We start from the raw sequence: 57,671 nt of genomic DNA on the forward strand, positions 1-57,671 counted from the left end.
ACTTTTATCTTTAAAAAATGCATCCCAACTAATAACACTTAAAAAAGTTAAAGCGATAATAATGAAAGCTCGCATACATTAAAGGCCTCCTTTCATTCATAAATACGTTTCATTAGTATATGAACGAGATGATTTGTGATGTGTCATTTTTTACAAGGATTACTTGTTGTGAGGTTATATTAATATAAATAGATAAAAGGGGATGATGAATCATGTTCAAAGATATGTTCAAGAGAAAGGAATTAGTATGTGCAATTTGCGAGAAAAAGATTCAATATGAAGAAGAACTTGTTGCTTTTGTGAAGTTGCCGAAAGAAAGAAGTATATTAGTAGGCCCGTTTGATGTATGTTTAGCAAAAACGGCGCAAGAAATATATTGCAAAGCTTGTTACGATAAAAAAGCATGACCCAAAGTAAATGAGGGGCATGCTTTTTTCATTGGTGTGCTTTTCCCTCAGATACGTTTTGGATTAGACGATACCAAAGCCAAAGATCGTTAATAATTGAAGCGAGATCGGCAATTTCTGAATTAAGCCTACAGGAAATTTCGAAATTATCTTCGTTATATAAACAATGTTGTTTTTGATTAATATGATGTTCAAGCTCTTGTATACGATCAGGTATTTTTCCGCGAATTTGCTCCCATTTTAATAAAATAGAATGCTGCGCTTGTTCAGAGATGTCTTCCCATTTTTCTTGTATGTTCGGCACTTCAATTCCTAGATGTTCATTGTATATAAAATACTTTTTCATAGACACCCCTCCAGTTTCCTGCCTCTATTTTACATAAAAAAAGAAAGAAGTTCGACGGAATTGTTTGAAAAAAATTATAAATTCCCCTTGATTCATTTTATGAAAGGTGATAAAGTTTGGATTATTATAAGAAAAGATGAATATTTATTCTTTAGGGGGATGCAAAATGGAGAAGAAAAAAGTTGTATTAGCATATTCCGGAGGTCTTGATACTTCCGTTGCAATTAAATGGTTACAAGAGAAGAATTATGATATTATCGCGCTTTGCTTAGATCTAGGGGAAGGTAAAGACTTAGCGTTTGTAAAAGAAAAAGCACTTTCAGTAGGAGCAATTAAATCATATATGATTGATGTTCAAGAAGAATATGCGAATGAATATGCATTGATAGCGATGCAAGCTCACACGTTATACGAAGGGAAATATCCTCTTGTCTCTGCATTATCTCGTCCGCTTATTGCGAAAAAATTAGTAGAAATTGCAGAGCAGGAAGGTGCAAGTGCAGTTGCACATGGATGTACAGGGAAAGGGAATGACCAAGTTCGTTTTGAAGTTTCTATTCAAGCGTTGAATCCATATTTAGAAGTTATTGCGCCTGTACGTGAATGGAAATGGTCACGTGAAGAAGAAATTGCATATGCAAAAGAAAATGATATACCGATTCCAATTAATTTAGATAGCCCGTTTTCAATCGATCAAAACTTATGGGGACGCAGCAACGAATGTGGAATTTTAGAAGATCCATGGGCAGCGCCGCCAGAAGATGCATACGAGATGACATTAGCATTAGAAGATACACCGAATAAACCAGAGTTTGTAGAAATCGGATTTGAAGCAGGAGTACCGACGACTTTAAACGGCACTGCATATTCACTTTCAGAATTAATTAAAACGTTAAATGCCCTAGCTGGAAAACATGGTGTTGGACGTATCGATCATGTAGAAAATCGCCTTGTCGGTATTAAATCTCGTGAAGTGTACGAATGCCCAGCGGCAATGACATTAATAACAGCGCATAAGGAACTTGAAGATTTAACACTTGTGAAAGAGGTCGCTCATTTCAAACCGATGATTGAGCAAAAACTAACAGAATTAATTTATAACGGTTTATGGTTCTCACCTTTAAAACAAGCACTCAATGCTTTCTTACAAGAAACGCAAAAAAATGTAACAGGTACAGTACGTGTGAAATTATTTAAAGGTCATGCGATTGTAGAAGGACGTAAATCTGAGTACTCTTTATATGATGAAAAACTTGCAACGTATACTGCCCAGGATGAATTTAATCATGATGCAGCAGTTGGTTTCATTTCATTATTCGGTTTACCTACAAAAGTATACAGTCAAGTGAATCAAAAGAAGGTGGAAGCGTGAGCAAACTTTGGGGCGGACGTTTTACAGAAGAAGCGGAAGCATGGGTAGAAGAATTCGGAGCTTCTATTTCCTTTGATAAGCAATTGGTTAGCCAGGATATAAAAGGGAGTATTGCACACGTAACGATGTTAGCAAAGCAAGGCATCGTTACGAAAGAGGAAGCAGAGAAAATCAAGATAGGGCTTCAGTATTTATTAGAGGAAGCGAAAGAAAATAAATTGAATTTCTCGGTAGAAGCTGAGGATATTCATTTAAATATTGAAAAGATGTTAATTGAAAGAATCGGTGAAGTAGGAGGGAAACTTCATACAGGCCGAAGCCGTAACGATCAAGTAGCGACAGATATGCATTTGTATTTAAAAGAAAAAGTAGAAGATATTATAAAAGCTACAAAACAATTGCAAACTGTTCTTGTTCATCAAGCTGAAAATAACATTGAAACCATTATGCCTGGTTATACGCATTTGCAGCGCGCACAGCCTATATCGTTTGCTCATCATATTCTTGCTTACTTTTGGATGTTAGAGCGCGATGTGAATCGTTATGAAGATTCGTTAAAGCGTATTAACATTTCACCATTAGGAGCAGGAGCACTAGCTGGTACAACATTCCCGATTGACCGAGAATATAGTGCGGAACTTCTTGGATTTAATGGAATCTATGAAAATAGTTTAGATGCGGTAAGCGATCGTGATTTCATACTGGAGTTTTTAAGTAACTCATCTATGCTTATGATGCACTTATCACGCTTTTGCGAAGAACTTATTTTATGGAGTAGTCAAGAATTTCAATTTATTGAGATGAGCGATCAATACGCAACTGGAAGCAGTATTATGCCGCAAAAGAAAAATCCGGACATGGCGGAACTTATTCGTGGTAAAACGGGCAGAGTATACGGCAATTTATTTAGCTTACTTACAGTAATGAAAGGATTGCCGCTCGCTTACAATAAAGACTTACAAGAAGATAAAGAAGGAATGTTTGATACAGTGAAAACAGTAGAAGGATGCCTTCATATTATGGCAGGCATGCTTGAAACGATGACTGTAAACAAAGAAAAAATGGGGCAAGCTGTGACGCAAGACTTCTCTAACGCAACAGAAATTGCTGACTATTTAGCAAGCAAGGGACTACCGTTCCGTCAAGCTCATGAAATTGTTGGGAAGTTAGTTCTACATTGCACACAAAAAGGAATTTATTTATTAGATGTACCACTTGAAACGTATAAAGAAATGAGTCCGTTATTTGAAGAAGATTTATATGAAGTTCTTTCACCTTATGCAGCTGTAAAGCGTCGTAACAGTGCTGGCGGAACAGGGTTTGAACAAATTGAAAAAGCTTTGGAGAAGGCGAAGGGGTTAGCCATAGCGTTTGTTGGAAGTTAAATGATGTATGATATAGAAGGTAAGGTGCTTTTTTAGAAAGTACCTTACCTTTTTGTATTTAGATTTTTAGGTATGTATCTATCATTTCATAATTGTTTTTCATAATCATAAAATGATGCTTCTCATGAATCGCTAATAGTTGGATAGATTGAATAAGGTTAGGGTAGTGAGCAATTGGATCTAAAAATACGATATGTCCTGCAATATTTTCTTCTATATTTTGAACTAGTTTTTTTATTTCATCTGTTTCACTTGAAAGTAATTCTTCTAATTCGTTTACATTCATAGAGTAATAGACTTTTTTTGAAGGGATTAAAATCCAAGGAGCTTTCATTCCTTTGCCGTGTTTTTCTTTATATTCGGCATAAATATCATGTATGTCAGTTGCAAATGGGGCGTTTTTTCTTAGTTTGGCATAAGGAATAAGAGTGAAAGAGAATTTAATCGCTACTTTTAGCATTCTTGCAATTAAATATAAGTGATAAAAGTGTTCACCAATAGACCATTTTCCGTCCTCTTTCCTGTACCATAGTTGTTCGTGTGAAAGTGAATGAAGCTTAGGAAGGAACTGGTTTCTTTGCACATGTAATGTATGAAAATGTTTTGAGATATTTTCAGATTGCATATTTTGGTATCCTCCATTCTTTTTCCTAATTATAACATTTTTCGTATAGATTTAATTAAGCCTAGAACAATATGTTCTAGGCTTAAAGCTTCATCGATTAATCATACTTATGTCGACCTTCCGTAATTCGAATATACTCAATATCCATCAAATCTCTAAGTAATGCACCATTACTTACTTCCACACCATGTTTCTCTTTAAAATGTGTGCGGATCGTATCTAACATTTCGATTTCTTTCCCATTCACATCTAAAATAATACGTTCATAATCATCCATGTAGCACCCTCCTTTTCTAAACACATATATTTTGTCCGTCTATTACTAAAAAATGTATGTTAGTGTAATGTTAGAAAATAAGAAAGGAATGGAAAATGAGACGTATTTATTTTGTAGGGTTAATTTTGTATACGCTAATTGTATTACACGTTGCATTCCCAAAAATATTTACATTTGAGAATGTAAAAACAATACATATAGCAATATCTATCTTTACTTTATTTGTAGTAGATTGCTGTATTTCTGTATGGCTTTCTAGAAAAAAGAAAGTACAAGAAGTAAAAGATAAAAAAGAAATAGAACGGAAAAAGAGAAAACGTTCATTTTGGATGACAACGTATTGTTTTTCTTTAGTGATTGCTGCTGCATTTTTTAGTGAGCATATTCCACTAGAAAGATTGGATATTGAATTTTGGGCAATTGTATTTGCATGTTATTTTTTCATGCACTTTCTTCCTTATATGAAAGAAAAGCGTGGAGAAGAGGAAGATCCTATTGAAGAAGAAGCGAGAGAACAAGAGCATAAGAGAATAGAAGAGGAAATAAAGAAACTTGGGGAACAAAAGTGGTATTTAAAATCTAAAATCATATATGTTATTTGTTTTATTACGCCGCCAATTGGTTATTTGTATGTTTTCTTACTTCGTAAAAAAATGACAGAAGATGCAAAGCAAGCATACTTAGCGATAGCGACGTTAATGATGGCGCTATGGTCTTTGAAGTTCCTTCCGCCTTATGTGTTTGCAGTTGTCATTGTTGTTGTAGCTTGTTTCGTATTTGTAGTGAAATATGTGAAATGAAAAACACCAAGCCCATGTGGACTTGGTGTTTTTTTATTATAAATTAAAGATCACCTTGCTCCTCATCACCACGAACAACAAGGACATCGCATTTCGCATAGCGAATAATATGTTCAGAGACGCTACCAATTAGGAAACGCTCAACAGCATTTAAACCAGTTGCACCACACATAATTAAGTCTACTTTATTGTTTGGAGCAATTTCTTTTGAAATTTTAGATTTAGGATTACCGAATTCTAATACAGTTTCAATGTTTTCAAGGCCAGCTTCAAGCGCAGTTTTTTTGTAGTCTTCTAATAAGTCTTCTGCAAATAGATTTGCACGTTCAGCAATTGCTCGGCTATACGCCTCTACTGCTGAGTATGCTTTTACATCAACGATATGAGCAATTGTTAATGTTGCATTGTTTCGTTTTGCGACTTGAATTGCCTTTTTAAAGGCTTTTTCTGCTTCTTTAGAACCGTCCACCGCGATTAAAATATTTGTATATGTATTATTCATAGTAAATTCCTCCCAATCATTTTTATAACTGTTTACAACTTAATTATAAAACAAATTATGGTAATGTGCCTGTTAAAACGTTACAGAATTTTGAAAACTTTGTTTCAATTCATTTTAGTTGTAATTGGAGCGAGAACTTGTTACATATGAAGTATGGCAATTTAAAAGGAGGCAGTTTTGTGAGACATGCGCTCATTACAGCCGGTACGAAAGGTTTAGGAAAGAAAGTAACAGAAAAGCTATTGGCTAAAGGATATTCAGTAACAGTAACGTATCATAGCGATATAACTGCTATGGAAACGATGAAAGAAACATATAAAAATATGGAAGACCGTCTACAGTTCGTGCAAGCTGATGTCACGAAAAAGGAAGATTTACATAAAATAGTAGAAGAAGCGATGAGCCGTTTTGGCAAAATTGACTTTTTAATTAATAATGCTGGTCCTTACGTATTTGAAAGGAAAAAATTAGTCGATTACGAAGAAGACGAATGGAATGAAATGATCCAGGGTAATTTAACAGCGGTGTTTCATTTATTAAAACTTGTCGTACCGATTATGAGAAACCAGCAATTTGGCCGTATTATTAACTATGGATTTCAAGGGGCAGATAGCGCACCTGGATGGATTTATCGTTCAGCCTTTGCGGCTGCGAAAGTAGGACTTGTTTCATTAACGAAAACAGTAGCTTACGAAGAGGCGGAATATGGTATTACTGCGAATATGGTTTGCCCTGGTGATATAATTGGTGAAATGAAAGAAGCAACGATTGAAGAAGCGCGAAATCTGAAAGGTAGTAACACACCAATTGGTAGATCTGGAACAGGCGAAGATATTGCAAGAACCATTTCGTTTTTATGTGAGGACGATTCTGATATGATTACTGGTACGATTATTGAAGTAACAGGCGCTGTTGATGTTATTCATAGACATCGATAGAATTAAATAAAGTGAAGTTTCGAATAATTGGACAGTTTATCCTTTATACTGAGAGGTACGGATAATACTGTCCTTTAATGTAAGATTAAATCTATCGGAAAACCTGTATTATTTTTTGTCAAATATTGAGATATTATGTTAGAATATAAGAGCGTAGAAAGCGCTTTAAAAAATGATTCAGGGGTCATTTCATAACTCAAGGGGGAACTAATAATGCGTATCGGTATTCCAACAGAAATTAAAAACAATGAAAACCGTGTGGCAATGACGCCAGCGGGAGCTGTACATTTAGTACAAAATGGTCATGAAGTTTTTGTTCAAAAAGGATCAGGTGTAGGATCAGGCTTTACAGATGAAGAATACGTACAAGCTGGTGCGAAACTTGTTGAAACTGCTGAAGAAGCATGGAATCAAGATATGGTTATGAAGGTAAAAGAGCCAGTTGCAAGTGAATACGGTTATTTCCGTGAAGGTTTAATTTTATTCACATATTTACACTTAGCTCCAGAGCCAGAATTAACAAAAGCATTAATTGATAACAAAGTGGTATCAATTGCATACGAAACAGTACAGTTAGACAATCGTTCTTTACCATTACTTGCACCAATGAGTGAAGTTGCAGGTCGTATGTCTGCGCAAATCGGTGCACAGTTCCTTGAGAAAAACAAAGGCGGAAAAGGTATTTTACTTGCAGGTGTTCCAGGGGTTAAGCGCGGTAAAGTAACAATTATCGGCGGTGGTCAAGCTGGTACAAACGCAGCGAAAATTGCAGTAGGTTTAGGTGCAGATGTAACAATCATCGACTTAAGTGCAGAACGTCTTCGTCAATTAGATGATATTTTTGGAAACCAAGTAAAAACGTTAATGTCTAACCCGTACAACATTGCAGAAGCTGTAAGAGAATCTGATCTTGTAATCGGTGCAGTATTAATCCCAGGTGCAAAAGCGCCAAAACTTGTAACAGAAGAAATGATTCAATCAATGGAACCAGGTTCTGTCGTTGTAGATATTGCGATTGACCAAGGTGGTATTTTCGAAACAACTGACCGTATTACAACTCATGACAACCCAACTTATGAGAAATATGGTGTTGTTCACTATGCAGTTGCAAATATGCCAGGTGCGGTTCCACGTACATCAACTCTTGCATTAACAAACGTAACAGTACCATATGCAGTACAAATTGCTAACAAAGGCTACAAAGAAGCTTGCCTAGGCAACGCTGCATTATTAAAAGGTATTAACACATTAGATGGCTATGTAACATTCGAAGCAGTTGCAGAAGCGCACGGCTTACAATACGCTGATGCGAAAGAGCTTCTTGAAAAAGCTCCTGCTTTATCATAATAGAAATAAAATAAAGACCTTTCCTATGAAGGAAGGGTCTTTTTGTTTAAACTAATTATCTAATTTCTTTACAATTTTCAAGCCGAACATCATTGTGAAGAAAAGAATTCCAAACAAGTAATACAGGGCATACTCTACTCGTATCGTCGAATTTTTGTCAGTAATATATAAAATAAATAGTATCGCAGAGCCGATTAAATGAGAGAGACCAAAAATTTGCGCCATAAGCTTTAAACTCATTTTCTCAATTCGTTCATCTATCGCAGGTAATGGGTATTTCTCGGACTCTTTCTTTTTTTTCTTAAAGAATATTCGTTTCACTACAAATAGTACCAAGGCTAAGAGTATGTATACGCCAGCGAATAGAAGGACAGAACGAATCTTTTCTTCATCACTACTATTGAAATAAAGGAAAATCGATCCTAACATTAAAATGGTAAGATGTGAAATGAATTCTTGATTAAAAGTATTTTTCATTCTTTTTCCTCCCCAGTTTTGTCTAATTGAAATAAATCTTCTACTTTACAGTTAAAAAACTCACATAATTTCAATGCTAATTCTAAACTTGGGTTGTATTTATTCTTCTCGATAGCGATGAGGGATTGTCTAGTGATTTGAACAGAGGAAGCTAATTGCTCTTGGGTGATGTCTCTAACGACACGGAATTGTTTCACTTTATTTTTAATCAAATATACAAAGTCTCCTTTTTGTAAATTTGTTACATTTATAATATCCATTTATAGGTAAAAAGCAAATGAAACTTTACGAGAAATCTCGCTTGTTACAATGTGTATTTTTGTGATAATTTGGAATTAAACGAGAAATGAAAATCGATAGAAGGAATTGGGTGGGGAGAACTATGGAAACAGTAAATCTATTAGAATTAATAAAAGATATTAAAGACCAACATAAAAACTTCGTCGTTTCAAATGTGAATAGTCATTGCTTACGAATTGCTGTGTTTACTGGTGAATATGATTGGCACTATCATTCTAATTCGGATGAATTATTCATTGTGTTAGAGGGGGAATTACTTATTGATTTTCAAAATAGAGAAACAGCAGTTTTAAAGCTGAACGATTCCATTTTAATTCCAGCAGGAACAATTCATAGAACGAGAGCATTAAAGAGAACGGTAAATCTTTGTTTTGAAAATATAGAGGCGGATACGGTTATTGTGGAGGTCGTATGAGAAGGTTAGAGATTGAAGAATACGATACAGTAATTCCACTTTTAGAAGGGAATCAACGAACAACGACTTTTGCGTATGCAGTTTGTGATCAAAACATAAATGGTGAGATTTTTATAAATGAGAAATTAACAGCAGGACTAATCGTCACCACTAATGGTATTTATTATTTGTTTGGTGACACTCAAGACCAAAGTTATAACGAAGATTTATTTTCGTATATAAAAACAGTCATTGAAAAAACAGAGAAACGATTTACACTGTTCACTTCGAGTGAAGAGTGGGAAATGATGATTGAAGAGTACTTTAGTAATGCATTTCGGAACCTCCCACGAACGACATTTCAATTTCAAAGAGAAGTTTTTGAAGATAGAAAAATAGAATTAAACAAAAATACATATGAAATTAAACGTATTGATAAAAGTGATATAGAACGAAGTAATGAATTTACAGAGGATTATTACAAAGAATATTGGGGATCAAAAGAAGTGTTTTTGAATAATGGCTTTGGATTTTGTATAGAACAAGATGGGATAATTATAGCTGAATGCGTCTCAATATTTAGAGGGAATAGTTTTGCTGAAATTGATATTGCAACGCATGAAGTGCATCAAGGGAAAGGGTTAGCCCAAGCTGTCGCAACACATTTCATTGAACATTGCATGCAAAACGATATTACACCGTGCTGGGATTGTAATGTAGACAATATTCCTTCGCAAAAATTAGCTAGTAAATTAAGTTTTCATAATCCAATAGAATATAGTTTGTTTGTACGTAAGAGAACGGGGGAATAAAAATGAATGTGGAGTTAACGAGATTTAAAGTGAAACAAGGTAAAAGTCATCGTGTAGATGAATGGATGCAGCTTCTTAATGACAATATGAAAGAAGTGCTTTTGACATTAAACGACGAAAAGATGTATGTAGAGACAATTTTCCGGGAAATAAGAGATGGAGAAGAGTACTTATATTGGTATTCTGTGCAAGGAGAAGGTGGTACTCTTGTCGAAAATTCTCATCATGAAATTGATAAAAGGCATTTGGAGTTTTGGTATGAATGTATTGATGAGGAAGCGCCGTCTGTTGATATGAAAACAGAAGTCGTTATGATTCAAGATGTTGTGAAGGAAGCGATGAAATAATAGAATAGTATTTTTGAGAGGAGCACATCAAAAGGGATGTGCTTATTATTATGAAATTTTTTTAGAAAAGCTGTATACATTTTACGCTCTCAAACGTTGAGTATATAGAAAGGAGAGCAGAATGAGCCATGATGCGTTTGAATCGTTATTAATAGAGAAATCAAAAGCTGTGTTTGGATACTTAATTAAGATTGGGGCAGATAGAAAAGAAGCGGAAGATATTGTGCAAGATACGTTGTATAAAGCCTTACTACTTATGGGGGAAATACCGTTAGAGCATTTAACACCATGGTTATTTAGAGTTGCGATCAATCAGCACCGAGATTTACACCGGAAAGAAAAAAGACTAAATCCAATTGCGATTGAATCTGTTGTTCTTATTGGTCAAAAGTCATTAGATGAAGTGCTTTTGACAAGTGAACTGCAAGGAGAAGTACAGGAAATATTGGAGACGATGACAGAGGATTATCGTCATATATTATTGCTGAAATATGAGTATGAACTATCTTATAAAGAAATTGCCATTTTATTAAGTATGAAAGAAGAAACAGTGAAAACGAGTTTGTACCGTGCAAGAAATCAATTTAAAAAATTGTATAGGAGGAGAAATGATGAGTCGGAAGGACTTTGATTTGAATATGGATGATAAGCAGATGAAGACTTTGATGAAGAGAGCGAAGAGGAAGCAGTTTTGGCGAAACTGGCTTATTTCTATTTGTGCGTCCATGATTGTTATAGTAGGTCTGTTTTTGGGAGCAACGTATTTTTCTCAACAAACGTTTAGAAAAATGGAAAGAGAAATGAATGCACTACATAAGGTTCAAGGCCCTAATATTCGTTTCAGTGGGAGCATGTATTTAAGTCTCGGTGTGACAGGAAGTACGGTAATATATAATTCTTATAAAAATATAGCCGGTCAACCAGTAAAATGGATAAATGATATATACGAATCAGGTATCTGGGATTATAGTATGAAGCACTATAATGGTGAACTTGTTAGTTTAGATGAGGAGAAAAGGGATGAAGAGGCTATTGCGATACCAGATTATAATGTACAAACAATGCAAAGAGAGATGAGATTTTATCTACCTTTTGTTACTTATAAAAATTATGTAGATGATCTGAAAAATATCGGGGAGTTGCAAAATAAGGTTGCAGAAGTGGCCCTATCTTTTGATAAACCATATTCAACTGAACAAATTGTTGAGATGCTTCCAAAAGATATACAAACAGTTTGGTTTTGGGTAGATACATACAATGAAAAGAAAAGCGATTCTTATGTAGGGTTAAAAGATCCTAAAAGTGGTGCAATACTAAATGCTGAAATGGCTGGTAATGTTTTTGGGTTTGCAGGAAGTTATGCAAAGGCAAAAGAAGATGTGAGAAACGATTTAACAATAAATTCAAAAGAGTTTCTGTACCAAATGAAGTATTTAGCAAAAAATAGTGAAGGTATACCAAGTGATTATTTTGAACAATATTATAAAGAAATAAAAAACACCAACCCAAAAGATTTACCAATATATGGTGTAGTCGTAACGGGGAAAACAGAGGATTTACAAGGTTTACAAGGAGCACCATATATTAAGGCGGCTGTAAGAGGCGTAACAGTTGAGAAATATTGATTACAATTAATTAATATGAATAATCAGAAAACTCGTGTTATAATATGGGAAAAGGAGGCTTATATGAGGCAAATACATGGAGCAATTTATATTTACATAACAATATTTTTCGTAGGAGCATCTTATGGTTTAGGGCATGTGTATTCGCATCCTGTATTAACCTTTTTGAGCGGAGCATGTATGGTGATTGCGTTTCTTGTCCACCTTTTCTCAGTTTGGATCGTGAAATTTCAAATAAATATTAGTGAAATAGAAGAAGGCACTTTTTGAGTGGCCTTCTTTTTTAGTAATAATATTTATGAAGTTCTTGTAGTGATTTTTCAATTTCACGTTCAGTTTTTTTACATATAGACATTGTACGTAATTTGAAAAATAAGCTGCGCAAGAAAGATTTTATATTTCCGTATAGAAATTCGTACGATTTAATATGTAGTGTTGGTTTTTGAACTTGTAATTGAGCTACTAAATTATGAAGGGCTAATATGAGTACCTCTTCCTCTAGACCATTTTGTAGCATTGCGACAATCGGATAAACGATACGCTCATCTTCTTCATATTTGTAATAGATGGAATGGACACAAACTTTGTTTAATAAAGTTTGTAGTATTTCTTCATGATGTAAAGTTTCCAGTTTAGGATTATTAACAAGCGCTTCAAATGTATCTGAAGCATGAGCGACACTATGTGCCCAGCCACGTTCTTGGACATAGCCTCGTAAGTCATGCTCTTTGTTCATATATAGAATTAATTTATCTTTTACATTTGAAATATCAGTCTGTGATAAGAAATTATGATTTGTATCCGCATCTATAATGAGGGCGATTAATAATGTTGTAAATGCACGGGTAAATACAGCGTCATCGTCATCTGTATGAATTTTATAGAATAAATAGTTTTCACTGATGCTTTCTGATAATAGTTTCTGTAAGTGGGTGTGTGAAATATAGTCCTTCTTGATTAGATGATAAAAAGTAGAGTAAATGAGTTTGTCTCTTAAATAGCTATCGGTAACACCGATATGTTGAAGCATACTGGAACTTAAGGAATCAATATGAATTGTGTTAGCCATTATGTAATTATTAGTACGAATTTCTTCTAACTGTTGTTGTAACATATAAATCCTCCTAATTTAGAAAATTCTGTATATTAATAGTATAATGAGAGGAAGGAATAGACAAGAAATAAGTGCTTTTGAATGGAGAGTCATTATGAAGAGAGCATTATTCTTTTTTATTAGTATTTTCTTTTTAGGAAGTTGTTCGAATTCGTATGTTACTTTTTCTGGAGAGAGCAAAAATCGGACGGGGCAATATAAAGGGTATGTCATATTAAGAAATGACACGGTGTTTTTTGTCGGTGATAAAACGTTTGAAACAAAAGTAGAGTTGCAAAATTATATGGAACAACAAATGAATAAAGAGCATCCATCAGATACAGTCTTGAGCTTTAAGGATAAAAACGCATATGATCAATTAAAAACAGGGGATAAAATAAATGTATGGTCTTCTCAAATACTTGAAAGCTACCCAGCAAAAATGATTGTAGAGAAATTTGAACTAGTAGAGAAATAGAAAAAGGTAGCGATCAAGCTACCTTTTTTATCCCGCATTAACGGGCAGTAAGACTCCCACCTCAAAATTAGGCTGGAGCAAAGAAGTTAGGTCGGAGATCAACTGCCCGTAAACGCCCGATTGGTGAAGGCTAATAATCAGTGGGGGATGAACAAAACCCCCACTGATTAAAGTTTCACTTTATTATTTCACAAATTGTAATTCTCTCGGGAACTTCGTTAAAATTTCTGATCCGTCTTTTGTGATGTAAATATCATCTTCAATACGAACGCCGCCTACGTTTGGTACGTAAATACCTGGCTCGATTGTGAAGACCATGCCTTCTCTTAATAGAGACTCATTGCCTTCTTTTACATCTGGATATTCGTGTACGCTAATTCCAAGTCCGTGACCAAGGCGGTGTGGGAAGAAGTCTCCGTAACCTGCATCTGCGATAACAGAGCGAGCAGCGTTGTCAATTGCACCAAATGTAACGCCTGGTTTACATGCTTCAACCGCTTGTAGTTGTCCAGCAAGTACAGTGTTGTAAATGCGAGTTTGTTCTTCAGAAATATCACCAAATGCTACTGTACGTGTAATGTCAGAGCAATAACCTTCAATGATTACACCTAAATCAAATAGTACGAAATCGCCGCGTTTCATTTTGTTTGCACCTGGAATACCGTGTGGAAGAGCAGAGTTTGCACCTGCTAATACCATCGTATCGAATGACATTTTATGGATGCCTTTTGTTTTTAATTCATGCTCAATAATTGCTAATACTTCTAGCTCGCTGCGATTTTCTTTAATTGCATTTACACCAACTTCAACAGCATAGTCTGCCATTTTAGCTGCTTCACGTAAAATAGAAAGTTCTTTTTCATCTTTAATTAAGCGAAGCTCGCGAACTTTCTCTTCAGCTGATTTGAAAGCTGCATTTGGGAATAATTTTGTTAATTCTTCGTAGCGCTCTACGTTTAAATGCTCTTTTTCAATTGCAACTGCATTTGCATCAATACCACGATCTTTAATTGCTTTTGCAATCATATCCCATGGTCTATCAGTATCAGTAAATCCGATAATTTCATGTGCCCAGCCAGCGTTACGCGCTTGACCTTCTTCCATTTTAGGACAAATTAAAATAGGTTCTTTTTCTTGGAATACAAACATACCAAGTAGTCTTTCATGTGGTTCACAGTGGAATTTCGTCATGTAGAAAACGTTCGGTGTAGAAGTTAAGAACGCAGCTTCTACGTTTTTTTCTTTTAGCCATTGCATTAAATTTTCTAATCTAGCATTCATCGATTGGCACCCCCGAGATATTTAATTACAAATATAACTTTACATCGGATGAAAGCGTTATGACAAGTAAATAGATGTTAGAAAAGACAGGTAATTGAGAAATCATGTAGAATAAAAAGTGAGAATGTGAATAGGGGAGGAATGTAATGATGAAAGTATCTTATCACGGGCATTCAGTTGTAAAGATTGAAACGAATGGAAAAGTTATTTTAATTGATCCGTTTTTAACAGGAAATCCGAAAACAGATTTAAAGGCTGAAGATGTAAAAGTTGATGCGATTATTTTATCGCACGGACACGGTGATCATGTTGGGGATACAGTAGCGTTAGCAAAGAAAAATAATGCGGTCGTTGTGGCACCATTTGAATTAGCGACATTTTTAGGCTGGCAAGGTGTAAATACACATCCAATGCATATTGGAGGTTCACATGTATTTGACTTTGGTAAAGTGAAATTCACACAAGCATTCCACGGATCTAGTTATATTGATGAAGAAAATAAGACGATTACATATACAGGTATGCCAGCTGGTATTTTGTTTACGGCAGAGGAGAAAACGGTATATCATGCAGGAGATACTGCGTTATTCTCTGATATGAAGTTAATTGGAGAACTTAATAATATTGATGTAGCATTTTTACCAATTGGTGATAATTTCACAATGGGGCCAGAAGATGCTGTGTTAGCAGCAAAATGGATAGGTGCGAAAACAGTTGTACCGATGCATTATAATACGTTCCCGGTTATTGAACAAGATCCATATCAATTTGTAGAAAAGCTACAAAATTGTACAGGGAAAGTATTAGAAGCTGGAGAAAGTATTACACTATAAAAAAGAAACCCTTCATTTGAAACGACAAGTGAAGGGTTTTTTATGTGTGTAGTACAGTTTTTAAAGTTTGTATTTGTTTAGGTGATTCTTTTCTTTTTGTACGTGGCTGTTCGGGTGTTTCATTCAACTCCATTGCAACTTTTTTCCCGTCTACGAAAGCTAAAAATACAGCACCTACAACCTCTAAAAATTTTTTCATAATGTATCCACTCCTTTGTTTCATTTCTTGTCTTAATTGTATATTGAAGCGTGTGGACAAACCATCGAACGAGATGACAATACCATTACATTGTTGTAATAGAATGACTGGTGTAATGTAAGGAGCATTTTGTTATAAAAAAAATAGTACAGACATACAAAGAGAGAGTGTAACAGTTTTGGAAATATAGTATACTGAAAATACAACACATGAAGAATTTAGGGAAAAGAAAGTATGGTGAAACCATTTGGCTACCAAACATAATCAAATTTTAGAACATATTAATAGCCTGCCAGTAGGGCATAAAATTTCTGTGCGGCAAATTGCGAAAGATTTAAGTGTAAGTGAAGGGACCGCTTACCGTGCAATTAAAGATGCAGAAAATAAAGGGTATGTTAGTACAATTGAACGTGTCGGAACAATTCGAATTGAGCAAAAGAAGAAAGAGAATATCGAAAAACTGACATATGCAGAAGTCGTTAACATTGTCGATGGCCAAGTACTTGGGGGCAGAGAAGGACTACATAAAACGTTAAATAAATTCGTTATTGGGGCTATGAAATTAGAAGCGATGATGCGCTATACAGAAGCGGGGAACTTACTTATTATCGGTAACCGTACGAACGCACATCAATTAGCATTAGAAACAGGGGCTGCTGTATTAATTACAGGTGGATTTGATACAGAAGAGCATGTGAAAAAGTTAGCAGATGAATTGAAATTGCCAATTATTTCGAGTAGTTATGATACATTTACGGTCGCAACGTTAATTAACCGTGCAATTTATGATCAACTTATTAAGAAAGAAATTGTACTAGTTGAAGATATTTTAACACCAATTGAAGAAACACTATATTTAAAGCCTAGTGACATAGTGCAGAAATGGCATGAGTACAATGAAGAGACGATGCATGGACGCTATCCAATTGTGGATGAAAATAAAAAGGTGTTAGGTATCGTAACTTCGAAAGATATGATTGGTGTTGCGAAAGATACACCGATTGATAAAGTGATGACGAAACACCCTATTACGGTAAATGGAAAAATGTCTGTCGCAGCTGCAGCACGTATGATGGTGTGGGAAGGTATTGAATTACTTCCTGTTGTGGAGGATGGAAATAAATTGCAAGGTATCATTAGTCGTCAAGATGTACTTCAGGCCTTGCAGATGATTCAGCGTCAACCACAAGTTGGTGAAACGATTGATGACATTGTAACGAATCAATTTATGACGCCGAAAGAAGCAAAAAATGAGCATTTATATCAATTTTCAGTGACACCACAAATGACGAATTCAATCGGGACGTTATCTTACGGTGTATTCACAACAATTGTGACAGAAGCAACAAACCGCGTCATTCGTGCGCAGAAGAAGAGCGATTCAATTGTTGAGAACTTAACAATTTATTTCGTAAAGCCGGTTCAAATTGATAATGTTGTATCGGTTCATCCGAAAGTATTAGAAATTGGCCGTAAATTTGGTAAAGTTGATGTAGAAGTGCATCATGAAGGTAATGTTGTTGGGAAAGCATTGCTTATGGTGCAGTTAATCGATAAATAAAAAAGTGGGGCAAATCGTTTTGATTTGTTCCATTTTTTTTGTTTAAGTTTGGAAACCGTTATTAAAGGTGTGAGTGAGTTGTAGTGGAATATGTATAAGGTTGAGTGGGGGAACTAATTGGAAGGTAATTCAAAAAGACGGAATATTGATTCATTTAGATTGTATACTATGTTATAATCGTATTGTAAGAAAATGGATTTCGGAAGGTGGTATGCAATATGTCATCAGAAGTACTCTTCTTTGGTGGTATCGCACTCTTTTACTTTCTTGTGATGATACCAATTCAATATTTATATTTACAAGGATTGCATGAAAAAAAGAAAAGAACAGGATTATCTCAGCAAGAATTATACAAACAGATGTCTTTTGAAGAAGAACAATTACATTTTCACGTGCAAGGTAATCTCTTTAATATACCATCTGCGTTTGTTGCATATACGATTTTGAAAGTGAAGGGACGTAAAAAAGCATCACAATATTGATGCTTTTTTACGTTGTTTTATAAGATTCGGCTTCTTTGACTGCTAATGGTAAAAAATGTTTATATTGGCGGAATCCATTAAATGTACTCGCGCTGCCAATTAAAATAAACAAAACACCAACGATAATGCGTGCAGTTGAAAGTTCTAAAAAGAATTGGTTTATCCCAAAGAATAGGACGAATAAGCCGAGTGCCATTGCGGATTTTCCAGAGAGCCAACCTTTCTCCATTGGACGGTTTGTACGAAAGAATTTTGTTTTGTAGAAGAGGTACAACACAAATGAGATGATAATACAAAAGACGAATACTGGCATAATACACGCTCCCATCGATTGGTATAAAAATAACGATTTAGAAAAAAGAAAAATCTAAACTTTCTAATTTTTATTATAAAGCAATTGTTCGCATGTATGAAATGTTTTCCGTTATAATGGGGGATAAAGTGAAACTTTAATTAGTGTGGGGAGATCCCACGTACTAATTATTAGCCCTCACCAATCGGGCTTTTACGTGCATCCGGGCTCCAAATTAATTTTGCCCCATTGTTTTTAATACTTTTGAGGTGGGAGTCTTACTACACGTTAATGCGGGATAAAATGAAGAAGTTGAATAAAAAGGAGATTATACATATGCATGAGCAAATTTTAGGAGCAATTAAAGAGTTTGATACAATTATTATTCATCGTCATGTACGTCCGGATCCAGATGCGTTAGGTTCTCAGTGCGGACTTGGTACAATTCTGCAAGAATCGTTTCCAGAGAAAAATATTTATATGGTTGGGTACAACGAGCCTTCTTTAGCGTTTTTACGAGTAATGGATGATATTGAAGATAGTGTATATGAAGATGCACTTGTTATCGTTTGTGATACAGCAAATCAAGAGCGTGTTTGTGATCAGCGTTATGCAAAAGGAAAGATGGTAATTAAAATTGATCATCATCCGAATGAAGACCCGTACGGAGATATTACGTGGGTGGATACGACAGCTAGTTCTACAAGTGAAATGATTTATGAGTTTTACAGTTATGGAAAAGATAAAGGATTAACGATTTCAAAAGAAGCAGCTCGCCTTATTTTAGCGGGTATTGTCGGTGATACAGGTCGTTTCTTATTCCCAAATACAACAGCGAAAACACTTCGTTACGTAAGTGAGCTTGTTGATATGGACGTGAAATTCACAGATTTATACAATGAAATGTATAAGACAAAAGAAAAGATTGCTCGTTTAAACGGTTATATTTTACAAAATTTCACGATGGTAGAAGAAGGCGCAGCATACATTAAATTAACGAAAGAGGTACTAGAAGAGTTTGATGTACTTTCTACTGAAGCATCTGGTGTTGTCGGGGCGCTTGGTAATATTGATGGATTAAAGGCATGGGTTCTATTTTTAGAGGAAGATGATGTTATTCGTGTTCGTCTTCGCTCAAAAGGACCAGTTATTAATAAATTAGCAATGCAATATAATGGCGGAGGACATCCGATGGCTTCTGGTGCAAAAGCATCTTCTTGGGAAGAAGCGGATCGCCTTTTTGCTGATTTACGTGAGCTATGTAAATAAGAAGTTGTATGTTGAACGAAAGAGAAGGAGAGGCGCTGAGGCCCTCCTTTTTTTATTTTTCTTTCTCTATATCAATACTAATTTCAAGTACGGTATCAAAAGAGACTGTGTCTACTTTAAAGCGGTATATACGATCGTAATGTTTGTACGTTTTATTTTCGATGACTTTTTTGAGTAGGTCTTTATTTTTTGCGATGCTTTGAATGTTTTTCGTTAAAAGATGCTGGAGATCATTATGGATAGAGGTGGTCATATTTTCAAGTGTAAGATTGTCTAAATCATATTTTTTTCGATTTATAATTTTTATTTTGATTTCTTGAATTGTTAAGAGTCGTTTATTTTCTGTGTTCAATTTCTCTTGGTCTTCGAGAAGGACGTGGAGTTTGGCTTCTTGTTTCTCGATGATTTCTTTTTGTTCTGCTATTTTACTAGCTTGTTCCTGCTGAAAAACACCGTATATGTACAAAAAAATAAACCAGCTCAAAATCCCTCCAACAGCAGCACCAGCTAAAACTAAATACCACCTTTTGGCTGTATTGGCACTCGGTACTCTCATACATGTTCCTGTGTAAGCCACTTAATAATAATAAGACCAGTTTGCATACCACCAGTTGCGAAAAAAATAAGGAGAATTTGTTTTACGATATCTTTCATATCTCCGCCAAAGAAGCTTCTTTCAAAGCTATAGAAGGTATCGAACGTTCCGCCAATTGCTGCAACGAGTGCCCAAATTCTTAAGTTTTGAGCAAATTGACTAATATAAGTTAGAGCTGGTTTTCCGATGAGAAATGCACCAAATCCGCCAATTAATGAACCACCAAGTATAACTCCAAAGGCAATAAAGTAACTAATAATAAGCAGAGAGAAAAAAGTATGTTCTCTTACATCCATCGTCATTCCCCTTTCTTCTTCATATATATGGACAAAGTATGAGAAGTATGTTTTGATTTCCGCTTTCCTCATCACCTATAATAAAAGTAGTCAAATAGGTAAAGAGAGGGTACAACAGTGAAGTTTGTGCATTTACAATGTCAAACCGTTTTTAGTTTATTAAAAAGTGCTTGCAAAATTGATGAGCTTGTCATTCGGGCGAAAGAGCTTGGATTTTCATCGCTGGCCATTACAGATGAAAATGTTATGTATGGAGTTATTCCGTTTTATAAAGCATGCAAGAAAAATGGTATACAGCCTATTATCGGCTTAACAGCTTCTATTTTTAGTGAAGAAGAAGAAAGGTCTTATCCACTCGTCTTACTTGCTGAGAATGAAATAGGATATCAAAATTTATTAAAGATTTCTAGCAGCATTATGACGAAGTCAAAAGAAGGTATTCCGAAGAAGTGGCTTGCTCATTATGCGAAAGGATTAATTGCAATTTCACCAGGGAAAGACGGAGAAATTGAACAGTTATTATTAGAAGACAAAGAGAGTCAGGCTGAAGAAGTAGCTCATACGTATCAAAATATGTTCAGCAATTTTTATATAAGTTTGCAGCATCATGCGATTCAAGATGAACTGCTTTTACAAGAAAAACTGCCTGAATTTATTAATAAGGTAAACGTTCCAGTCGTTGCAACAAATGATGTTCGCTATATTAATCAAAGTGACGCACTTGTTCATGAATGTTTATTATCTGTTGAAGGCGGAACGAAAATGAATGATCCAGATAGGCCGAGAATGAAAACGGATCAGTATTATTTAAAGTCATCGGATGAAATGGAAGCACTCTTTTCTCATGCTGAGGAAGCGGTTCAAAATACAATAACAATCGCGGAACGTTGCCAAGTAGAAATTCCTTTCCATGTAAATCAACTACCGAAGTTTCCTGTTCCATCTAACGAGACGAATGATACGTATTTGCGCCGTGTTTGTGAAGAAGGCTTAAGTAAACGATATGGTACGCCAAAAGAAGTGCATATACAGCGTTTGAATCATGAATTACATGTGATTTCTCGTATGGGATTTAGCGATTATTTCCTCATCGTATGGGACTTTATGAAATATGCACATGAAAATCGTATTTTAACTGGGCCAGGCCGTGGATCGGCAGCGGGTTCACTCGTTTCTTATGTATTGGAAATTACAGATATTGATCCAATTGAATATGACTTATTATTTGAGAGGTTTTTAAACCCTGAACGTGTGACACTTCCAGATATTGATATTGATTTTCCAGATATAAGACGTGATGAGATGATTCGATATGTGAAAGATAAATATGGTCAGCTTCGTGTCGCTCAAATTGTAACGTTCGGAACTCTTGCAGCGAAAGCCGCAATTAGAGACATTGCTCGTGTAATGGGGCTCCCGCCAAGAGATATCGACATATTCTCAAAACTTATCCCATCAAAGCTTGGTATAACGTTAAAAGATGCATATGAGGAATCGCAATCGCTCCGTGAGTTTATACAAGGGAATCTTTTGCATGAGCGTGTGTTTGAAATTGCAAAACGTGTAGAGGGATTACCGCGTCATACGTCTATTCATGCAGCTGGCGTTATAATGAGCCAAGAACCGTTAACGGGAAGTATAGCGATTCAAGAAGGGCATAACGATGTTTATGTTACGCAATATCCAGCTGATGCACTAGAAGAACTTGGATTGCTCAAGATGGATTTTTTAGGCTTACGTAATTTAACGTTACTTGAAAATATTATAAAGTTTATTGTTAAAAAAACTGGGAAACAAATTGATATAAGAAATTTACCTCTTCAAGATGAAAAGACGTTTCAATTGTTAGGAAGAGGGGATACAACAGGTGTATTCCAGCTTGAATCAGGTGGTATGCGAAATGTACTTCGCGGGTTAAAACCGAATGAATTTGAAGACATAGTTGCTGTTAACTCTTTATACAGACCAGGACCGATGGAACAAATTCCAACCTTTATTGAATCGAAGCATGGGGAAAGACGAATTGAATATTTACATCAGGATTTAAAGCCCATTTTAGAACGAACATACGGCGTAATCGTATACCAAGAACAAATAATGCAAATCGCATCGAAGTTAGCTGGATTTTCGCTTGGAGAAGCGGATTTACTGCGCCGTGCTGTGAGTAAAAAGAATCGTGATATTTTAGATCAAGAACGCAAGCACTTTGTTCAAGGTTGTTTGGAAAACGGATACGATGAGACATCTTCAGAACAAATTTACGATTTAATCGTAAGATTTGCGAATTACGGTTTTAACCGAAGTCACGCTGTAGCTTACAGTATGATCGGATATCAGCTTGCATATTTAAAAGCGAATTATACGCTGGAATTTATGACTGCGTTATTATCAAGCGCAATTGGAAATGAAGATAAGATTGTGCAGTATGTACGAGAAACGAAGCGGAAAGGTTTTCACGTTTTACCGCCGTCTCTTCAGAGAAGTGGTTACAACTTCCAAATAGAAGGGAATGCGATTCGATATAGTTTACTTTCGATTCGGAATATCGGAATGGCTACCGTGACTGCGCTACTCGAAGAACGAGAGAAAAAAATGTTCGAAGATTTATTTGAGTTTTGTCTTCGTATGCCATCAAAATTTGTAACAGAGCGAAATTTAGAAGCGTTTGTCTGGTCTGGATGTTTTGACGATTTTGGTGTTTCGAGGACGACGTTATGGAAAAGTCTTAAAGGAGCGTTAGAGTATGCAAATCTTGCACGTGACTTTGATTTAGGGGATGCTGTTCCGAAATCAAAATATGTACAAGGAGAAGAGCTATCCTTTATTGAACAGTTAAATAAGGAGAAGGAAGCACTCGGTTTTTATTTATCTAGCTATCCGACAGCGCAGTATGCGGAGTTAGGAAAAGAATTAGAAATCCCATCTCTTGCTCAGGCGATGCGACATAAGAAAAAAGTACAAAGAGCAATCGTATATATAACAAGTGTGAAAGTTATTCGTACGAAAAAGTTGCAAAAGATGGCGTTTATTACATTCTGTGATCAAAATGATGAAATGGAAGCCGTCATTTTTCCAGAAACGTATATACATTTTTCACACAGGTTACAAGAAGGGGAAATTGTTTTAGTTGATGGTACGATTGAGCAAAGAAATCATAAGTTGCAATGGATCGTGAATGGACTATATCCGCTAGAAGAAATGGATGTTTATGAAGGAATGAAAGAAGCATCTGTTTACGTGAAATTGCCGTCTCAATATGAAAAAAAGCTTGTAAATCAAGTTACGAAAATATTGTTTGACTATTCAGGTTTTACGAAAGTACTAATTTATTATGAAAAGGAACATAAAATGGTACAATTATCTCGAAGTTTATCGATTCATCCAAGTGAAGAATGCTTAGGAGCACTTCGTGAAATTGTCGGGGACGAAAATGTCGTTGTGAAAATATAATGGACAATTTCCCTACACTTCGATTATTATAGTAGTAGTGTTCGTGGTCAGACCACTTGGAGAAGTTGATATCAGCCAGAATAATTTGAGGAGAGTGGATAGTTTGTCAACACTTCGTGAAGAAGCACTTCATATGCATAAAGTGCATCAAGGAAAATTAGAAACTGTATCAAAAGTAAAAGTAGAAAATGCAAAAGATTTAAGTCTTGCATATTCTCCAGGGGTTGCAGAGCCTTGTAAAGAAATTTATGACGATAAAAGTAAGGTATATGAATATACAATGAAGGGAAATATGGTAGCAGTTGTGACAGATGGAACGGCTGTACTTGGTCTTGGTAACATTGGACCTGAAGCATCTCTTCCAGTAATGGAAGGTAAAGCTGTATTATTCAAGAGCTTTGCTGGCGTAGATGCATTCCCGATTGCCTTAAATACAAACGATGTAGATAAAATTGTTGAAACTGTAAAATTAATGGAGCCAACTTTTGGCGGTGTAAACTTAGAAGATATCGCAGCACCAAACTGCTTCGTTATTGAAGAACGTTTGAAAAAAGAGACAAACATTCCGATATTCCATGATGATCAACACGGAACAGCTATCGTAACAGTAGCAGGTCTTGTGAACGCGCTGAAGTTAGTTGGAAAGAAAATGTCCGACATTAAAGTTGTCGCAAATGGTGCAGGTGCAGCAGGTATTGCAATCATTAAACTTTTATATCGCTATGGTGTACGTGACGTTATTATGTGTGACCGTAAAGGTGCAATCTATGAAGGTCGTCCTGTCGGTATGAATCCGGTGAAGGATGAAGTTGCAAAATATACAAATAAGAATCGTATCGAAGGTTCTTTAGCTGACGTTTTACAAGGTGCGGACGTATTCATTGGTGTATCTGCAGCAGGTGCATTAAATGAAGAGATGGTTCGTACAATGAATGACGATGCAATTATTTTTGCAATGGCGAATCCGGTTCCAGAAATTATGCCAGAATTGGCAAAAGCAGCGGGCGCAGCTGTTGTTGGAACAGGTCGTTCTGACTTCCCGAACCAAGTAAATAATGTACTAGCGTTCCCAGGTATTTTCCGCGGTGCACTTGATGTACATGCGACACAAATTAATGAAGAAATGAAGATGGCAGCTGTACAAGCCATTGCAGAGCTTGTATCAGAGGATGAGTTGAATGCAGACCATATCATTCCAGCGCCATTTGACGCGCGTGTAGCGCCTCAAGTAGCGGCTTACGTTGCGAAAGCAGCAATGGAGACAGGAGTGGCTCGCCGTCAAGTAGATCCAAATGAAGTCGCTGAGAAAACAAAACGATTAGCGCTGATTGGTAAAGAATAAGCGAGGAATTTCCATTGACATCATCAAATACAAAAGTATATCTCGAAATTGTAAAAAAAATCCGTTCCATTATGGAAGAGGATTGTTTAGTAGCAGGAGATCGTTTGCCATCTGAGCGTGAGTTAAGTTCACGCTTAAATGTTGGACGTTCCTCTGTAAGAGAAGCATTACGTGCTTTAGAACTGGTAGGATTAATTGAAACGAGACGTGGTGAGGGGACGTTTATTCGAAACTTTTACGATAACGGTCTTGTACAATTAATTGCTCCGTTTCTACTGCAAGATGAGAAAACAATTCGTGATTTATTACAAACAAAACGTTTGCTTGAGAAAGATATGATTCGACTTGTATGTAATTTACCGAAAGAAACGTTTTCTGGAGTACTAAGTAAATTACACCAAGTGCTTGAAGAAAATGAAAGCTCAATTCCGGTGCTTCATCAAACGTTCTTTAAAACACTTATCGAACAATTCGATAATTATTTACTCTATCGCATTTGGATGATCGTAAATGATTACGTTGCAACTCTTTCTTGTGAAGTTTCAGGAGATTCTATCGAAATCTATAGAAAGCTTTATGCTACTTTGGAAGTGAAACAAGAAAATGATGCGTTAAAAATTTACGATGAATTAGTAGAGAATATACAGTTTCACTCGTAATGTATAAAATTTGTCGAAATGACCATGACACGTTATGACAAACATTCTACCGCATAGCGGTTAAAGTTAAACGTAAAGAGAGAGGTTATTAGACAGATTGAGAAGATAAGGCTAACATCAAACATTGGTGTTAGCCCCATTTTCTTCTTACGCTAACCTTAGCTCTCAACGAAGGGGGTCAAATTGTGCTAAGAGATTTATTCGTGAAAAAGAAAAAGTACGCTGCAATACCTTCAGAACAAATACGAAAAGATGTACCAGATGGCGTTATGACAAAATGTCCGAAATGTAAAAAAATCATGTATACGAAAGAGCTTCTTAAAAATTTAAAAGTATGCGTGAATTGTGGATATCATCATCCGATGAATGCATGGGAACGCCTTGATAGTATATTGGACGAAGGTTCATTTCGTGAGTATGACAAAGAGATGGTTTCACTAAATCCACTTGAGTTTCCGGGATATGAAGAGAAACTAGAAAACGATCGTAAGAAGACTGAATTGTATGAAGCGGTTGTAACTGGTGAAGGAACAATTGATGACATGCTTGTTGTTGTTGCAGTAATGGATTCTCGTTTTCGAATGGGCAGCATGGGCTCTGTTGTAGGAGAAAAAATTGCTCGTGCGGTTGAAAAGGCATACGACTTACAAGTTCCATTTATTATCTTTACTGCGTCGGGTGGTGCCCGTATGCAAGAAGGGATATTAAGTTTAATGCAAATGGCGAAAACAAGCGTAGCTTTGAAAAAGCATAGTAATGCAGGAGGGTTATTTATTTCTGTTATGACTCACCCGACGACGGGCGGGGTTTCAGCGAGTTTCGCTTCACTTGGTGATTACAATCTTGCAGAGCCAGGTGCACTTATCGGATTTGCTGGTAGACGCGTAATTGAACAAACAGTGCGTGAGAAACTGCCAGAAGATTTCCAAACGGCAGAATTTTTACTAGAGCACGGTCAATTAGATGCGGTGGTGCATCGTGATGATATGAGAGAATCACTCCGTAAGATTTTAGAAGTTCATCAAGGAGGGGAAATGGCTGTATGGCAGAGCTAGAATTTGAGAAACCAGTTGTTGAGCTAAGAAATAAGATTCGTGAACTGAAAGACTATACGAAAAACAGCCAGATGGACTTCAGTGAGGAGATTCGTATTTTGGAAGACAAGCTAGAAAAACTAGAGGAAGATATATACGGCAATATGAAAGTATGGGACCGTGTTCAAATTGCTCGTCATGCAGAACGACCGACAACGCTCGATTATATTGAGCACTTATTTACTAATTTTTTTGAATGTCATGGAGATCGCCTATTTGGCGACGATGCAGCGATTGTCGGCGGCATTGCGAAATATAAGGGGATGCCTGTAACTGTAATTGGGCACCAACGCGGAAAAGATACGAAAGAAAATATTCGTCGTAATTTTGGGATGCCTCATCCAGAAGGATATCGAAAAGCACTGCGTCTAATGAAACAAGCGGAAAAGTTTAATCGTCCCATTATTTGTTTCATCGATACGAAGGGAGCTTATCCTGGTAAAGCAGCTGAAGAACGTGGACAAAGTGAGGCAATTGCCCGTAATTTATTTGAAATGGCGGGTTTAACTGTACCTGTTATTTGCATTGTTATCGGTGAAGGTGGTAGCGGTGGTGCGTTAGGTCTTGGAGTAGGAGATTACATTCATATGCTAGAAAATTCCACTTATTCTGTTATTACACCAGAGGGTGCGGCGGCGATTCTTTGGAAAGATGCTGGTAAAGCAAAAGAAGCTGCAGAAGCGATGAAAATCACAGCATTAGATTTGAAAGAATTAGGTGTAATTGACGAAATTATTCCAGAGGCAAAAGGCGGAGCGCATCGTAATATTTTGAAACAATCAGAAAATATAGATTTAATGCTTAAGAAAACTTTTGAGCAATTAAGCGGAATTTCGAAAGATGAATTAATCGAAAAACGTTATGAAAAATATATGAAAATTGGGCAAGTTTCGTTTTCAAACGCTTCCATTGGGATAAAATAAGAAAAGCGTGCGTTCCTCTTCGCGAATGCACGTTTTTATTATGAAAAGACACATCTTCTCCATTGTGTTTTTGTATTTTTTCGTGTTATTTTATTATAAGGCAAATAATCTTTATGAGGTGAGTACAAATGAAACGTATTGGTGTATTAACGAGTGGTGGAGATTCACCTGGTATGAATGCTGCCATTCGTGCAGTTGTTCGTAAAGCGATTTTCCATGATATTGAAGTATATGGTATTTACCATGGATACGCTGGTTTAATTTCTGGTCATATTGAAAAATTAGAACTTGGTTCTGTTGGCGATATTATCCACCGCGGTGGTACAAAATTATATACAGCAAGATGTCCTGAGTTTAAAGACCCAGAAGTACGACTAAAAGGAATCGAGCAATTAAAGAAACATGGTATTGAAGGACTTGTTGTTATTGGTGGAGATGGTTCTTACCAAGGCGCAAAAAAATTAACTGAGCAAGGATTCCCATGTGTAGGTGTACCAGGTACAATCGACAATGATATCCCTGGAACAGACTTCACAATTGGTTTCGATACAGCTTTAAATACTGTTATTGATGCAATTGATAAAATCCGTGATACAGCTACATCTCATGAACGTACATATGTTATCGAAGTAATGGGACGTCACGCTGGAGATATCGCATTATGGGCTGGTTTAGCTGATGGTGCAGAAACTATCTTAATTCCAGAAGAAAAGTATGACATGGAAGATGTTATCGCTCGTCTGAAACGCGGTAGTGAACGTGGCAAAAAGCACAGTATTATCGTTGTAGCTGAAGGTGTTGGAAGTGCAATTGACATCGGTAAGCACATTGAAGAAGCAACAAGCTTTGATACTCGTGTAACTGTATTAGGTCACGTGCAACGTGGTGGATCACCAAGTGCACAAGACCGTGTATTAGCTAGTCGTCTTGGCGCAAGAGCAGTTGAATTATTAATTGCTGGTAATGGCGGACGTTGTGTTGGTATTCAAAATAATAAACTTGTTGATCATGACATTATCGAAGCGTTAGCTCAAAAGCATACAATCGATAAAGATATGTATCAATTATCTAAAGAATTATCTATCTAATTGGCTTAATGCCTTGTATTTGGGAACGGTTTCATAATTTTCGGAGGTGCAATATGCGTAAAACTAAAATTGTATGTACTATAGGTCCTGCTAGTGAAAGTATTGAGAAATTAGAGCAATTAATGGAAGCGGGTATGAACGTTGCTCGTTTAAACTTCTCTCATGGTAGCCATGAAGAGCATGGAGCTCGTATTAAAAATATTCGTGAAGCTTCAAAGAAAACTGGTAAAACAGTTGGTATCTTACTTGATACAAAAGGTCCAGAAATCCGTACACATGACTTCGTAGACGGACAAGCTGAGCTTGTAACAGGTGCAGAAGTAATTCTTTCTACTGAACAAGTATTAGGAACTGCAGAGAAGTTCTCTGTATCTTATGCTGGTCTTTATGATGATGTTGACCCGGGTTCTCGTATTCTAATCGATGACGGTCTTATCGAACTAGAAGTAATCGAGAAAGCTGACGGAGACATCCGTACAAAAGTATTAAACAGCGGAACTGTAAAAAATAAAAAAGGTGTTAACGTACCAAACGTAAGCATTAAGCTTCCTGGTATCACTGAAAAAGACGTACAAGATATCGTTTTCGGTATCGAGCAAAAAGTTGATTTCATCGCAGCATCTTTCGTACGTAAAGCATCTGACGTATTAGAAATTCGTGAATTATTAGAAGGGCATAACGCTCAATACATCCAAATCGTACCAAAAATCGAAAACCAAGAAGGTATCGACAACATCGATTCAATCTTAGAAGTTTCTGACGGTTTAATGGTTGCTCGTGGTGATATGGGTGTAGAAATTCCGCCAGAAGAAGTACCATTAGTACAAAAACGTCTAATCAAAAAATGTAACGTATTAGGCAAACCAGTTATTACTGCAACACAAATGTTAGATTCTATGCAACGTAACCCACGTCCAACTCGTGCGGAAGCAAGTGACGTAGCAAACGCAATCTTCGATGGAACAGATGCAATCATGCTTTCAGGTGAAACTGCTGCGGGTCAATACCCTGTAGAAGCTGTAACAATGATGGCTAACATTGCGGTACGTGTTGAAAAATCATTACAATATGAAGATATGTTCAAAAAACGTATTAAAGAGTTCACTCCAACAATTACAGATGCAATTAGCCAATCTGTTGCGCATACAGCACTTGCTCTTGATGTAGCTGCAATCGTAGCTCCAACAGAAAGTGGACATACTGCGAAAATGATCTCTAAATACCGTCCGAAATCTCCAATCGTAGCTGTAACATCTGACGAGCAAGTAGGACGTCGTCTTGCACTTGTTTGGGGTGTTCAAGCATTTATGGCTGGAAAACGTGCAGCTTCTACTGACGAAATGTTAGATACAGCAATTCAAACAGGTATGGATGCGGGTCTAATCGGACTTGGAGATACTGTAGTAATCACTGCTGGTGTTCCAGTTGCTGAAACTGGTACAACAAACTTAATGAAAATCCACGTTGTTGGTGAAGAAGTTGCTAAAGGACAAGGAATCGGTCGTAAAGCTGCAAAAGGTAAAGTAGTTGTAGCGAAAACAGCTGCTGAAGCTGTAGCGAACGTAAACAAAGGTGATATCCTTGTTACAACAAGCACTGATAAAGATATGATTCCTGCAATTGAAAAAGCTGCAGCTCTAGTTGTAGAAGAAGGCGGTCTAACAAGCCATGCAGCTGTTGTAGGTGTATCAATCGGTATTCCTGTTATCGTTGGTGTAAACGGCGTAACAACAACTTTAAAAAGTGGCCAAGAAGTAACAGTTGATGCAGCGCGCGGAATTGTTTATAATGGACATGCGGAAGTGCTATAAGAAGTAATATGGAGAGAAGGATCGGAGTCCTTCTCTTTTTTTTACACAAAAAAGTATAGAGCTAGCTTTAAATGCCTGAAATCGCTTTGAAAAACGTTTATTATAATGTTTAGTAGAAGAGGGTTATTCGTCCTTTGTAAAGCTTGTATGAGCGTTTTAAGAGGCTCATAAGGGGTTTTGTAAGGTGGATGGTGGAAAGTGATGCTTTCACCTTTTGAATGAAATATGAAGGAGTGTGGAGCTGTGAAGTGGTTACTATTCTTACTTATTGTAATACCGGCGATCGAGATTGCGGTATTGATAGGATCGAGTCATGTAATAGGTTTATGGTCTACGTTCGCTATGATTGTATTTACGGGTATTGTTGGTGTATATTTGGCGAAACGACAAGGGTTTAAAGTGCTTAGAGAGATTCAATTTAGGTTAAATAGAGGAGAAATGCCCGGTGATACGGTTCTAGATGGTATTTTTATATTCGTAGGAGGTATTCTTTTAGTACTGCCTGGATATGTGACGGATATAATAGGTTTTATCTTTGTTGTTCCTGTAACGAGGGCTTTATTGAAGCCGGTTGTTATGAAGTGGATTGATTGGAAATTTAGAAAGAGAACTACTATTATTGTTCAGAAATAACGCGTAGATTATAGCGATCTACGCGTTATTTTTTTTGTTTGCTATTTATAGTCAATTGTTAGCTTCTTGTTGGGGGTGGATTATTGTTAGTTATTAAACGATAGGATACAGAGGGTTCTTGTGAATGAAAAGTGTTACATTAGGGTGATGTTCTTGCATGTAGTAAGATTCGACTAGTGAGCAGAAGTTAGATAGGAGAAGAAAAATTACTGATTAAAGGGTTCACCTGCCTTGTTTTGTATATTTATTCATTTACATAAAAAGTAATAAATGTAAGTAATAATTATAGAATAAATAGAATAAAAATGTATTCCCGGCCTGAAATATGCGTTTTTATGCAAAAAAATAAGAGAATTATCCTTTTTTAGGAAATCCCCTTTTAAATGTAGTAGTGCAAAAAGTACAGTGAATAATCAGTGGGAATTTCCCACTGATTACAGTTGATTTTTTGTTGTGTATGAGTTAGAAAACATTATTTTGATGGTGAGCCTTTAATGAATTTCCATAAATCGTGGAATACATGAGCTTTGTGTAATGTATTAAGTAGTACTAATATGACTGGACCGATGATTAATCCTAAAAAACCAAAGAGCTTAAAGCCGACAAATAGAGCGATGAGTGTCGCTAATGGATCGAGTCCAATATTAGATGAAAGTACTTTTGGCTCCATGATTTGTCTTTGGACAATCACGACGATGTATAGGATGAGAAGACCGATGGCGAATGCAGTATCACCTGTGAAAAATACGTATATAACCCAAGGAACGAAGACGGCTCCAGTTCCTAAATACGGGAGTAAATCTACAACCCCTGTAATAATCGCGATAGTAATTGCGTATGGCACGCGTAATATTAAAAGGCCGATTAGTACAATGATAGTTGTCATAGATACGAGTGTAAGTTGCGCTTTAACAAAACCAAACAAAGCTTTTCTTAAATCGACAAAAATAGTTTTTCCGTATCCGTGTACACGATTAGGTAGAAGTTTTCTTACTTTATGAGCAAGACGGTGCCAATCGTAACTAATGAAGAAGGTGGCTAATAAGACGAATACAAGGACAGTTAAAGTTGTTGGTAATGCACTAATGAAATTTGTTAATCCGCTTATAATGGCGGTTAAAAGTTCTTTCATTTGTGTCGTTGCTCCGGTGCCTAAGTTTTGAATGTTTTGTGTAATAGTGTATCGCTGTGGTTCTCCAAGATGATTAAATTTAGAAATTAAATCATCATAGAGAGGCATAATATGATTAAGTGCAAATTCTTGGGCGAATGCAACGATATCTGGAAACTTCACTGTGACAATTTGTAGTAAGTATGTTGTGGCAGATATTGCTTCAGTTACAAGGTATGTAACGAGTCCGACGATAGCTCCGAATACGAGAATTAAGCTAACGAGTACCGCTAATGCGCGAGGGAATTGTAGTTTTTGATTAAGGAAATTGACGACAGGATTAATCAAATAAGCGAATGCAAAAGCGATAATAAAAGGGTAGATCAGGCCTGACATGTGCAGCAATGCATAGAACCCAACTACCGTTGCTGCAATGACAAATATGAGTCGTAATATCATATATAGTAAGTTTCGGTTCAAAGATGTATACCTCCCATTCCAATTTGGATTATCCTAATTCGTTCAACTTATAACTAGTGAGATTCACTGATCAAAGTTGCACTTTATGTTATAGTGGAATGATGGATTTAGCCTGCTTTTGCAGCGGATTAATGACTACAGAAGCTTGTTGGTGACGCTTCTACTATATGGTAAAAACTTCATTTTCTCTCTTTTTTATTTTACCTGTTTCTTATTATAAAAGAAAGGAGAGACATCCGCTTTTAAATGTATATGCATGCTTTATTTTTTTCTGGTTAAAGTCTTGTTTGTAATTTTGGAATGTATATGAAAATCAATTTTTTTCTTTATATAATTGTCAAATATGCATCGGTATAGCATGTATAACGATAGGTTTAAGGGTATTTTTGTTTGGAAACAAGTTCATTATTTTCAGAAAGGAAGTGCAATCATGATTAGTCAGTCAACGTTATTTTTATTCATACTACTTATTATAGGACTTATTGCTAAAAACCAATCGCTTACTGTAGCTGTTGGAGTGTTATTTTTATTGAAGTTTACGTTTTTAGGCGATAAAGTCTTTCCTTATTTACAAACGAAAGGAATTAACCTCGGTGTGACGGTTATTACAATTGCGGTGCTTGTCCCAATTGCGACGGGGGAAATAGGGTTTAAACAGCTTGGAGAAGCGGCGAAATCATACTATGCATGGATTGCTTTAGCTTCAGGAGTAGCGGTTGCTTTATTGGCGAAAGGTGGGGTGCAATTATTAACGACTGATCCTCATATTACAACCGCACTTGTTTTTGGGACAATTATAGCTGTAGCTTTATTTAATGGAGTTGCTGTAGGTCCATTAATTGGGGCTGGAATTGCCTATGCAGTTATGAGTATTATACAGATGTTTAAATAAGGAATTTTATAGTAATATAAAAATTTTGAATTCTTCCTGTTCACAAAAGTCAGATAATTGTTTATAATAGAATTAGAAACTTTGAAAAGTTACATAACAGCAGAGACTTTACACCAGATAAAATAAAAACAACATAAAACAATTTTATAATGATATTGTTTTATGTTGTTTTTATCATAAAACTCTTCGGAATTTATTTTCCTCACTAACTTGTTGTTCTGAGCGTGAGGATTCGGGGAGACATTCACGCTCATGCTTTCCATGTAGGCAATGGATAATAAGAGGGGAACATCGCAACAAATTTGCATGATCGTGCATTTTGCTTGCCTAAAGAGTGAACGGGCGTTCATAATTTATAAGGGGAGCAAATAGATATAAGGAGCAAGGTTGGGAGAATTTTCAGGAAAAGGAGAGAATGTCATGACTGTTATTCGAGGTTTAGAAGGGGTAGTAGCAACAACATCATCTGTGAGCTCTATTATTGATGATACATTAACTTATGTTGGGTATAATATTGATGATTTAGCTGAGAATGCTACGTTTGAAGAAGTAGTGTACTTATTATGGCACCGCAAGCTTCCTAACGAACAAGAACTAGCGGAATTTAAAGAGACTGTATCAGAATACTATAAAGTTCCAGGTGAGATTTTAACATATTTGAAACAAGTAGATTTAAAAATCGCGCACCCGATGTCGGTTTTACGAACTGCGATTTCCATGCTATCATTATATGATGAGAGCGCTGAAATAATGGATGGAAAGTCTAATTATTTGAAAGCGGTTAAATTACAGGCTCAAGTCGGAACTTTAATTGCGGCTTATGCAAGAATTCGCAAAGGTTTAGATGTTGTTGAGCCAAGAAAAGATCTATCATTAGCTGCAAACTTCTTGTACATGTTAAATGATCGTGAGCCAAATGAAGTTGAAATTGAGGCTTTTGATAAGGCACTTGTACTTCATGCCGATCATGAGTTAAACGCTTCTACATTTACTGCACGTGTTTGCGTAGCTACACTTTCAGATGTGTATTCTGGTATTACAGCAGCAATCGGTGCATTAAAAGGTCCTCTTCACGGCGGGGCAAATGAAAATGTAATGAAGATGTTAACTGAAATTGGCGAAGAAGAAAATGTAGAATCATATATTCATAATGCTCTTCAAAATAAAGTGAAAATTATGGGATTTGGTCATCGCGTATATGAGCATGGTGATCCACGCGCGAAACACTTACGCGAAATGTCTAAGAGATTATGCGTGCTTTTAGGAGAAGACAAATGGTATAATATGTCTATCAAAATTGAAGACATTGTAACAAAAGAAAAAGGTCTTCCACCAAATGTTGATTTCTATTCAGCTTCTGTATACCATTGTTTAGGAATTGACCATGACTTATTTACACCTATCTTTGCAATTAGCCGTATGTCAGGCTGGTTAGCTCATATTCTAGAACAATATGAAAACAACCGTTTAATCCGTCCGCGTGCTGATTATGATGGACCGACACATCAAGTGTACGTTCCGCTAGCGCAACGATAAGCGAAAAACACTATTTTGATAGTGAAAATACGCTTTCAAAAGTCTGATTTTTTTGGGAAGATGTAATGATTAGAATATTTAAATTTGACTAACGGTTTGAACTGAGGGGTTATTCCCTCAGTTTCATACATATGAAATTTCAAACATGGGGGTTATCACATTGACAACAGGTGAAAAAATTACTGTAACTAATGGTGTTATGAATGTACCAAACAATCCGATTATTCCATTTATCGAAGGAGATGGAATTGGTCCTGATATTTGGGCTGCAGCATCTCGCGTAATAGAAGCAGCAGTTGAAAAAGCTTATGATGGTGAGAAGAAAATCGTTTGGAAAGAAGTGCTTGCAGGGGAAAAAGCATTCAACCAAACAGGCGAGTGGTTACCAGAAGAGACTTTAAATTTAATTCGTGAATATTTAATCGCAATTAAAGGTCCACTTACAACTCCAGTTGGTGGTGGTATTCGTTCTCTAAACGTTGCGCTTCGTCAAGAATTAGATTTATATGTATGTCTACGTCCAGTTCGTTACTTTGAAGGTGTTCCTTCACCTGTAAAACGTCCGGAAGATACTGATATGGTTATTTTCCGTGAAAATACAGAAGATATTTACGCTGGAATTGAATATGCACAAGGTTCTCCAGAAGCAGAAAAAGTTCTTGCTTTCTTAAAAGAAGCAATGGGTGTTAATAAAATCCGCTTCCCAGAAACATCAGGGATTGGTATTAAACCAATTTCAGAGGAAGGGACAAAGCGTCTTGTTCGCGCTGCAATTCAATATGCAATTAATGAAAAACGCTCTTCTGTTACATTAGTTCATAAAGGAAACATTATGAAATTTACAGAAGGTGCTTTCAAAAACTGGGGTTACGAAGTAGCTGAACAAGAATTCGGCGACAAAGTATTTACTTGGGCTGAATATGATCGCATTGTTGAAAAAGATGGAAAAGATGCAGCGAATAAAGCGATGGCAGACGCAGAAGTGGCTGGGAAAATCATCGTAAAAGATTCTATTGCAGACATCTTCTTACAACAAATTTTAACTCGTCCACGTGAGTTCGATGTTGTTGCAACAATGAACTTAAACGGAGACTACATCTCGGATGCACTTGCTGCACAAGTAGGTGGAATTGGTATTGCACCTGGTGCAAACATTAACTATGTGACTGGACATGCTATCTTTGAAGCTACACATGGTACAGCTCCAAAATATGCAGGTTTAGATAAAGTAAATCCATCTTCTGTTCTTCTTTCTGGTGTATTATTATTAGAGCACTTAGGATGGAACGAAGCTGCGAATTTAGTAACTGATTCAGTTGAGAAAACAATTGAATCAAAAGTAGTAACTTATGATTTCGCACGCTTAATGGAAGGTGCAACAGAAGTGAAATGTTCTGAGTTCGCTAATGAACTTATTAAAAACATGGATGTAGCGATAATCAAAAACGCATAATTAAAGCGGGGGGTAAATTATGACAATCAAACGCAAGAAAGTTTCAGTCATCGGTGCAGGATTTACAGGAGCAACAACAGCATTCTTATTAGCACAAAAAGAACTTGCAGATGTTGTATTAGTGGACATTCCACAGCTGGAAAATCCAACAAAAGGGAAAGCGTTAGATATGTTAGAAGCGAGCCCAGTACAAGGTTTTGATGCTAACATTATTGGTACATCTGATTACGCAGATACTGCTGATTCTGACGTTGTCGTTATTACAGCAGGTATTGCGCGTAAGCCTGGTATGAGCCGTGATGACTTAGTAGCAACAAACTCTAAAATTATGAAAAGTATTACGCGCGACATTGCAAAACATTCACCAAATGCGATTATTGTTGTATTAACAAATCCAGTTGATGCAATGACATATTCTGTATTTAAAGAAGCAGGATTCCCGAAAGAGCGTGTTATCGGTCAATCGGGCGTATTAGATACAGCTCGTTTCCGTACATTTATTTCACAAGAGTTAAACCTTTCTGTGAAAGACATTACAGGATTTGTTCTTGGTGGACATGGTGACGATATGGTACCTCTTGTACGCTATTCCTATGCAGGTGGCATTCCGTTAGAAACATTAATTCCAAAAGAGCGTTTAGAGGCAATTGTAGAACGTACACGTAAAGGTGGCGGCGAGATTGTAGGTTTATTAGGAAACGGTAGTGCATATTACGCGCCAGCAGCTTCTTTAGTTGAAATGACAGAAGCAATCTTGAAAGATCAACGCCGTGTATTACCTGCTATTGCATACCTTGAAGGTGAGTATGGTTATAGTGACATTTACTTAGGGGTACCAGTAATTCTAGGTGGTAACGGAATTGAAAAAATTATTGAATTAGAACTTCTTGCAGATGAAAAAGAAGCGTTAGATCGCTCTGTCGAATCTGTACGTAACGTTATGAAAGTTCTTGTTTAATAATTAAATATAAGCGGAAAAAGATTCGGGGCCCCGAATCTTTTTCTACTATATATTGAAATGTTTTTTTGAAATAATATGAAAACGCTATCATTAGGTGTATCCTATAATGAAACTATAGACTTATACTATACATTGCCCTCATCATAGTAAATTTCGGATAAGGTATCGCTTTTAGTAGGATAATAAGGTGAAAAAATCGGAGGGGGTTGTAACATGTTAAAGAAAAAAGTTCAAATTGGTCGTAAAATGGATGAAATTACAGTAGGAGAGAAATTATCTATCACTGAAAAAATTGAGGATAAAGATTTGTTATTGTATTTAGGGTTAACGAATGATGCCAATCCATTATATATTCAGCATGATTACGCATCCCAAACTCCGTATGAAAAGCCGATTGTCCCAAGCATTATGCTAACGGGGCTGATTACAACGGCGGTTACGAAATATTTACCAGGTCCAGGTAGTCATATTACTAGGAAGGACCTTACGTTCGTGAAACATGTTCACCATTATGAAACGTTACAAATCCACTTTGAAGTTGTGGCTGTTTCAGAGGAGGAACATACAATTGATATGCTTGTATTTGCTCATGATGAAAAAGGAGAAACTGTTGTAAAAGGTTCATTAACAGTAACACCACCTTTTAAATCTGTTTCCATTATGGAAAAAGCATTAGATAATTTTTAAAAAATGAAAGTTAGAATGATATAAAAGTAGCGCTAGTCATATTCTTATTAAGGGTATGCTAGCGCTACTTTTTGTTTGGAAAGGGTGATATAACTTTGAAATGGGAAAGGGAAGACATTATTTTTGAAACGATAAGAGAAGCTGAAGTATGGGCCGATTCAATCGCGAATGAAATGTACGGGAAAGTATTTGATGGATATGAAACACCAGATTATAAAATAGCGTATGCTCTTTCGTTTTTCCTAGCGCAAAATCGAGATTGTATAGTTCATACGGAAGTGAGCTTTAAAAAAGAGAGAGCGATCTATAAAGTTTGGAAAAATCCTGTGTAGCTGAAGGTGAGTCGTAATTACTTCTATTTTCTCAATTTTACACAAACGAGCTCCATGAATAGACAATTATATTGAGGGAGACCTTGTTTTCTAGTATGATGAGAATAACGGGGAAAATACTAGGATGAAGAAGGTTTCAAGTCTATAACTTGGAGGAAAAGAATGAACAATCGTATTTTAGTAGTTGATGATGAGGAATTTATCTTAACTTTAATTGAATTTAATTTACAACAAGCTGGGTTTGAAGTTATAACAGCGATGGATGGAGAAATGGCGCTTCAAAAAGCGACAACAGAACGCCCAGATTTAATTATATTAGATTTAATGCTTCCAAAAATGGATGGTATGGAAGTTTGTAAAGAATTACGATTGCAGCGTGTTATGACGCCGATTTTAATGCTAACAGCAAAAGATGATGAATTTGATAAGGTGCTAGGTCTTGAGCTTGGGGCTGATGATTATATGACGAAGCCGTTTAGCCCAAGGGAAGTTGTTGCTCGTGTGAAAGCGATTTTGCGCCGCACGAAATTACAGCAAGAAGAAAAGGTTTCGGAAACGCCAGATGAAGATAGTATCATAATTGCAGAGCTTAAAATTTTACCGGAGTTTTATGAAGCGTACTTCCAAGGTAGGAAACTGGAACTAACACCGAAAGAATTTGAGTTACTTGTTTATCTTGCAAAAAATAAAAGTCGTGTATTAACTCGTGACCAATTATTGAGTGCTGTATGGAATTATGATTTTGCCGGTGATACAAGAATTGTTGATGTCCATATTAGCCATTTGCGCGATAAAATTGAACAAAATACGAAAAAACCGACGTACATTAAAACGATACGTGGTTTAGGTTATAAATTAGAGGAGCCAAAAGGGGATGAATAAATTTCGTTCCAGGCTTCTTTTTACTTTTGTTTCTCTTATCGTTTTTATTTTAGTTGGACTAGGTGTATTATTAGAAACCGTATTTGAAAATTACTATATAGATCATGCTAAAGAAAGAATGGTAAAAGAGACAAGGTATGTTGCTGTATTAGCAGAGGAGCAAGGGTTTGATTCTGTTTTAAAAAAGCCATATGTATTTGAAAAGTTAGAAGAACAAATACCAGCTTCTATTATATTTGTGGATGAAAAAAAGAAAGTTCAATATAGCGGAGGGAAACAATCTGCATTTAGTCAAGAGATGATTAAAGAACTTTCTTCTGAAGCAGGAAAACAAAAAAATAAAGTCATTACGAAAGAAACAGATCAAAAGAATGAATTTTATCATGCTGTGTTCGTCCAGGATGTAGAAGGGAAACAAGGATACATTTTGGTGAAAAGTACAATTGATACTTTGAGGGACGTTCACCAAAAAACGTGGGGATTATTAATTATCGGATTTGTCATTGCTTGTCTCGTAGTTGTATTCTTAGGTGTCAAAATTACAGGACAATATATTAGGCCGATTGAATCAGTTACGAAAGTTGCGATTGAATTAGCGAAGGGTAATTATAAAGCGCGTGCATATGAAAGTCATTCGGATGAAACAGGAATGCTGAGTAAAGCAATTAATATTTTAGCTCGTAATTTACAAGAGATGACACTCGAACAAGAAATGCAACAAGATCGTTTGCACACATTAATTGAAAATATGGGAAGCGGAATGATTTTAATTGATAGCCGTGGTTATATAAACCTTGTAAACCGTTCTTATAAGGAGACTTTCCACGTAACAGATGAAGAATATTTAGACCGTTTATATTATGAATCGTTTCACCATACGGAAATTATTGAGCTTGTGGAAGAAATTTTTATGACAGAAGTGAAAGTGCGTAAACAAATGTTATTGCCGCTAGGTATTGAGCGCAAGCATTTCGAAGTATACGGAGCGCCAATTATTGGGACAAACCATGAGTGGAAAGGGATTGTTCTCGTATTCCATGACATTACAGAGTTAAAGAAATTAGAACAAATGAGAAAAGACTTTTTAGCGAATGTTTCTCATGAATTGAAGACACCGATTACTTCTATTAAAGGTTTTTCAGAAACACTCTTGGACGGAGCGATGGATAATAAAAAATTCTGCGAACATTTCTTGCATATCATTTTAAAAGAAAGTGAGCGTATGCAAGGATTAATTGAAGATTTATTAGATTTGTCAAAAATCGAGCAGCAAGGGTTTAGATTAAATATGGGTACGGTTGATATGAAGGGGCTTCTTGAAGACATTCACATGGTGCTTGATAATAAAGCGGGTGAAAAAGAAATCTCTTTACAAGTGAATGTATTGAAACGAGTTTCCGTTATTGGAGATCCGAGCCGCTTAAAACAAATCTTTATTAATTTAATTAATAATGCAATCGTATATACGCCGGCTGGAGGCGTTGTTTCAGTTGAATTATTAGAGGATAAATATAATGCGTATATAAAAGTGTCGGATACTGGAATTGGTATTAGTAAAGAAGAAATCCCTCGTATATTTGAACGTTTTTATCGAGTTGATAAAGCGAGAAGTAGAAATACGGGTGGAACGGGTCTTGGTTTATCAATTGTAAAGCATTTAGTTGAAGCACATCAAGGTACGATTACAGTGGATAGTGAGGTTGGAGAAGGTACAACATTTACAGTTGTTTTACCAAAATCAGCTACTGAAAAATAGGATGAAGGATATTTACAATATATTAACAATGGCTTAATTAAATATTAATAAAGCTCTGTTAATATAATATATGAAAACCCCTTCATCCAAGGAGTAATTTTGGACGAGAGTAGTTATGCTATTCTCGTCACTTCCCTTTTATGCCAATGTAAGTCTGTTTATATATGATAGAAAAAAACCGTTATTTTTCTTCTCTCTATTAGTCATGTTAATATAGAGAGAGGATAGGAACGGTTTTTTTTCTGTGGGAAAATCGTTTCAAATTTGTATGGGGAGGTTTGTAGTTTGGAAAAAAAAGTCGTATTAGTAGATGGTAATAATATCGCGTATCGTGCTTTCTTTGCACTACCGCTTTTAAATAACGACAAAGGTATACATACGAACGCAATTTATGGTTTTACGATGATGTTAATGAGAATATTAGAGGAAGAAAAACCGACGCACATGCTTGTGGCGTTTGATGCGGGGAAAACAACGTTCCGTCATAAAACGTATAGTGATTATAAGGGAGGGCGTCAAAAGACGCCACCTGAGCTATCAGAGCAATTCCCGTTTATTCGTGAGATGCTTGATGCATTCAATGTTCCGCGCTATGAATTAGAAAATTATGAAGCGGATGACATTATGGGGACTTTAGCGAAAGAAGCGAGTGAGCAAGGGTTTCATGTGAAAGTTATTTCAGGAGATAAAGACTTACTGCAACTTGTTTCAGATAATACACTCGTATGTATTCCTCGCAAAGGGATTACAGAAGTAGATGAATATACGAAAGAAGCTTTATTTGAGAAATATAGCTTATCACCAAAGCAAATTATCGATATGAAAGGTTTAATGGGAGACCAATCAGATAACATTCCAGGTGTACCAGGTGTTGGTGAGAAGACAGCCATTAAATTATTAACGCAATTTGAAACGGTAGAAGCAGTATATGAAAACTTAGATCAAGTGAGTGGAAAGAAATTAAAAGAAAAGTTAGAAGCGAATAAAGAACAAGCTCTTATGAGTAAAGAACTTGCGACTATTATTACAGACGCACCGATTACTGTGCATGTAGATGATATGGCATATAAAGGGTATGAACCAAGCGATTTGATTCCGATGTTCGAGAATTTAGGATTTACATCCCTTTTAAATAAATTAGGTGTTACGCCGGAGGAAACGGCTCCAGCTGAATTAGATGATATTACATTTGATATTGTAGAAGAAGTTACAGAAGAAATGCTTCAGCAAGATAGTGCGCTTATTGTTGAAGTGCAAGAAGATAACTATCATAAAGCCGATATTCAAGGTTTTGGTATTCAAAATGAAAATGGTTGTTACTTCATTCCGGCCGATGTTGCTCTTAAATCGGATGCTTTTAAAGAGTGGCTTGCAAATGGAGAAATGAGAAAACATACATTTGATGCGAAGCGTGCTATCGTTGCCCTAAAGTGGAAAGGTGTAGATATTCAAGGGATTGACTTTGATTTATTAATTGCCGCTTATTTACTTGATCCAGCTGATACCGATAAAGATTTCCGTGCTGTTGCGAAAATGAAAGAAACACATGCGGTAAAATCTGACGAAGAAGTGTACGGGAAAGGTGCGAAACGTGCTGTTCCGGAGCAAGAGGTAGTAGCTGAGCATGTCGCTCGTAAAGTGCATGTATTATATGATGTGAAGCAAACATTCGAGAAAGAATTAGAAAAGAATGAGCAATATGAACTATTTACAGAGTTAGAATTACCTCTTGCTCGTGTATTAGCTGACATGGAAGTGAAAGGTGTTACAGTTGATACGAATCGTCTTCGTAATATGGGAGAAGAGCTTGCGGGTAGATTAAAGGAAATGGAACAAGAGATTTATGAGCTTGCAGGAACGGAATTTAATATTAATTCACCGAAGCAACTTGGGGTTATTCTGTTTGAAAACTTAAATTTACCTGTTATTAAAAAGACGAAAACAGGTTATTCTACATCTGCTGATGTACTAGACAAGCTTATGGATCATCATGCAATCATTCCGAAGATTTTACACTACCGTCAATTAGGGAAACTAAACTCTACATATATTGAAGGGTTACTAAAAGTTGTACATGACGATTCATCTAAAATTCATACTCGCTTTAACCAAGTGTTAACGCAAACAGGACGACTAAGTTCAACGGAACCAAACTTGCAAAATATCCCGATTCGCTTAGAAGAGGGAAGGAAGATTCGTCAGGCGTTTATTCCTTCAGAAGAAGGATGGATTATGTACGCGGCCGATTATTCACAAATTGAACTTCGTGTGCTTGCTCACATTGCAAAAGATGAAGGTTTAGTTGAAGCGTTCCAACATGACATGGATATTCATACGAAAACAGCTATGGATGTATTCGGTGTTGGAAAAGATGAAGTGACATCTAATATGAGACGACAAGCAAAAGCTGTAAACTTCGGCATTGTATACGGTATTAGTGATTACGGCCTTTCACAAAACTTAGGAATCACGAGAAAAGCGGCAGGGGAATTTATTGAAAGGTATTTAGAAAGTTTCCCTGGAGTACAAGAATATATGGCTGACATTGTAAAAGATGCGAAGCAAAAAGGATATGTTTCAACGTTATTAAATCGCCGTCGTTACATTCCAGAAATTACGAGCCGTAACTTTAATTTACGTAGCTTTGCAGAGCGTACAGCAATGAATACACCAATTCAAGGTAGTGCGGCGGATATTATTAAAAAGGCTATGATTATTATGGCGGATCGCTTAGAAGAAGAAGGCCTACAAGCTCGCTTACTTCTGCAAGTACACGATGAATTGATCTTTGAAGCGCCAAAAGAAGAAGTGGAAAAATTAGAGAAGCTTGTACCTGAAGTAATGGAGCATGCAATTGAACTAGCAGTTCCATTAAAAGTTGATTATTCTTACGGTCCAACTTGGTACGACGCGAAATAAGGAAGTGATGAAATGCCTGAATTACCAGAGGTTGAAAATGTTAGACGGACGCTTGAAAATCTTGTGACGGGAAAAACGATTGAAGATGTCATCGTTACCTATCCTAAAATAGTAAAACGCCCAGATGATGCGGAAATCTTTAAAGGAATGCTAAGAGGCGAGACAATTGAAAATATCAAGCGAAGAGGAAAGTTTTTGCTTTTATATGTAACGAATTATGTCATTGTTTCACATTTGCGTATGGAAGGTAAGTTTTTACTGCATCAAGAGGGTGAGCCGATTGATAAACATACGCATGTCCGTTTCTTATTTACAGATGGAACTGAATTACATTATAAAGATGTGAGAAAGTTTGGTACGATGCATCTCTTTAAGAAAGGTGAAGAATTGAATCAAATGCCCCTTGCTGACTTAGGACCGGAGCCATTTGATGCTGAATTGACACCGAAGTATTTGCAAGAGAGATTGCAAAAGACAAATCGCAAAATAAAAGTTGTATTATTAGATCAGCGTCTTTTAGTAGGGCTTGGAAATATATATGTAGATGAAGTATTATTCCGTTCGCAAATTCATCCAGAACGAGAAGCTGCATCTTTAACAGAAGAAGAAGTAGAAAGAATTTATGAGGCGACTGTTACAACGCTGGGTGAAGCGGTTAAGCGTGGCGGAAGTACAATTAGAACGTATATTAATTCGCAAGGACAAATTGGTTCGTTCCAGGAACTTCTAAATGTATATGGAAAAAAGGGAGAACCGTGTGTGACTTGCGGTACGCTATTAGAAAAAACAGTTGTTGGCGGAAGGGGAACGCATTACTGCCCAATTTGTCAGCCTAGAATATAGAAAAGGGATAACATCGGATAGGCATTTGTCATATACATAGAGCAGAGCTATGTATAAGGGAGGAGCTTACCGATGTATCTTTATTTGTCTCTTATTTTATTAGCTTTTACATTAAGCTTAGATAGCTGTAGTGTGGGGCTAACATACGGATTAAGAAGTGTAAGAATTCCACTAAAATCAATTATAATTATCGGAATCTGTTCAGCGGCTGTCATGCTCGTTTCCATGGGAATTGGACATATGATCGCGAAAATATTTTCACCTGTTATCGCAACGCGTATCGGTGGGTTTGTTCTTATTGGAATCGGGATTTGGGTATTATACCAATTTTTTCGAAGTGATAAAAAAGAAGAACCGAAGCAAGAAGAGAAGGTTTGGAAACTAGAAATTGCTTCTCTAGGGTTAGTGATTCAAATTTTGCGGAAGCCGACTGTTGCCGATTTTGATAAATCAGGAACTATTTCTGCAGGAGAAGCGCTACTTCTCGGCATCGCTCTTTCTGTAGATTCGTTTGGTGCTGGAATCGGTGCATCTTTATTAGGTTATGCACCGGCGATGATGGCGATATTAGTCGCGGTTATGAGTTCTTTATTTTTATTTATTGGAATGAAGCTTGGTACGGTTTTATCGAATATGAAATGGTTACAAAAATTTACATTCCTGCCTGGAGTATTACTCATTATTATTGGAATTTGGAAAATGTAAGTATGGGCGTGGAACATTAGTTTCGCGCCTTTGATATTATGAGGAGGATTATTATGACAGTAATAATTGGATTAACAGGAGGCATTGCAAGCGGAAAAAGTACGGTATCAGAAATGTTTCGTGAAATGAGTATACCGGTTATTGATGCAGATATTATTGCGCGAGAAGTTGTAGAACGAGGAAAACCAGCATATAACAAAATTGTAGAGGTGTTTGGAACGGAAGTGTTACAAGAAGATGGGGAGCTGGATCGCCCGAAGCTTGGAAGTGTCGTTTTCTATAATGAAGAAAAACGATTGCAGTTAAATAAAATTGTTCATCCGGCAGTGCGTGAGGAAATGAATATGCAAAAGGAAATGTACATAAAAGAAGGTGTGCAAGCGGTTGTGTTAGATATTCCTCTTTTATTTGAAAGTAAATTAACGAGTCTCGTTGATCGCGTTTTAGTTGTAGCGGTTAAGCCGAATACACAATTAGACCGTTTAATGAAACGAAATAACTTTTCAGAAGAAGAAGCAACGGTGCGTATTCAATCTCAAATGCCATTAGAAGAAAAAGTGAAGAATGCAGATGAAGTGATAAATAATGATGGCACAATTATGGAAACGAAAACACAATTACAGGTGATTTTAAAGAAGTGGAACATTATTGATTAAAAAATTGTGAAATTAATGAAAATGCTTAGTGACATTCCTTCTTTTTGTGTTATACTAATATTGGGATTTGAGATAAATAGTATAACGCATTCAAGGGGGATAACATATTATGACTCGTGTGGCAATTAATGGATTTGGACGTATTGGGAGAATGGTGTTTCGTCAAGCAATAAAAGAAAGCGCATTCGAAATTGTAGCAATCAATGCAAGCTATCCGTCCGAAACGTTAGCACATTTAATTAAATATGATACAGTACACGGTAAGTTTGCCGGAACAGTGGAAGCATTTGAAGATCACTTATTAGTAGATGGGAAAATGATTCGCCTTTTAAACAACCGTGATCCAAAGGAATTGCCTTGGACAGATCTAGGTGTTGAAGTTGTAATTGAAGCAACTGGTAAATTTAATTCAAAAGAAAAAGCAATTCTTCACGTTGAAGCTGGAGCGAAAAAAGTTATTTTAACAGCGCCTGGTAAAAATGAAGATGTAACAATTGTAGTTGGTGTGAACGAAGACCAATTAGATATTACAAAACATACCGTTATTTCAAATGCATCTTGTACAACAAACTGTTTAGCACCTGTTGTAAAGGTGTTAGATGAGCAGTTTGGAATTGAAAACGGTTTAATGACAACTGTTCACGCTTATACAAATGACCAAAAAAACATTGATAACCCACATAAAGATTTAAGAAGAGCACGTGCTTGCGGACAGTCAATCATTCCTACAACGACGGGCGCTGCGAAAGCGCTTGCAAAAGTGCTTCCGCATTTAAATGGAAAACTTCATGGTATGGCACTTCGTGTACCAACACCAAACGTGTCTCTTGTTGATTTAGTAGTAGACGTAAAACGTGATGTAACAGTTGAAGATATTAATGAAGCATTCAAAACTGTTGCAAATGGTGCGTTAAAAGGAATTGTAGAATTTAGTGAAGAGCCTTTAGTGTCTATCGACTTTAATACAAATACACACTCAGCTATTATTGATGGTTTATCTACAATGGTAATGGGTGATCGTAAAGTGAAAGTACTTGCTTGGTATGATAACGAGTGGGGCTACTCTCGTCGTGTTGTAGATCTTGTAACGTTAGTTGTTGATGAATTAGCAAAACAAGAAAATGTGCAACATATTTAAGTGAATAAGGGAGAGGGCAAGTGAATATTTGCTCTCTTTTTTTATTTTTTTCTGAAAAGAAAAAAATTATATGGGTATATTTTCAAATAGTGGACAGACCAAAAACGTTGTGATTACTGTATTTGTGAATCATTTATTTTTTTTAGGGAAAAGTAAAGAGGAAATTATGACAGAAAATCGAAAAAACTGTTGTTGCAAAATAAAAATAAACAAAGTATACTAACACTCGTAAACTTAAGAGCTGAGGTACGTAGTCACTACTTAAAGGGTTAGGACCTCTCTGGACTAACTTTCCCCCGTGGTAGTGGAGCAAGCCAAATTGCAAATTAGTTTTCAATTCGAACAGTTAGAATAAATTTACAAGGGGGAACTGTAGAATGGATACTATGGATACGATGGGTCGTCACGTAATCGCTGAACTTTGGGATTGCGATTTCGACAAGCTTAATGACATGCCGTATATTGAACAATTATTTGTGGATGCAGCACTAAGAGCTGGTGCTGAAGTACGTGAGGTTGCTTTTCATAAATTTGCACCACAAGGTGTAAGTGGAGTAGTAATTATCTCGGAATCACATTTAACAATTCATAGCTTTCCGGAGCACGGTTACGCAAGTATTGATGTTTATACTTGTGGGGATCGTATTGATCCAAATGTTGCTGCAGAATATATTGCAGAAGGTTTAAACGCGAAAACGCGTGAGAGCATCGAGCTTCCTCGAGGCACTGGTAGCTTCGAAATTAAGCAGAGAGAAACAAAAGCTCTTTAAAAAAGAACATAATTGATTTAAAATGTAAAGAGGTGTATAATGCACCTCTTTTTTAGTTTATATAAAATAGGATCACGATATGTAATAACTTAGAGTGGTCATTATAGAAGAATGAGTTATATAATATTGTATATATATTTTCACATGTAGGTGAGTAGCGAAAGAATAAAGATTATAGTGTAAAGGAGTGAATGAATTGCGTTGTCCATCCTGTTTTCATAATGGAACAAGAGTGTTAGATTCGCGTCCGGTAGACGAGGGGCGCTCTATTCGAAGAAGAAGAGAGTGTGAAAGTTGTTTAAGTCGCTTTACGACATTTGAAAGAGTAGAAGAATCACCTCTTATCGTTGTTAAAAAAGAAGGAACACGAGAAGAGTTTAATAAAGAGAAAATTTTACGCGGTTTAATTAAAGCGTGTGAAAAAAGACCTGTATCTTTAAGGCAGTTAGAGGAAGTAACACAAAGTGTGGAGCGTGAACTTCGTAACTTAGGTATATCAGAAGTGAAAAGTGATATGATTGGTGAAATTGTTATGGAAGAACTTCGTGATATTGATGATGTTGCTTACGTACGTTTTGCTTCTGTGTATCGTCAATTTAAAGATTTAAATGTATTTATTGAAGAATTAAAAGATATACTGCAAAAAGAGAGAGAGTAGAAGGAATCTCTTTATATACTGTAAGTAAACGAGATAAGAGAGCTAGAAGCGGAAGCTAATAGCTCTTTTTCGCTAATAAATTATATAATAAAGATAGAACGAGTGAAATGTAGGTTAGATTGGATGAGAGAAAGGAAAGGCAAGAATGGAAAAACAGTCATGGATGGAGCTATTGCCGATTGATCGTTATAAAGTAAGTGCGAAAGGGTTGTTACATAATTACGACCGGAAAGTATTAACGATGTTGTATCAGCCGTTAATAGGTAGTAGAGCTTTTAGCTTATACATGACACTATGGGGAGAGTTAGAGCAAGATCGTGTGTTTGGAAAAGAGAATACACATCACTCCCTTATGGTGACTATGCAAATGCAACTTCCTGAAATATATGGGGAACGAGTAAAGTTAGAAGCGATTGGTCTTTTAAATGTATATATTAAGAAAGAAAAAGATATTCGAATGTTCATATATGAATTGCAACCACCTTTATCTCCGAAGCAGTTTTTTGATGATATTGTTTTAAGTATCTTTTTATATAATCGCTTGAGTCGGACAAAATACAACCAAGTAAAACAATATTTCTTAGAAGAAGAATTCGATTTTGCTTCTTATGAAAATGTTACGCGCTCCTTCAACGATATATTTGATTCGTTTAACCCAGGTCAGTTTGAATATGCGCAAGAAGAACTGCGTATCCCGAAAACGACAATTATGCCAAGTAACGAGAATGGGGATGCTCCGAAAGTTTGGAATGATTTCTTTGATTTCTCTTTATTTGTAGACGGACTATCAGCGCTTGTGCCTAAAAAGGCGATTACAGATCAAGTGAGAGAATGTGTCATTACACTCGCTTATGTGTACGGTGTGGATGTGTTATCGATGCAAAATATCGTTCTTGGCGCAGTGACAGAGATACAAACAATTGATATCGAAAGGCTTCGGAAGGGAGCACGCGATTGGTATCAATTCGAAAATGGTCAAGCGTTACCTGTATTAAGTGAAAGAGTGCAACCTCATGCTGCTCGTACAATGAAAGAGAAAGAGCCATCTACACAAGAAGAGATGCTAATGAAGCAGTTAGAGGAAATCTCGCCAAAACAACTATTGAAAGAGATTTCAGGCGGTGCAGAGGCGACGAAAGCGGACTTGCAAATCGTTGAGGATGTAATGATAAACCAAAAGTTAACGCCAGGGGTTGTGAATGTACTTATTTATTACGTTATGCTACGCTCAGATATGAAGCTTGCTAAAACGTATGTCGAGAAGATTGCTGGACATTGGGCGCGAAAAAAGGTCGGTACAGTAGGCGATGCGATGGCGCTAGCGAAAGAAGAGAATCGTCAATATCAAGAGTGGGCTGAGACGAAGAAAAAAGGTCGTACAGCGAAGAAAACAGTGCGAAAAGAAATGGTACCAGATTGGCTTAAAGAAGAGTCGAAAGAAGAAGAGAAAGAACCTGTAAAAAATGACGTAAGTGCGAAAAAAGATGCAAGTACGTTAGAAGATGAACGGAAACGATTAGAAGAAGTATTGAAAAAATATAAGCGTGATTAATAAAAGAAAATGAACGCTCTTTGAGGTGAGAAAATGGAGCATATTCAAAATTCATTTACGAAATTAATGGAAAATAAAAACTTTAAAAATAGATATGAAGTCTTAAAGGTAGAAGTGATGGCGCACCCTCGTGTGAAAGAATTTATAGACGAACATAAAGGTGAAGTAACGACTTCTATGATTGAACGAAGTCTTGTGAAGTTATATGAATATATTGGACAAAGTGTAGGGTGTGCGGATTGTCCAGATTTAGGGTCATGTAAAAATATGCTACAAGGATATGAGCCGAAGCTCGTCATCCAAGGTAAGATGATTGATATTCAATATGATCGTTGTATTAGAAAAGTAGCATATGATGAGAGAAAAAAATATGAAAAACTTGTTCAAAGTGTATATATGCCAGTTGACATTTTGCAGGCAACTATGGAAAAATTAGATCCTTCAGATTTAGATGCACGTATTGATGCAATAGGTGCAACGAATGAATTTTTAAACACATACGAACCAGGTAAAAAAGCACAAGGTTTATATTTGTACGGTAAATTTGGTGTAGGGAAAACGTATCTTTTAGGGGCAATTGCAAATGAGCTTGCGCGAAAGAAAATTAGTTCGATGCTCGTATATTTCCCTGAATTTTTACGTGAAATCAAAAGTTCGATTCAAGATAATTCGATTAGCGGAAAGATTGATGCTGTCAAACGTGTACAAGTATTAATGTTAGATGATATCGGGGCAGAAGCGATGTCAAGTTTTGTACGTGATGATGTACTCGGTGCAATCTTACAGTTCCGTATGTTGGAAAACTTACCGACGTTCTTTACATCTAATTTTGATTTCAAACAGTTGGAACATCATTTAACGTATACACAGCGCGGTGAAGCAGAAGAGATGAAAGCGGCCCGTATTATGGAACGAATTAAATATTTAGCGAAGCCAATCCCAATTGGCGGGAAGAACCGTCGTAATAAGTAAAGAGCGAGCTGAGAAGCTTGCTCTTTTTTATCCCGCTATTGGCGGGCAGTAAGACTCCCACCTCAAAATTCGGCTGTAAAGCAAAGAAGTTAGGTGGGAGATCAACTGCCCGTAAAAGCCCGATTGGTTCAACTAATAATCAGTGGAGGATGGACAAAACCTCCACTGATTAAAGTTTCACTTTATTTTAATCATTTTTTCAGAGTAGCTTGTATCATTTTTTTCTCCCTCCCTTAATATATATAAAATTAGCAAGCCATATCGAGTGGATGTTCTAACAATGGGAGATAGGTTTCTACTAAGAGTGAACTTCCATAGATCGGACTCTTATAGGATTTGTAACGTATAGATGCAATCCTTTAGAGCGGGGATAAAAGGGGGGACAAAAGTGATTGAAATTTGCTTCGAAGAAAAAAATGATGCTGTGCACGTATACAGACAACTAACGAAAAGAACGGAATCCTTATATAAGGAAACAAGTGTATATTTAAACGAACAAAAGGTTGTTATCCATATACCATTATGTGAATCGAATTATATTGAAAAGATTTTATTGCCAGTATTACTATATTTCATTATGAATGTGAAACAAAATGAATGGATTCACACCATTTTAAAGGAAAAGTTTTTTTATGAAGAACAAGAAGAGTGTCATCAAATATTGCATATGGCACATGAGATTTTAAAGGAAAGAAGAAAAGGAGTAGCTCGTGATTTAACACGTCAAAAATTTGAATCTTATATTGCGTCGTCTTTGAATGATTGGCTTTGTGATCCGCTCTCATTCTCGTTTTCATCATACGTTCGTTTTCGTCTTCGTACATATAGGGAAATGATAGCTAGGCTTGCTGAAGTTGCAATTGATGAGTATAAGATGGAGCAGGAATATCAAATGTTCATTGAGACACTTCGCCAACAAGTAAGTAGCCGGAAATCACGTTTGTCCTGTGTGCATCTTATTTTTGATGAAAGTTTTATTTTCTATGATGATAAAGGTAGACGTTTAAAACAGGATAAATTGGTTCAATATATAGATGAAGAATTATTAAAGAAACAGGATGTATATATTGATACGAAAGTAATTGCACCACTTCTTTCTATTTCGCCGAAAAAGATTTATTTATATACGAAAGAACAAGATCATAATATGATTATTACTTTGCGAAATGTATTTCAGGAACGAGTGCAACTACATGGATTACATGAATTTGAGCGCAACGTGAAAAATTTAAAAAATAAAGGTAACGCCCTTGATTTTCTAAGTTTTTGAGCATATAATTACCTACATAAATGAAATATATCGAAATGTTATGATGAGGACATGGGTAGTTTTCTACGATTTTCAGAGAGGGAAGCCTTAGGGTGTGAGCTTCCTATTACGAGATTATTACTTACCACCTCTAAACTTTAGCAGTGAACGTTTTTCTAGTAATTGCTAACGGACAACACCGTTATGTTGAACTTGAGCAATTAACAATAAGGTTAATTGGAACAAGGGTGGAACCACGAATTCAACACTCGTCCCTTTTTATGGGATGAGTGTTTTTTATTTTGAAAAAAAAGAGGAGTGACCAGTGATGGCAGATGTAGTTAAAATTACTTTCCCTGATGGAGCTGTGAAGGAGTTTCCAAAAGGAGTAACAACTGAAGAAATCGCAGCTTCTATTAGCCCAGGCTTAAAGAAAAAAGCTGTGGCTGGAAAATTAAACGATGAGATGATCGATCTTGTTACACCAATCGAAGAAGATGGTGCAGTGTCTATTATTACATTAGATTCTGAAGATGGCTTATATATTTTACGCCACTCAACAGCTCACCTTTTAGCACAAGCGTTAAAACGTTTATATAAAGATGTTAAGCTTGAGCTTGGCATTGGTCCAGTAATCGAAAATGGCTTCTACTACGATATTGATATGGAAGAAGCAATTACAGTTGAAGACTTCAAGAAAATCGAAAAAGAAATGCAAAAAATCGTGAACGAAAACTTAGAAATCGTTCGTCATGAAGTACCACGTGCAGAAGCACTTCGTCGCTTTGAAGAAATCGGCGATGAGTTAAAATTAGATTTAATTAACGATCTTCCAGAAGATGCAGTTATTTCAATCTATGAGCAAGGCGAATTCTTCGACCTTTGCCGTGGTGTTCACCTTCCATCTACAGGGAAGATTAAAGTGTTTAAATTATTAAGCGTTGCAGGTGCTTACTGGCGCGGCGATAGCAATAATAAAATGTTACAACGTATTTACGGTACTGGATTCGTTAAGAAAGCAGAATTAGATGAGCACTTACGTATGCTTGAAGAAGCGAAAGAGCGCGACCACCGTAAATTAGGTAAAGAGTTAAAACTATTTACTAATAGCCAAAAAGTAGGACAAGGTTTACCACTTTGGTTACCAAAAGGTGCAACAATTCGCCGTATTATCGAGCGTTATATCGTTGATAAAGAAGCAAGCTTAGGCTATGATCACGTATACACTCCAGTATTAGGAAGTAGAGAGCTTTATGAAACTTCTGGTCACTGGAACCATTACCGTGATGGCATGTTCCCATCAATGGAAATGGATAATGAAGAGTTAGTTCTTCGTCCAATGAACTGCCCTCACCATATGATGGTTTATAAAAATGATATTCACAGCTACCGTGAATTACCAATCCGTATTGCGGAACTTGGAACAATGCACCGCTATGAAATGTCTGGAGCATTATCTGGATTACAACGTGTACGCGGAATGACTTTAAATGATGCGCACATTTTCGTTCGTCCAGATCAAATTAAAGAAGAATTAAAACGTGTTGTAAACTTAACTTTAGAAGTGTACAAAGATTTCGGTTTAGAAAACTATTCATTCCGTCTATCTTATCGTGACCCAGCAGATACTAAAAAGTATTATGCTGATGATGAGATGTGGGAAAAAGCACAAGGTATGTTAAAAGAAGCTATGGATGAAATGGGTCTTGATTACTATGAAGCTGAAGGTGAAGCGGCATTCTATGGTCCGAAACTTGACGTTCAAGTTCGTACTGCTCTTGGAAAAGACGAAACACTTTCAACTGTACAATTAGACTTCTTACTTCCAGAACGCTTTGAATTAGCTTACGTTGGTGAAGACGGTAAACAACATCGTCCAGTTGTAATTCACCGTGGTGTTGTATCAACTATGGAACGTTTCGTAGCCTTCTTAATTGAAGAATACAAAGGCGCATTCCCAACTTGGTTAGCTCCAGTTCAGGCACAAGTAATTCCAGTTTCTCCGCAAGTACATTTAGATTATGCGAAGAAAGTACAAGATGAATTACGACGTGCTGGTATCCGTGTTGAATTAGACACTCGTGAAGAGAAAATTGGTTACAAAATCCGTGAAGCACAAATGCAAAAGATTCCGTACATGCTTGTAGTAGGTGACAATGAAGTTACTGAAAATGGCGTTAACGTACGTAAATATGGTGAACAAAAATCAGAAACAATCGCATTAGATGCGTTTGTTGACATGATTAAAGTAGAAGGAAAACGATAAGAAAGAGCCGCGGTATACCGCGGCTTTTTTATGTATTATAAAAAAGAAAATCTAGAAAAAATAACCAAACAATACTTATCATAAAAAAGTATTGCAAGTATGCTGGTTGTTTGTTACAATATTTCTTGTTGTTAGTAAAACACATCGCGTCTTCTTGACAGACGTCATGTCCTATGATAAACTCATCAAGGATAATAGAATATGGTTTTGACAAGTAGAAGCACCCGCTTCTCACCTGATGGACGCATTCGCAGTTAGCAGGTAAATGTATTTCTTACTAAAGATATTACAAGTGTGGGTGCCGTGTGCCCGCACTTTTTTTGTTCGGGTTCTACAATTGCAAAACGTATTCTAAGAAAACCTTGGAGGTGGCTTACTATTAGCAAGGATATGATGATTAACGAGCAAATTCGTGCACGTGAAGTACGCTTAGTTGGCGCAAACGGCGATCAACTTGGAATCAAGTCTCGTAATGACGCTTTAGACTTAGCTGCAGGTCTTAATCTTGATTTAGTATTGGTTGCTCCAAATGCGAAACCGCCAGTATGCCGCATTATGGACTACGGTAAATTCCGCTTTGAGCAACAGAAGAAAGAAAAAGAACAGCGCAAAAATCAAAAAGTAATTAGCATGAAAGAAGTTCGTTTAAGTCCAACAATTGATGAACATGACTTTAACACAAAACTTCGTAATGCTGTCAAGTTTTTAGAGAAAGGCGACAAGGTTAAAGCGTCAATTCGCTTTAAAGGACGTGCCATTACTCATAAAGAAATCGGTCAACGTGTTTTAGATCGCTTCTCAGAAGCTTGTGCTGAAGTTAGTACAATTGAATCTAAGCCTAAAATGGAAGGACGCAGTATGTTCTTAGTTTTAGCACCGAAAAACGATAAGTAATAGATAGAGGAGGAAATACCTATGCCTAAACAAAAAACTCATCGCGGCGCTGCAAAGCGTTTCAAAAAGACTGGATCTGGTAAACTGAAGCGTTCTCACGCTTACACAAGCCATTTATTCGCTAACAAATCTACAAAAGCTAAACGTAAACTACGTAAAGCTGGTGTAGTTAGCGCTGGTGACTTCAAACGCATTCGTCAAATGCTTGACAACTTAAAATAAGTTCGGCTGATATATAGAACAAACTAGGAGGTAATATTATGCCAAGAGTAAAAGGTGGTACAGTTACTCGTCAACGTCGTAAAAAAGTTATAAAATTAGCAAAAGGTTACTACGGTTCTAAGAGTACATTATTTAAGGTTGCTAACCAACAGGTTATGAAATCTCTAATGTATGCATTCCGTGACCGTCGTCAAAAGAAACGTGACTTCCGTAAATTATGGATTACACGTATCAACGCAGCAGCTCGTATGAATGGTCTTTCTTACAGCCGCTTAATGCACGGTTTAAAAAATGCTGGCATCGAAGTTAACCGCAAGATGCTTGCTGACTTAGCTGTTCATGACGAAAAAGCTTTCGCTGAATTAGCAACAGTTGCAAAAAACAACATTAACTAATTGTTTAAAACCTTAGAAGATCTTTCTTCTAAGGTTTTTTTATTTGTATTCATTATAACCATTCAATAACTTGTGAAATTTCCCGCTTAGTGTCGTCACAATTAAATGATTTATTTCTCTCTAGTATATTAAGATGTGCTTGTAAGAACTTTTGTAACGATAACGAAGAGGCGTTTACATGAAAGTAAGAAAGATTAACGGGCGTGTCGTTATCGATATGACAAAATCAATATAAAAGCTATAGCGATATAAAAGAATATACATATGAAGTCAGGAGAATCCTCCTGACTTTTTTTATTTGAACTCATTCGTGAAGAAGTGTATCTTTCCTAGCAGAAACGACACTGCTATAATGGAAAGATGATATGGAACTTTCATCAAGTGAACAATCTATGAGTGATGATTGAAACGTATTTGCAAATTAAGGACAAGCTATCTTTATAAAGATGTAGGTAGCTGACTTGTTAATAAGAAATGAAAAATAATAATGAACTTTGAGATGAAACAACATTGTTGCGGAAAATGCGATGTTGGAGGAGGACAATAGAATGGACTTACTACAACTATTTAAATTACAAAAAGAATTAGATGACCGTATTGTGAAAGAGCATGACTTACAACCGAAGAAATTGTTAAAAGAAAAAATGTTAGCTCTTCTTGTAGAAATTGGAGAACTTGCAAATGAAACACGTTGTTTTAAATATTGGAGCAATAAACCAGCGTCAGAACGTGAAGTAATATTAGAAGAATACGTAGATGGTTTACATTTTATTTTATCAATCGGAATCGATTTAGGAATTGATAAAAACTTCTTATTCTATAAATGTGCGCAAACGAATAAAACACAAGTGGAAATTTTCTTAGACACATATGCGAAAGTAATTCGTTTTACAGATCAACCTTCTATCACGAATTATATTGAACTATTTACAAGCTATCTTCGCCTTGGACAAGCGCTTGAATTTGAACAAGAAGAAATTGAAAAAGCATATTTAGATAAAAATGAAGT

The 57,671-nt window shown here is 36.3% G+C and carries 61 protein-coding genes and 2 other annotated features (1 of these 63 running past the window's edge); of the genes, 48 read left to right on the forward strand and 13 right to left on the reverse strand.

From position 1 onward, the window contains the following. The first annotated feature begins 212 nt into the window (after positions 1-212). Positions 213-407 (forward strand): hypothetical protein, encoded by a 195-nt coding sequence (locus AB3X48_RS00955; RefSeq protein ID WP_002112246.1) that lies wholly within the window; start codon positions 213-215, stop codon positions 405-407. Positions 408-435: 28 nt separating this feature from the next. Here AB3X48_RS00955 and AB3X48_RS00960 read toward each other — a convergent pair whose 3' ends face one another. After that, the gene (locus tag AB3X48_RS00960; RefSeq protein ID WP_016106344.1) at positions 436-753 is read right to left on the reverse strand and encodes a hypothetical protein; all 318 of its coding nucleotides are present in this window, start codon (positions 751-753) and stop codon (positions 436-438) included. A gap of 166 nt (positions 754-919) precedes the next feature. On the opposite strand from AB3X48_RS00960, the gene AB3X48_RS00965 reads away from it, so the two are divergent. Next, positions 920-2,125: an argininosuccinate synthase gene (locus tag AB3X48_RS00965; RefSeq protein WP_002164979.1), complete on the forward strand. Its 1,206-nt coding sequence runs from the start codon at positions 920-922 to the stop codon at positions 2,123-2,125. After that, the gene (argH, locus tag AB3X48_RS00970) at positions 2,122-3,510 is read left to right on the forward strand and encodes an argininosuccinate lyase (RefSeq protein ID WP_016106343.1); all 1,389 of its coding nucleotides are present in this window, start codon (positions 2,122-2,124) and stop codon (positions 3,508-3,510) included. The genes AB3X48_RS00965 and argH overlap by 4 nt, the downstream gene beginning before the upstream one ends. A 58-nt stretch (positions 3,511-3,568) precedes the next feature. Here the strand turns inward: argH and AB3X48_RS00975 are convergent, their stop codons facing one another. Further along, the gene (locus AB3X48_RS00975; RefSeq protein ID WP_002167577.1) at positions 3,569-4,135 is read right to left on the reverse strand and encodes a DinB family protein; all 567 of its coding nucleotides are present in this window, start codon (positions 4,133-4,135) and stop codon (positions 3,569-3,571) included. Positions 4,136-4,232: 97 nt separating this feature from the next. Beyond that, entirely contained in the window at positions 4,233-4,412 is a 180-nt protein-coding gene (locus tag AB3X48_RS00980) for a hypothetical protein (RefSeq protein WP_002112241.1), read from the reverse strand. Between the two features lie 95 nt (positions 4,413-4,507). Between AB3X48_RS00980 and AB3X48_RS00985 the strand changes: the two genes are divergently transcribed. After that, a complete protein-coding gene (locus AB3X48_RS00985; RefSeq protein WP_016106342.1) occupies positions 4,508-5,212 on the forward strand; it encodes a hypothetical protein in 705 nt (234 codons plus the stop codon). A gap of 43 nt (positions 5,213-5,255) precedes the next feature. On the opposite strand, the gene AB3X48_RS00990 is transcribed toward AB3X48_RS00985, so the two are convergent. Beyond that, positions 5,256-5,714, reverse strand: a complete 459-nt coding sequence (locus AB3X48_RS00990) for a universal stress protein (protein WP_002112239.1) — start codon at positions 5,712-5,714, stop codon at positions 5,256-5,258. Positions 5,715-5,860: 146 nt separating this feature from the next. Between AB3X48_RS00990 and AB3X48_RS00995 the strand changes: the two genes are divergently transcribed. Further along, the gene (locus tag AB3X48_RS00995; protein ID WP_033714931.1) at positions 5,861-6,652 is read left to right on the forward strand and encodes an SDR family oxidoreductase; all 792 of its coding nucleotides are present in this window, start codon (positions 5,861-5,863) and stop codon (positions 6,650-6,652) included. Between the two features lie 213 nt (positions 6,653-6,865). Next, the gene (gene ald / locus AB3X48_RS01000) at positions 6,866-7,999 is read left to right on the forward strand and encodes an alanine dehydrogenase (protein ID WP_002145405.1); all 1,134 of its coding nucleotides are present in this window, start codon (positions 6,866-6,868) and stop codon (positions 7,997-7,999) included. Between the two features lie 51 nt (positions 8,000-8,050). On the opposite strand, the gene AB3X48_RS01005 is transcribed toward ald, so the two are convergent. Together AB3X48_RS01005 and AB3X48_RS01010 are read right to left on the reverse strand one after the other, a co-directional pair. After that, positions 8,051-8,476 carry a hypothetical protein gene (locus AB3X48_RS01005; RefSeq protein ID WP_016106341.1) on the reverse strand — a complete coding sequence of 142 codons (426 nt, stop codon included), beginning with the start codon at positions 8,474-8,476 and terminating at the stop codon, positions 8,051-8,053. After that, a complete protein-coding gene (locus tag AB3X48_RS01010) occupies positions 8,473-8,736 on the reverse strand; it encodes a helix-turn-helix transcriptional regulator (RefSeq protein ID WP_002003636.1) in 264 nt (87 codons plus the stop codon). Before AB3X48_RS01010 ends, AB3X48_RS01005 begins: the two co-directional genes overlap by 4 nt. Before the next feature lie 122 nt (positions 8,737-8,858). Here AB3X48_RS01010 and AB3X48_RS01015 point away from each other — a divergent pair, with 122 nt between their 5' ends. From AB3X48_RS01015 to AB3X48_RS01040, 6 genes are all read left to right on the forward strand, one after another. Next, a complete protein-coding gene (locus AB3X48_RS01015; protein ID WP_016106340.1) occupies positions 8,859-9,191 on the forward strand; it encodes a cupin domain-containing protein in 333 nt (110 codons plus the stop codon). After that, on the forward strand, positions 9,188-9,982 hold the full coding sequence (locus AB3X48_RS01020) for a GNAT family N-acetyltransferase (RefSeq protein ID WP_016106339.1): 795 nt from the start codon (positions 9,188-9,190) through the stop codon (positions 9,980-9,982). The genes AB3X48_RS01015 and AB3X48_RS01020 overlap by 4 nt, the downstream gene beginning before the upstream one ends. 2 nt (positions 9,983-9,984) lie before the next feature. Beyond that, positions 9,985-10,329 (forward strand): DUF6176 family protein, encoded by a 345-nt coding sequence (locus AB3X48_RS01025; RefSeq protein WP_016106338.1) that lies wholly within the window; start codon positions 9,985-9,987, stop codon positions 10,327-10,329. 121 nt (positions 10,330-10,450) lie between these two features. Continuing rightward, positions 10,451-10,960: an RNA polymerase sigma factor gene (locus AB3X48_RS01030; RefSeq protein WP_016106337.1), complete on the forward strand. Its 510-nt coding sequence runs from the start codon at positions 10,451-10,453 to the stop codon at positions 10,958-10,960. Further along, positions 10,941-11,954, forward strand: a complete 1,014-nt coding sequence (locus AB3X48_RS01035; protein ID WP_016106336.1) for an anti sigma factor C-terminal domain-containing protein — start codon at positions 10,941-10,943, stop codon at positions 11,952-11,954. Before AB3X48_RS01030 ends, AB3X48_RS01035 begins: the two co-directional genes overlap by 20 nt. A gap of 63 nt (positions 11,955-12,017) precedes the next feature. Continuing rightward, positions 12,018-12,224 (forward strand): hypothetical protein, encoded by a 207-nt coding sequence (locus tag AB3X48_RS01040; protein ID WP_016106335.1) that lies wholly within the window; start codon positions 12,018-12,020, stop codon positions 12,222-12,224. Positions 12,225-12,237: 13 nt separating this feature from the next. Here the strand turns inward: AB3X48_RS01040 and AB3X48_RS01045 are convergent, their stop codons facing one another. After that, positions 12,238-13,068: a DUF2785 domain-containing protein gene (locus tag AB3X48_RS01045; RefSeq protein WP_016106334.1), complete on the reverse strand. Its 831-nt coding sequence runs from the start codon at positions 13,066-13,068 to the stop codon at positions 12,238-12,240. Between the two features lie 94 nt (positions 13,069-13,162). Between AB3X48_RS01045 and AB3X48_RS01050 the strand changes: the two genes are divergently transcribed. Further along, a complete protein-coding gene (locus AB3X48_RS01050) occupies positions 13,163-13,525 on the forward strand; it encodes a DUF3221 domain-containing protein (protein ID WP_016106333.1) in 363 nt (120 codons plus the stop codon). Positions 13,526-13,708: 183 nt separating this feature from the next. Here AB3X48_RS01050 and pepQ read toward each other — a convergent pair whose 3' ends face one another. Further along, complete coding sequence (gene pepQ, locus AB3X48_RS01055) at positions 13,709-14,806, reverse strand: Xaa-Pro dipeptidase (RefSeq protein ID WP_016106332.1); 1,098 nt, start codon at positions 14,804-14,806, stop codon at positions 13,709-13,711. A 149-nt stretch (positions 14,807-14,955) separates the two neighbouring features. On the opposite strand from pepQ, the gene AB3X48_RS01060 reads away from it, so the two are divergent. Further along, on the forward strand, positions 14,956-15,639 hold the full coding sequence (locus tag AB3X48_RS01060; protein WP_016106331.1) for a metal-dependent hydrolase: 684 nt from the start codon (positions 14,956-14,958) through the stop codon (positions 15,637-15,639). 40 nt (positions 15,640-15,679) lie between these two features. On the opposite strand, the gene AB3X48_RS01065 is transcribed toward AB3X48_RS01060, so the two are convergent. Continuing rightward, positions 15,680-15,838: a hypothetical protein gene (locus AB3X48_RS01065; protein ID WP_016106330.1), complete on the reverse strand. Its 159-nt coding sequence runs from the start codon at positions 15,836-15,838 to the stop codon at positions 15,680-15,682. A gap of 247 nt (positions 15,839-16,085) precedes the next feature. On the opposite strand from AB3X48_RS01065, the gene AB3X48_RS01070 reads away from it, so the two are divergent. Then, complete coding sequence (locus tag AB3X48_RS01070) at positions 16,086-17,399, forward strand: DRTGG domain-containing protein (RefSeq protein ID WP_000201581.1); 1,314 nt, start codon at positions 16,086-16,088, stop codon at positions 17,397-17,399. 218 nt (positions 17,400-17,617) lie between these two features. Then, complete coding sequence (locus AB3X48_RS01075) at positions 17,618-17,881, forward strand: DUF3949 domain-containing protein (RefSeq protein WP_002112213.1); 264 nt, start codon at positions 17,618-17,620, stop codon at positions 17,879-17,881. A gap of 7 nt (positions 17,882-17,888) precedes the next feature. Here AB3X48_RS01075 and AB3X48_RS01080 read toward each other — a convergent pair whose 3' ends face one another. Further along, positions 17,889-18,194: a YtpI family protein gene (locus tag AB3X48_RS01080; RefSeq protein ID WP_016106329.1), complete on the reverse strand. Its 306-nt coding sequence runs from the start codon at positions 18,192-18,194 to the stop codon at positions 17,889-17,891. A 315-nt stretch (positions 18,195-18,509) separates the two neighbouring features. On the opposite strand from AB3X48_RS01080, the gene AB3X48_RS01085 reads away from it, so the two are divergent. Then, entirely contained in the window at positions 18,510-19,442 is a 933-nt protein-coding gene (locus tag AB3X48_RS01085; protein ID WP_002199190.1) for a DHH family phosphoesterase, read from the forward strand. A 52-nt stretch (positions 19,443-19,494) separates the two neighbouring features. Here AB3X48_RS01085 and ytrI read toward each other — a convergent pair whose 3' ends face one another. Continuing rightward, positions 19,495-19,998, reverse strand: a complete 504-nt coding sequence (ytrI, locus tag AB3X48_RS01090) for a sporulation membrane protein YtrI (protein WP_002112211.1) — start codon at positions 19,996-19,998, stop codon at positions 19,495-19,497. Continuing rightward, positions 19,995-20,408, reverse strand: coding sequence for a YtrH family sporulation protein (locus tag AB3X48_RS01095; RefSeq protein ID WP_078172708.1), 414 nt, complete (start codon positions 20,406-20,408; stop codon positions 19,995-19,997). Before AB3X48_RS01095 ends, ytrI begins: the two co-directional genes overlap by 4 nt. Positions 20,409-20,450: 42 nt before the next feature. Between AB3X48_RS01095 and dnaE the strand changes: the two genes are divergently transcribed. The 8 genes from dnaE to AB3X48_RS01135 all read left to right on the forward strand — a co-directional run bounded on the left by dnaE (position 20,451) and on the right by AB3X48_RS01135 (position 31,333). After that, positions 20,451-23,783, forward strand: coding sequence for a DNA polymerase III subunit alpha (gene dnaE, locus AB3X48_RS01100; RefSeq protein ID WP_016106328.1), 3,333 nt, complete (start codon positions 20,451-20,453; stop codon positions 23,781-23,783). A gap of 133 nt (positions 23,784-23,916) precedes the next feature. Further along, positions 23,917-25,125 (forward strand): NADP-dependent malic enzyme, encoded by a 1,209-nt coding sequence (ystJ, locus tag AB3X48_RS01105; RefSeq protein ID WP_165497510.1) that lies wholly within the window; start codon positions 23,917-23,919, stop codon positions 25,123-25,125. Positions 25,126-25,139: 14 nt separating this feature from the next. Then, complete coding sequence (locus AB3X48_RS01110) at positions 25,140-25,784, forward strand: FadR/GntR family transcriptional regulator (RefSeq protein ID WP_002112207.1); 645 nt, start codon at positions 25,140-25,142, stop codon at positions 25,782-25,784. A gap of 185 nt (positions 25,785-25,969) precedes the next feature. Continuing rightward, the gene (accD, locus tag AB3X48_RS01115) at positions 25,970-26,839 is read left to right on the forward strand and encodes an acetyl-CoA carboxylase, carboxyltransferase subunit beta (protein WP_002160256.1); all 870 of its coding nucleotides are present in this window, start codon (positions 25,970-25,972) and stop codon (positions 26,837-26,839) included. Beyond that, complete coding sequence (gene accA / locus AB3X48_RS01120) at positions 26,827-27,801, forward strand: acetyl-CoA carboxylase carboxyl transferase subunit alpha (RefSeq protein ID WP_000818786.1); 975 nt, start codon at positions 26,827-26,829, stop codon at positions 27,799-27,801. Before accD ends, accA begins: the two co-directional genes overlap by 13 nt. Before the next feature lie 128 nt (positions 27,802-27,929). Then, on the forward strand, positions 27,930-28,889 hold the full coding sequence (gene pfkA, locus AB3X48_RS01125) for a 6-phosphofructokinase (protein ID WP_002034288.1): 960 nt from the start codon (positions 27,930-27,932) through the stop codon (positions 28,887-28,889). Positions 28,890-28,942: 53 nt separating this feature from the next. After that, positions 28,943-30,700 carry a pyruvate kinase gene (gene pyk / locus AB3X48_RS01130; RefSeq protein ID WP_002160257.1) on the forward strand — a complete coding sequence of 586 codons (1,758 nt, stop codon included), beginning with the start codon at positions 28,943-28,945 and terminating at the stop codon, positions 30,698-30,700. Positions 30,701-30,943: 243 nt separating this feature from the next. After that, entirely contained in the window at positions 30,944-31,333 is a 390-nt protein-coding gene (locus AB3X48_RS01135) for an FxsA family protein (RefSeq protein ID WP_002160258.1), read from the forward strand. Positions 31,334-31,805: 472 nt separating this feature from the next. Here AB3X48_RS01135 and ytvI read toward each other — a convergent pair whose 3' ends face one another. Continuing rightward, on the reverse strand, positions 31,806-32,924 hold the full coding sequence (ytvI, locus tag AB3X48_RS01140; RefSeq protein ID WP_002160259.1) for a sporulation integral membrane protein YtvI: 1,119 nt from the start codon (positions 32,922-32,924) through the stop codon (positions 31,806-31,808). Between the two features lie 430 nt (positions 32,925-33,354). Here ytvI and AB3X48_RS01145 point away from each other — a divergent pair, with 430 nt between their 5' ends. The 23 genes from AB3X48_RS01145 to AB3X48_RS01255 form a co-directional block, all read left to right on the forward strand. Then, positions 33,355-33,816, forward strand: a complete 462-nt coding sequence (locus tag AB3X48_RS01145) for a DUF441 domain-containing protein (protein WP_002112200.1) — start codon at positions 33,355-33,357, stop codon at positions 33,814-33,816. Between the two features lie 387 nt (positions 33,817-34,203). After that, positions 34,204-35,352, forward strand: a complete 1,149-nt coding sequence (gene citZ / locus AB3X48_RS01150) for a citrate synthase (RefSeq protein WP_002145429.1) — start codon at positions 34,204-34,206, stop codon at positions 35,350-35,352. Positions 35,353-35,512: 160 nt separating this feature from the next. Further along, a complete protein-coding gene (gene icd / locus AB3X48_RS01155; RefSeq protein ID WP_002088934.1) occupies positions 35,513-36,805 on the forward strand; it encodes an NADP-dependent isocitrate dehydrogenase in 1,293 nt (430 codons plus the stop codon). Positions 36,806-36,824: 19 nt separating this feature from the next. Next, positions 36,825-37,763, forward strand: coding sequence for a malate dehydrogenase (gene mdh, locus AB3X48_RS01160; protein ID WP_002160261.1), 939 nt, complete (start codon positions 36,825-36,827; stop codon positions 37,761-37,763). A 216-nt stretch (positions 37,764-37,979) separates the two neighbouring features. Then, positions 37,980-38,453, forward strand: a complete 474-nt coding sequence (locus AB3X48_RS01165) for a MaoC family dehydratase (protein WP_016106325.1) — start codon at positions 37,980-37,982, stop codon at positions 38,451-38,453. Positions 38,454-38,548: 95 nt separating this feature from the next. Beyond that, positions 38,549-38,785, forward strand: coding sequence for a hypothetical protein (locus AB3X48_RS01170; RefSeq protein ID WP_002112196.1), 237 nt, complete (start codon positions 38,549-38,551; stop codon positions 38,783-38,785). Between the two features lie 162 nt (positions 38,786-38,947). Then, on the forward strand, positions 38,948-39,667 hold the full coding sequence (gene phoP, locus AB3X48_RS01175) for a two-component system response regulator PhoP (RefSeq protein ID WP_002112195.1): 720 nt from the start codon (positions 38,948-38,950) through the stop codon (positions 39,665-39,667). Beyond that, positions 39,660-41,423 (forward strand): sensory box histidine kinase PhoR, encoded by a 1,764-nt coding sequence (gene phoR / locus AB3X48_RS01180; protein ID WP_002112194.1) that lies wholly within the window; start codon positions 39,660-39,662, stop codon positions 41,421-41,423. The genes phoP and phoR overlap by 8 nt, the downstream gene beginning before the upstream one ends. 285 nt (positions 41,424-41,708) lie before the next feature. Beyond that, positions 41,709-44,342: a DNA polymerase I gene (gene polA / locus AB3X48_RS01185; RefSeq protein ID WP_016106324.1), complete on the forward strand. Its 2,634-nt coding sequence runs from the start codon at positions 41,709-41,711 to the stop codon at positions 44,340-44,342. Between the two features lie 12 nt (positions 44,343-44,354). Further along, the gene (gene mutM, locus AB3X48_RS01190) at positions 44,355-45,185 is read left to right on the forward strand and encodes a DNA-formamidopyrimidine glycosylase (RefSeq protein WP_016106323.1); all 831 of its coding nucleotides are present in this window, start codon (positions 44,355-44,357) and stop codon (positions 45,183-45,185) included. 72 nt (positions 45,186-45,257) lie between these two features. Further along, positions 45,258-45,890, forward strand: a complete 633-nt coding sequence (gene ytaF, locus AB3X48_RS01195; protein WP_016106322.1) for a sporulation membrane protein YtaF — start codon at positions 45,258-45,260, stop codon at positions 45,888-45,890. Positions 45,891-45,943: 53 nt separating this feature from the next. After that, positions 45,944-46,546 carry a dephospho-CoA kinase gene (gene coaE, locus AB3X48_RS01200; protein ID WP_016106321.1) on the forward strand — a complete coding sequence of 201 codons (603 nt, stop codon included), beginning with the start codon at positions 45,944-45,946 and terminating at the stop codon, positions 46,544-46,546. A 109-nt stretch (positions 46,547-46,655) separates the two neighbouring features. Next, positions 46,656-47,684, forward strand: coding sequence for a glyceraldehyde-3-phosphate dehydrogenase (locus AB3X48_RS01205; RefSeq protein ID WP_002112190.1), 1,029 nt, complete (start codon positions 46,656-46,658; stop codon positions 47,682-47,684). A 386-nt stretch (positions 47,685-48,070) separates the two neighbouring features. Then, a complete protein-coding gene (gene speD / locus AB3X48_RS01210; protein WP_002003660.1) occupies positions 48,071-48,454 on the forward strand; it encodes an adenosylmethionine decarboxylase in 384 nt (127 codons plus the stop codon). A gap of 196 nt (positions 48,455-48,650) precedes the next feature. After that, the gene (gene nrdR, locus AB3X48_RS01215; protein WP_001203686.1) at positions 48,651-49,112 is read left to right on the forward strand and encodes a transcriptional regulator NrdR; all 462 of its coding nucleotides are present in this window, start codon (positions 48,651-48,653) and stop codon (positions 49,110-49,112) included. A 145-nt stretch (positions 49,113-49,257) separates the two neighbouring features. Then, the gene (locus AB3X48_RS01220; protein WP_016106320.1) at positions 49,258-50,664 is read left to right on the forward strand and encodes a replication initiation and membrane attachment family protein; all 1,407 of its coding nucleotides are present in this window, start codon (positions 49,258-49,260) and stop codon (positions 50,662-50,664) included. A gap of 33 nt (positions 50,665-50,697) precedes the next feature. Continuing rightward, positions 50,698-51,636 (forward strand): primosomal protein DnaI, encoded by a 939-nt coding sequence (dnaI, locus tag AB3X48_RS01225; RefSeq protein WP_199715231.1) that lies wholly within the window; start codon positions 50,698-50,700, stop codon positions 51,634-51,636. 388 nt (positions 51,637-52,024) lie between these two features. Further along, positions 52,025-52,906: a putative sporulation protein YtxC gene (gene ytxC / locus AB3X48_RS01230; RefSeq protein WP_002112187.1), complete on the forward strand. Its 882-nt coding sequence runs from the start codon at positions 52,025-52,027 to the stop codon at positions 52,904-52,906. Between the two features lie 31 nt (positions 52,907-52,937). Further along, positions 52,938-53,165, forward strand: a binding site (T-box leader). Between the two features lie 48 nt (positions 53,166-53,213). Continuing rightward, positions 53,214-55,151: a threonine--tRNA ligase gene (gene thrS, locus AB3X48_RS01235; RefSeq protein ID WP_002160268.1), complete on the forward strand. Its 1,938-nt coding sequence runs from the start codon at positions 53,214-53,216 to the stop codon at positions 55,149-55,151. A 206-nt stretch (positions 55,152-55,357) separates the two neighbouring features. Further along, positions 55,358-55,478, forward strand: a sequence feature (ribosomal protein L20 leader region). Positions 55,479-55,541: 63 nt separating this feature from the next. Beyond that, on the forward strand, positions 55,542-56,045 hold the full coding sequence (infC, locus tag AB3X48_RS01240) for a translation initiation factor IF-3 (RefSeq protein WP_002015470.1): 504 nt from the start codon (positions 55,542-55,544) through the stop codon (positions 56,043-56,045). 21 nt (positions 56,046-56,066) lie between these two features. After that, positions 56,067-56,267, forward strand: a complete 201-nt coding sequence (rpmI, locus tag AB3X48_RS01245) for a 50S ribosomal protein L35 (RefSeq protein ID WP_001125945.1) — start codon at positions 56,067-56,069, stop codon at positions 56,265-56,267. A gap of 38 nt (positions 56,268-56,305) precedes the next feature. After that, on the forward strand, positions 56,306-56,662 hold the full coding sequence (gene rplT, locus AB3X48_RS01250) for a 50S ribosomal protein L20 (protein WP_001138364.1): 357 nt from the start codon (positions 56,306-56,308) through the stop codon (positions 56,660-56,662). A gap of 548 nt (positions 56,663-57,210) precedes the next feature. Beyond that, a protein-coding gene (locus AB3X48_RS01255) for a dUTP diphosphatase (protein WP_000365057.1) crosses the window boundary here: on the forward strand, positions 57,211-57,671 show its 5' portion. 31 nt of this gene lie beyond the right edge of the window; the window shows 461 of its 492 coding nt (coding positions 1-461); its start codon is at positions 57,211-57,213; its stop codon lies off the right edge, out of view.

The sequence above is a fragment of the Bacillus sp. S4 genome (assembly GCF_040838205.1).
GTDB lineage: Bacteria > Bacillota > Bacilli > Bacillales > Bacillaceae_G > Bacillus_A > Bacillus_A cereus_U.

What these genes read in the sequence shown, in the direction of transcription:
- pfkA (WP_002034288.1), top strand. Translation starts at nt 27,930, where the DNA reads ATGAAACGTATTGGTGTATTAACGAGTGGTGGAGATTCACCTGGTATG.
- mutM (WP_016106323.1), top strand. Translation starts at nt 44,355, where the DNA reads ATGCCTGAATTACCAGAGGTTGAAAATGTTAGACGGACGCTTGAAAAT.
- AB3X48_RS00965 (WP_002164979.1), top strand. Translation starts at nt 920, where the DNA reads ATGGAGAAGAAAAAAGTTGTATTAGCATATTCCGGAGGTCTTGATACT.
- coaE (WP_016106321.1), top strand. Translation starts at nt 45,944, where the DNA reads ATGACAGTAATAATTGGATTAACAGGAGGCATTGCAAGCGGAAAAAGT.
- infC (WP_002015470.1), top strand. Translation starts at nt 55,542, where the DNA reads ATGATGATTAACGAGCAAATTCGTGCACGTGAAGTACGCTTAGTTGGC.
- speD (WP_002003660.1), top strand. Translation starts at nt 48,071, where the DNA reads ATGGATACGATGGGTCGTCACGTAATCGCTGAACTTTGGGATTGCGAT.
- AB3X48_RS01030 (WP_016106337.1), top strand. Translation starts at nt 10,451, where the DNA reads ATGAGCCATGATGCGTTTGAATCGTTATTAATAGAGAAATCAAAAGCT.
- AB3X48_RS01220 (WP_016106320.1), top strand. Translation starts at nt 49,258, where the DNA reads ATGGAAAAACAGTCATGGATGGAGCTATTGCCGATTGATCGTTATAAA.
- AB3X48_RS00995 (WP_033714931.1), top strand. Translation starts at nt 5,861, where the DNA reads ATGAAGTATGGCAATTTAAAAGGAGGCAGTTTTGTGAGACATGCGCTC.
- AB3X48_RS01015 (WP_016106340.1), top strand. Translation starts at nt 8,859, where the DNA reads ATGGAAACAGTAAATCTATTAGAATTAATAAAAGATATTAAAGACCAA.
- AB3X48_RS01205 (WP_002112190.1), top strand. Translation starts at nt 46,656, where the DNA reads ATGACTCGTGTGGCAATTAATGGATTTGGACGTATTGGGAGAATGGTG.
- AB3X48_RS01040 (WP_016106335.1), top strand. Translation starts at nt 12,018, where the DNA reads ATGAGGCAAATACATGGAGCAATTTATATTTACATAACAATATTTTTC.
- AB3X48_RS00975 (WP_002167577.1), bottom strand. Translation starts at nt 4,135, where the DNA reads ATGCAATCTGAAAATATCTCAAAACATTTTCATACATTACATGTGCAA.
- pepQ (WP_016106332.1), bottom strand. Translation starts at nt 14,806, where the DNA reads ATGAATGCTAGATTAGAAAATTTAATGCAATGGCTAAAAGAAAAAAAC.
- AB3X48_RS01050 (WP_016106333.1), top strand. Translation starts at nt 13,163, where the DNA reads ATGAAGAGAGCATTATTCTTTTTTATTAGTATTTTCTTTTTAGGAAGT.
- AB3X48_RS01010 (WP_002003636.1), bottom strand. Translation starts at nt 8,736, where the DNA reads ATGGATATTATAAATGTAACAAATTTACAAAAAGGAGACTTTGTATAT.
- ytrI (WP_002112211.1), bottom strand. Translation starts at nt 19,998, where the DNA reads ATGAGAGTACCGAGTGCCAATACAGCCAAAAGGTGGTATTTAGTTTTA.
- AB3X48_RS00955 (WP_002112246.1), top strand. Translation starts at nt 213, where the DNA reads ATGTTCAAAGATATGTTCAAGAGAAAGGAATTAGTATGTGCAATTTGC.
- AB3X48_RS01045 (WP_016106334.1), bottom strand. Translation starts at nt 13,068, where the DNA reads ATGTTACAACAACAGTTAGAAGAAATTCGTACTAATAATTACATAATG.
- AB3X48_RS01020 (WP_016106339.1), top strand. Translation starts at nt 9,188, where the DNA reads ATGAGAAGGTTAGAGATTGAAGAATACGATACAGTAATTCCACTTTTA.
- ald (WP_002145405.1), top strand. Translation starts at nt 6,866, where the DNA reads ATGCGTATCGGTATTCCAACAGAAATTAAAAACAATGAAAACCGTGTG.
- AB3X48_RS01035 (WP_016106336.1), top strand. Translation starts at nt 10,941, where the DNA reads ATGAGTCGGAAGGACTTTGATTTGAATATGGATGATAAGCAGATGAAG.
- rplT (WP_001138364.1), top strand. Translation starts at nt 56,306, where the DNA reads ATGCCAAGAGTAAAAGGTGGTACAGTTACTCGTCAACGTCGTAAAAAA.
- ytaF (WP_016106322.1), top strand. Translation starts at nt 45,258, where the DNA reads ATGTATCTTTATTTGTCTCTTATTTTATTAGCTTTTACATTAAGCTTA.
- thrS (WP_002160268.1), top strand. Translation starts at nt 53,214, where the DNA reads ATGGCAGATGTAGTTAAAATTACTTTCCCTGATGGAGCTGTGAAGGAG.
- AB3X48_RS01085 (WP_002199190.1), top strand. Translation starts at nt 18,510, where the DNA reads ATGCATGAGCAAATTTTAGGAGCAATTAAAGAGTTTGATACAATTATT.
- AB3X48_RS01005 (WP_016106341.1), bottom strand. Translation starts at nt 8,476, where the DNA reads ATGAAAAATACTTTTAATCAAGAATTCATTTCACATCTTACCATTTTA.
- ystJ (WP_165497510.1), top strand. Translation starts at nt 23,917, where the DNA reads ATGCATAAAGTGCATCAAGGAAAATTAGAAACTGTATCAAAAGTAAAA.
- pyk (WP_002160257.1), top strand. Translation starts at nt 28,943, where the DNA reads ATGCGTAAAACTAAAATTGTATGTACTATAGGTCCTGCTAGTGAAAGT.
- AB3X48_RS00960 (WP_016106344.1), bottom strand. Translation starts at nt 753, where the DNA reads ATGAAAAAGTATTTTATATACAATGAACATCTAGGAATTGAAGTGCCG.
- rpmI (WP_001125945.1), top strand. Translation starts at nt 56,067, where the DNA reads ATGCCTAAACAAAAAACTCATCGCGGCGCTGCAAAGCGTTTCAAAAAG.
- AB3X48_RS00985 (WP_016106342.1), top strand. Translation starts at nt 4,508, where the DNA reads ATGAGACGTATTTATTTTGTAGGGTTAATTTTGTATACGCTAATTGTA.
- phoR (WP_002112194.1), top strand. Translation starts at nt 39,660, where the DNA reads ATGAATAAATTTCGTTCCAGGCTTCTTTTTACTTTTGTTTCTCTTATC.
- AB3X48_RS00990 (WP_002112239.1), bottom strand. Translation starts at nt 5,714, where the DNA reads ATGAATAATACATATACAAATATTTTAATCGCGGTGGACGGTTCTAAA.
- AB3X48_RS01075 (WP_002112213.1), top strand. Translation starts at nt 17,618, where the DNA reads ATGTCATCAGAAGTACTCTTCTTTGGTGGTATCGCACTCTTTTACTTT.
- AB3X48_RS01165 (WP_016106325.1), top strand. Translation starts at nt 37,980, where the DNA reads ATGTTAAAGAAAAAAGTTCAAATTGGTCGTAAAATGGATGAAATTACA.
- accA (WP_000818786.1), top strand. Translation starts at nt 26,827, where the DNA reads ATGGCAGAGCTAGAATTTGAGAAACCAGTTGTTGAGCTAAGAAATAAG.
- dnaI (WP_199715231.1), top strand. Translation starts at nt 50,698, where the DNA reads ATGGAGCATATTCAAAATTCATTTACGAAATTAATGGAAAATAAAAAC.
- AB3X48_RS01080 (WP_016106329.1), bottom strand. Translation starts at nt 18,194, where the DNA reads ATGCCAGTATTCGTCTTTTGTATTATCATCTCATTTGTGTTGTACCTC.
- AB3X48_RS00980 (WP_002112241.1), bottom strand. Translation starts at nt 4,412, where the DNA reads ATGGATGATTATGAACGTATTATTTTAGATGTGAATGGGAAAGAAATC.
- phoP (WP_002112195.1), top strand. Translation starts at nt 38,948, where the DNA reads ATGAACAATCGTATTTTAGTAGTTGATGATGAGGAATTTATCTTAACT.
- mdh (WP_002160261.1), top strand. Translation starts at nt 36,825, where the DNA reads ATGACAATCAAACGCAAGAAAGTTTCAGTCATCGGTGCAGGATTTACA.
- AB3X48_RS01065 (WP_016106330.1), bottom strand. Translation starts at nt 15,838, where the DNA reads ATGAAAAAATTTTTAGAGGTTGTAGGTGCTGTATTTTTAGCTTTCGTA.
- AB3X48_RS01025 (WP_016106338.1), top strand. Translation starts at nt 9,985, where the DNA reads ATGAATGTGGAGTTAACGAGATTTAAAGTGAAACAAGGTAAAAGTCAT.
- AB3X48_RS01145 (WP_002112200.1), top strand. Translation starts at nt 33,355, where the DNA reads ATGATTAGTCAGTCAACGTTATTTTTATTCATACTACTTATTATAGGA.
- AB3X48_RS01060 (WP_016106331.1), top strand. Translation starts at nt 14,956, where the DNA reads ATGAAAGTATCTTATCACGGGCATTCAGTTGTAAAGATTGAAACGAAT.